At 44.2% G+C, this 57,671-nt stretch carries 39 protein-coding genes, 15 tRNA genes, 3 rRNA genes and 1 riboswitch (2 of these 58 cut by a window edge); of the genes, 38 read left to right on the forward strand and 19 right to left on the reverse strand.

Annotated elements, in window-relative coordinates; all coding sequences use genetic code 11:
• A protein-coding gene (locus MKX35_RS25585) for a cellulase family glycosylhydrolase (protein WP_076286156.1) crosses the window boundary here: on the reverse strand, window positions 1–1,712 show its 5' portion. The gene continues 10 nt to the left of window position 1, outside the view; the window shows 1,712 of its 1,722 coding nt (coding positions 1–1,712); its start codon is at window positions 1,710–1,712; its stop codon lies beyond the left edge, outside the window.
• 219 nt (window positions 1,713–1,931) lie between these two features.
• Here MKX35_RS25585 and MKX35_RS25590 point away from each other — a divergent pair, with 219 nt between their 5' ends.
• The 6 genes from MKX35_RS25590 (at window position 1,932) to MKX35_RS25615 (ending at window position 11,880) form a co-directional block, all read left to right on the forward strand.
• Window positions 1,932–2,510: a hypothetical protein gene (locus MKX35_RS25590; protein ID WP_076286157.1), complete on the forward strand. Its 579-nt coding sequence runs from the start codon at window positions 1,932–1,934 to the stop codon at window positions 2,508–2,510.
• 91 nt (window positions 2,511–2,601) lie between these two features.
• A riboswitch (cobalamin riboswitch) is annotated at window positions 2,602–2,802 on the forward strand.
• A gap of 200 nt (window positions 2,803–3,002) precedes the next feature.
• The gene (locus tag MKX35_RS25595; protein WP_076300305.1) at window positions 3,003–7,595 is read left to right on the forward strand and encodes an S-layer homology domain-containing protein; all 4,593 of its coding nucleotides are present in this window, start codon (window positions 3,003–3,005) and stop codon (window positions 7,593–7,595) included.
• A gap of 73 nt (window positions 7,596–7,668) precedes the next feature.
• The gene (locus MKX35_RS25600; RefSeq protein ID WP_076300306.1) at window positions 7,669–8,637 is read left to right on the forward strand and encodes a DUF4430 domain-containing protein; all 969 of its coding nucleotides are present in this window, start codon (window positions 7,669–7,671) and stop codon (window positions 8,635–8,637) included.
• On the forward strand, window positions 8,637–9,527 hold the full coding sequence (locus tag MKX35_RS25605; RefSeq protein ID WP_076300307.1) for an energy-coupling factor transporter transmembrane component T: 891 nt from the start codon (window positions 8,637–8,639) through the stop codon (window positions 9,525–9,527). Before MKX35_RS25600 ends, MKX35_RS25605 begins: the two co-directional genes overlap by 1 nt.
• Window positions 9,500–11,170 carry an ABC transporter ATP-binding protein gene (locus MKX35_RS25610; RefSeq protein WP_076300308.1) on the forward strand — a complete coding sequence of 557 codons (1,671 nt, stop codon included), beginning with the start codon at window positions 9,500–9,502 and terminating at the stop codon, window positions 11,168–11,170. Before MKX35_RS25605 ends, MKX35_RS25610 begins: the two co-directional genes overlap by 28 nt.
• Entirely contained in the window at window positions 11,152–11,880 is a 729-nt protein-coding gene (locus tag MKX35_RS25615) for an ECF transporter S component (RefSeq protein WP_076300309.1), read from the forward strand. Before MKX35_RS25610 ends, MKX35_RS25615 begins: the two co-directional genes overlap by 19 nt.
• A gap of 430 nt (window positions 11,881–12,310) precedes the next feature.
• Here MKX35_RS25615 and MKX35_RS25620 read toward each other — a convergent pair whose 3' ends face one another.
• The 5 genes from MKX35_RS25620 to MKX35_RS25640 all read right to left on the reverse strand — a co-directional run bounded on the left by MKX35_RS25620 (window position 12,311) and on the right by MKX35_RS25640 (window position 18,927).
• Entirely contained in the window at window positions 12,311–13,735 is a 1,425-nt protein-coding gene (locus MKX35_RS25620; RefSeq protein ID WP_076286163.1) for a HAMP domain-containing sensor histidine kinase, read from the reverse strand.
• Window positions 13,732–14,409: a response regulator transcription factor gene (locus tag MKX35_RS25625; RefSeq protein WP_076286164.1), complete on the reverse strand. Its 678-nt coding sequence runs from the start codon at window positions 14,407–14,409 to the stop codon at window positions 13,732–13,734. The genes MKX35_RS25620 and MKX35_RS25625 overlap by 4 nt, the downstream gene beginning before the upstream one ends.
• A gap of 59 nt (window positions 14,410–14,468) precedes the next feature.
• Window positions 14,469–16,442, reverse strand: a complete 1,974-nt coding sequence (locus MKX35_RS25630; RefSeq protein WP_081383001.1) for a serine hydrolase domain-containing protein — start codon at window positions 16,440–16,442, stop codon at window positions 14,469–14,471.
• 286 nt (window positions 16,443–16,728) lie between these two features.
• Window positions 16,729–18,003 (reverse strand): MFS transporter, encoded by a 1,275-nt coding sequence (locus MKX35_RS25635; protein ID WP_076300310.1) that lies wholly within the window; start codon window positions 18,001–18,003, stop codon window positions 16,729–16,731.
• Between the two features lie 18 nt (window positions 18,004–18,021).
• Window positions 18,022–18,927, reverse strand: coding sequence for an ArsR/SmtB family transcription factor (locus tag MKX35_RS25640; protein ID WP_076286166.1), 906 nt, complete (start codon window positions 18,925–18,927; stop codon window positions 18,022–18,024).
• Window positions 18,928–19,146: 219 nt separating this feature from the next.
• Here MKX35_RS25640 and MKX35_RS25645 point away from each other — a divergent pair, with 219 nt between their 5' ends.
• Both MKX35_RS25645 and gshAB read left to right on the forward strand, forming a co-directional pair.
• Window positions 19,147–20,499 (forward strand): MATE family efflux transporter, encoded by a 1,353-nt coding sequence (locus tag MKX35_RS25645; protein WP_256716369.1) that lies wholly within the window; start codon window positions 19,147–19,149, stop codon window positions 20,497–20,499.
• A 19-nt stretch (window positions 20,500–20,518) separates the two neighbouring features.
• Window positions 20,519–22,849 (forward strand): bifunctional glutamate--cysteine ligase GshA/glutathione synthetase GshB, encoded by a 2,331-nt coding sequence (gshAB, locus tag MKX35_RS25650; RefSeq protein ID WP_076300311.1) that lies wholly within the window; start codon window positions 20,519–20,521, stop codon window positions 22,847–22,849.
• A gap of 81 nt (window positions 22,850–22,930) precedes the next feature.
• On the opposite strand, the gene MKX35_RS25655 is transcribed toward gshAB, so the two are convergent.
• Window positions 22,931–23,374 (reverse strand): hypothetical protein, encoded by a 444-nt coding sequence (locus MKX35_RS25655; protein ID WP_076286168.1) that lies wholly within the window; start codon window positions 23,372–23,374, stop codon window positions 22,931–22,933.
• A 156-nt stretch (window positions 23,375–23,530) separates the two neighbouring features.
• On the opposite strand from MKX35_RS25655, the gene MKX35_RS25660 reads away from it, so the two are divergent.
• The 3 genes from MKX35_RS25660 to MKX35_RS25670 are packed head-to-tail and all read left to right on the forward strand — an operon-like array spanning window position 23,531 to window position 26,853.
• Window positions 23,531–24,802, forward strand: a complete 1,272-nt coding sequence (locus MKX35_RS25660; RefSeq protein WP_076300312.1) for a glycoside hydrolase family 5 protein — start codon at window positions 23,531–23,533, stop codon at window positions 24,800–24,802.
• Between the two features lie 10 nt (window positions 24,803–24,812).
• Window positions 24,813–25,460, forward strand: a complete 648-nt coding sequence (locus MKX35_RS25665; RefSeq protein ID WP_076300313.1) for a response regulator transcription factor — start codon at window positions 24,813–24,815, stop codon at window positions 25,458–25,460.
• Window positions 25,444–26,853: a sensor histidine kinase gene (locus tag MKX35_RS25670; RefSeq protein WP_076300314.1), complete on the forward strand. Its 1,410-nt coding sequence runs from the start codon at window positions 25,444–25,446 to the stop codon at window positions 26,851–26,853. Before MKX35_RS25665 ends, MKX35_RS25670 begins: the two co-directional genes overlap by 17 nt.
• 664 nt (window positions 26,854–27,517) lie before the next feature.
• Here MKX35_RS25670 and MKX35_RS25675 read toward each other — a convergent pair.
• From MKX35_RS25675 to MKX35_RS25685, 3 genes are read right to left on the reverse strand one after another with little or no spacing between them, the layout of a single operon-like run.
• A complete protein-coding gene (locus tag MKX35_RS25675; protein WP_076300315.1) occupies window positions 27,518–28,657 on the reverse strand; it encodes a DHHW family protein in 1,140 nt (379 codons plus the stop codon).
• Between the two features lie 13 nt (window positions 28,658–28,670).
• Window positions 28,671–30,056, reverse strand: coding sequence for an MBOAT family O-acyltransferase (locus MKX35_RS25680; RefSeq protein ID WP_076300316.1), 1,386 nt, complete (start codon window positions 30,054–30,056; stop codon window positions 28,671–28,673).
• A gap of 6 nt (window positions 30,057–30,062) precedes the next feature.
• Window positions 30,063–30,551, reverse strand: a complete 489-nt coding sequence (locus tag MKX35_RS25685) for a DUF4358 domain-containing protein (protein WP_042184975.1) — start codon at window positions 30,549–30,551, stop codon at window positions 30,063–30,065.
• 227 nt (window positions 30,552–30,778) lie between these two features.
• On the opposite strand from MKX35_RS25685, the gene MKX35_RS25690 reads away from it, so the two are divergent.
• Window positions 30,779–31,219 (forward strand): HEAT repeat domain-containing protein, encoded by a 441-nt coding sequence (locus MKX35_RS25690; RefSeq protein WP_042184977.1) that lies wholly within the window; start codon window positions 30,779–30,781, stop codon window positions 31,217–31,219.
• Between the two features lie 11 nt (window positions 31,220–31,230).
• On the forward strand, window positions 31,231–31,809 hold the full coding sequence (locus tag MKX35_RS25695) for a hypothetical protein (protein WP_076300317.1): 579 nt from the start codon (window positions 31,231–31,233) through the stop codon (window positions 31,807–31,809).
• Window positions 31,810–31,889: 80 nt separating this feature from the next.
• On the opposite strand, the gene mbcS is transcribed toward MKX35_RS25695, so the two are convergent.
• Window positions 31,890–33,485 (reverse strand): acyl-CoA synthetase MbcS, encoded by a 1,596-nt coding sequence (gene mbcS, locus MKX35_RS25700; RefSeq protein ID WP_076300318.1) that lies wholly within the window; start codon window positions 33,483–33,485, stop codon window positions 31,890–31,892.
• 164 nt (window positions 33,486–33,649) lie between these two features.
• Here mbcS and MKX35_RS25705 point away from each other — a divergent pair, with 164 nt between their 5' ends.
• Together MKX35_RS25705 and MKX35_RS25710 are read left to right on the forward strand one after the other, a co-directional pair.
• Window positions 33,650–34,171 (forward strand): GNAT family N-acetyltransferase, encoded by a 522-nt coding sequence (locus MKX35_RS25705; RefSeq protein WP_076300319.1) that lies wholly within the window; start codon window positions 33,650–33,652, stop codon window positions 34,169–34,171.
• Window positions 34,172–34,358: 187 nt separating this feature from the next.
• Complete coding sequence (locus tag MKX35_RS25710; protein WP_076287050.1) at window positions 34,359–35,063, forward strand: hypothetical protein; 705 nt, start codon at window positions 34,359–34,361, stop codon at window positions 35,061–35,063.
• 112 nt (window positions 35,064–35,175) lie between these two features.
• On the opposite strand, the gene MKX35_RS25715 is transcribed toward MKX35_RS25710, so the two are convergent.
• Window positions 35,176–35,301, reverse strand: a complete 126-nt coding sequence (locus tag MKX35_RS25715; RefSeq protein WP_052404154.1) for a DUF4023 domain-containing protein — start codon at window positions 35,299–35,301, stop codon at window positions 35,176–35,178.
• Between the two features lie 167 nt (window positions 35,302–35,468).
• On the opposite strand from MKX35_RS25715, the gene MKX35_RS25720 reads away from it, so the two are divergent.
• From MKX35_RS25720 to MKX35_RS25815, 20 genes are all read left to right on the forward strand, one after another.
• Window positions 35,469–39,827, forward strand: coding sequence for an S-layer homology domain-containing protein (locus MKX35_RS25720; protein WP_081383003.1), 4,359 nt, complete (start codon window positions 35,469–35,471; stop codon window positions 39,825–39,827).
• 470 nt (window positions 39,828–40,297) lie between these two features.
• Window positions 40,298–41,855 (forward strand): 16S ribosomal RNA (locus MKX35_RS25725).
• A 231-nt stretch (window positions 41,856–42,086) separates the two neighbouring features.
• Window positions 42,087–45,015: ribosomal RNA gene (locus tag MKX35_RS25730) — 23S ribosomal RNA — on the forward strand.
• A 75-nt stretch (window positions 45,016–45,090) separates the two neighbouring features.
• A 5S ribosomal RNA gene (gene rrf, locus MKX35_RS25735) occupies window positions 45,091–45,207 on the forward strand.
• The 16S, 23S and 5S rRNA genes sit together here with 15 tRNA genes alongside, the layout of an rRNA operon.
• A 58-nt stretch (window positions 45,208–45,265) precedes the next feature.
• Window positions 45,266–45,342 (forward strand) — tRNA-Ile (locus MKX35_RS25740).
• A gap of 3 nt (window positions 45,343–45,345) precedes the next feature.
• Window positions 45,346–45,421: transfer RNA gene (locus MKX35_RS25745), tRNA-Asn, on the forward strand.
• Window positions 45,422–45,426: 5 nt separating this feature from the next.
• Window positions 45,427–45,519 (forward strand) — tRNA-Ser (locus tag MKX35_RS25750).
• A 16-nt stretch (window positions 45,520–45,535) separates the two neighbouring features.
• Window positions 45,536–45,607, forward strand: a tRNA-Glu gene (locus MKX35_RS25755).
• Between the two features lie 6 nt (window positions 45,608–45,613).
• Window positions 45,614–45,689 (forward strand) — tRNA-Val (locus MKX35_RS25760).
• 17 nt (window positions 45,690–45,706) lie between these two features.
• Window positions 45,707–45,783, forward strand: a tRNA-Met gene (locus tag MKX35_RS25765).
• A gap of 72 nt (window positions 45,784–45,855) precedes the next feature.
• Window positions 45,856–45,932 (forward strand) — tRNA-Met (locus tag MKX35_RS25770).
• 25 nt (window positions 45,933–45,957) lie between these two features.
• Window positions 45,958–46,035, forward strand: a tRNA-Asp gene (locus MKX35_RS25775).
• Window positions 46,036–46,051: 16 nt separating this feature from the next.
• Window positions 46,052–46,126 (forward strand) — tRNA-Gln (locus MKX35_RS25780).
• 7 nt (window positions 46,127–46,133) lie between these two features.
• A tRNA-Lys gene (locus tag MKX35_RS25785) sits at window positions 46,134–46,209 on the forward strand.
• 15 nt (window positions 46,210–46,224) lie between these two features.
• Window positions 46,225–46,308, forward strand: a tRNA-Leu gene (locus tag MKX35_RS25790).
• 6 nt (window positions 46,309–46,314) lie between these two features.
• Window positions 46,315–46,389, forward strand: a tRNA-Gly gene (locus MKX35_RS25795).
• Window positions 46,390–46,397: 8 nt separating this feature from the next.
• Window positions 46,398–46,474 (forward strand) — tRNA-Arg (locus MKX35_RS25800).
• A 30-nt stretch (window positions 46,475–46,504) separates the two neighbouring features.
• Window positions 46,505–46,578 (forward strand) — tRNA-Pro (locus tag MKX35_RS25805).
• 12 nt (window positions 46,579–46,590) lie between these two features.
• Window positions 46,591–46,661, forward strand: a tRNA-Gly gene (locus MKX35_RS25810).
• A 102-nt stretch (window positions 46,662–46,763) separates the two neighbouring features.
• A complete protein-coding gene (locus MKX35_RS25815) occupies window positions 46,764–47,228 on the forward strand; it encodes a YdeI/OmpD-associated family protein (protein WP_076299072.1) in 465 nt (154 codons plus the stop codon).
• A 101-nt stretch (window positions 47,229–47,329) separates the two neighbouring features.
• Here MKX35_RS25815 and MKX35_RS25820 read toward each other — a convergent pair whose 3' ends face one another.
• Window positions 47,330–47,785, reverse strand: coding sequence for a GreA/GreB family elongation factor (locus tag MKX35_RS25820; protein ID WP_076299073.1), 456 nt, complete (start codon window positions 47,783–47,785; stop codon window positions 47,330–47,332).
• Between the two features lie 394 nt (window positions 47,786–48,179).
• Here MKX35_RS25820 and MKX35_RS25825 point away from each other — a divergent pair, with 394 nt between their 5' ends.
• Window positions 48,180–48,374: a sporulation protein Cse60 gene (locus MKX35_RS25825; RefSeq protein WP_042184993.1), complete on the forward strand. Its 195-nt coding sequence runs from the start codon at window positions 48,180–48,182 to the stop codon at window positions 48,372–48,374.
• 156 nt (window positions 48,375–48,530) lie between these two features.
• Here the strand turns inward: MKX35_RS25825 and katA are convergent, their stop codons facing one another.
• Both katA and glgP read right to left on the reverse strand, forming a co-directional pair.
• Entirely contained in the window at window positions 48,531–49,988 is a 1,458-nt protein-coding gene (gene katA, locus MKX35_RS25830) for a catalase KatA (RefSeq protein ID WP_076299074.1), read from the reverse strand.
• Between the two features lie 250 nt (window positions 49,989–50,238).
• Window positions 50,239–51,855 (reverse strand): alpha-glucan family phosphorylase, encoded by a 1,617-nt coding sequence (gene glgP, locus MKX35_RS25835; protein WP_076299075.1) that lies wholly within the window; start codon window positions 51,853–51,855, stop codon window positions 50,239–50,241.
• 277 nt (window positions 51,856–52,132) lie between these two features.
• Here glgP and rbsK point away from each other — a divergent pair, with 277 nt between their 5' ends.
• Both rbsK and aroD read left to right on the forward strand, forming a co-directional pair.
• Window positions 52,133–53,059, forward strand: a complete 927-nt coding sequence (gene rbsK / locus MKX35_RS25840) for a ribokinase (RefSeq protein WP_256716273.1) — start codon at window positions 52,133–52,135, stop codon at window positions 53,057–53,059.
• On the forward strand, window positions 53,056–53,820 hold the full coding sequence (gene aroD / locus MKX35_RS25845) for a type I 3-dehydroquinate dehydratase (RefSeq protein ID WP_076299076.1): 765 nt from the start codon (window positions 53,056–53,058) through the stop codon (window positions 53,818–53,820). Before rbsK ends, aroD begins: the two co-directional genes overlap by 4 nt.
• Before the next feature lie 70 nt (window positions 53,821–53,890).
• Here the strand turns inward: aroD and MKX35_RS25850 are convergent, their stop codons facing one another.
• From MKX35_RS25850 to MKX35_RS25865, 4 genes are all read right to left on the reverse strand, one after another.
• On the reverse strand, window positions 53,891–54,640 hold the full coding sequence (locus tag MKX35_RS25850) for a MerR family transcriptional regulator (protein ID WP_341044479.1): 750 nt from the start codon (window positions 54,638–54,640) through the stop codon (window positions 53,891–53,893).
• A 165-nt stretch (window positions 54,641–54,805) separates the two neighbouring features.
• Complete coding sequence (locus tag MKX35_RS25855) at window positions 54,806–55,693, reverse strand: carbohydrate ABC transporter permease (RefSeq protein ID WP_081382815.1); 888 nt, start codon at window positions 55,691–55,693, stop codon at window positions 54,806–54,808.
• Between the two features lie 16 nt (window positions 55,694–55,709).
• Window positions 55,710–56,594: a carbohydrate ABC transporter permease gene (locus MKX35_RS25860; protein WP_076283815.1), complete on the reverse strand. Its 885-nt coding sequence runs from the start codon at window positions 56,592–56,594 to the stop codon at window positions 55,710–55,712.
• A gap of 93 nt (window positions 56,595–56,687) precedes the next feature.
• Window positions 56,688–57,671, reverse strand: the 3' portion of a protein-coding gene (locus tag MKX35_RS25865; protein ID WP_179085735.1) for an ABC transporter substrate-binding protein. 315 nt of this gene lie beyond the right edge of the window; the window shows 984 of its 1,299 coding nt (coding positions 316–1,299); its start codon lies beyond the right edge, outside the window — the gene reads right to left on this strand; its stop codon occupies window positions 56,688–56,690.

Consider the following 57,671-nt stretch of genomic DNA (forward strand, 5'->3'; position numbering starts at 1 on the left):
TTTCCTACAACGTTTGTTCCACTCTTCGTGATCTTGTACGTAAGGATATCACCATTCCAGAAGTGGAATTTCAAGATGACCTCTCCATCTTTAACATCTTTAAAGAAGGCTGGAAGCAGCTTGATTTCTTTCGTGTTATAAGAGGGTGAGAACGTATTGCCGAACTCCTTGAATGGTGTCCAGTCTTGCGGGCCTGCATTGCCACCAGCGGTATAGACAGCCTCCATCGTGGCAAGCTGGTTACCATTAAAGGTAGTTGGAATCACAAACGATTCAGTCGTACCTTTGGCATCACTTAATTTGGCAGTGTCATTCACGATGATCTTTAGTCTCCACGCAACACCTTTGTTGAATTTCAACGTTAACACAGCATTTTCACCGTATTTTTGGGAAGCTGTGAGTTTTTTGAGTTGGCTGGCTTTGAGTGTCAGCTCCTCGCCATTCAAGGTGTAATCTTTTCCCTTTGTTAGATACTTCCCATTTGCACTAATCGTGGTTAGCTTATTGCCGTTTAGGTTCAGCTTCACCTTGGTGTCTTTGATCGCTGCACCTTTTTTTAGATAGACCAGATCGCTTTCAGTGCTGGAGGAACGTTCCTTCAGACCAGACATTAATACACCCTGCAGCTCAGAATCGGACCACTTATACGTTTTGCGGTTGAAATGCTGCCCATTATCCCAGAGCATGGAGGTCATTTTCTTTTCTTTTAAATAATAGGTAAGGTACTCGAAGAATTTCAGCTTCTCGCCTTGTTCAATCACACCTGTATCTTTATCGAATCCTAGCAGTCCAAACTCACCAACGATAACAGGGATTCCTTTGGCTACGAAAGTGTTGTAAACGTTATCAAAAGTTTGGGTGATATCGTTTTTTGTATCTTTTTCAAACGTGGTGTAACCAGCGATATTCACACTGAACGGCCAGAAGCCATAGTAGTGAACGGTCGCAATTATGTTCGGATCGTTAAGAGCTGTAATCGTCTTGTAGAGCTGATCCATTCTAGGTTGGGTAGGAGAAGTCTCTAATGAAGGTAGCACTAGCGGACGGACATCATTTTTTCCACCTGAGTTTCGAACGATCTGATGGAAGGAATTGTTGAGCTCTGCAAGCATTTGTTCCATCTTCGCTTCATCCGTACTTCCGCCATCCGTGAAACGAGGTTCATTAATGCTTTCGAACATCAGCTTATCGGATTTATCCTTGAAGCGGTCCGCAATTTGAGTCCATGCTGCATTATAACGCGCCAGCGTCTCATCATGCTTCTCTTCCATATGACTTACCCATAACCAGGAGTCGTGATGGACATTGATCATTACATATAACTTGGCGTCTAGCGCCCAGCCTACAACTTCTTCGACACGGTTGAGGTAAGCTTGATCAATGGTGTAGTTCGGTGCTTCACCTATGTGTGAATCCCAAGTGATAGGAATCCGGATACTTTTGTAGCCTTGTGCGGCGATTTTCTTAATCAGTTCTTGGGTCACACGCGGATTGCCCCAGGAGGTTTCATCCTCACCTGTAGCATCTAGAGTATTGCCAAGGTTCCAACCGGGCTGCATATCGTCTACATAGGATTGGATCTTACTCTTTGGTGCTGCCTTAGCTTGTTGCTCGTCCTTAGTGGCAGCGGCGGCAATGGATGAGAACAAAGAGAGCAGAAGAGCGGTGACAAGGGTCAATGATAAGAATGATTTCTGGATTCGAGTAGTCATTGAATTCTCCTTTGTAAGATCATTTTTGAGGATGCTTAAACCTGACCTTCCTTAGTACTTTGGTGCTTAGATGAACACGTACACCTCCATGAATTCATTGTAAACGCTTACCAAATACCCTAACATAGAATAATTTCAACGAGTACCTTACTAATTTGTGGTAAATTCATATATGAATTAGTGATTTGTAGTGATTCCAAAGTTATGGAGGGCAATCCAGTGAGCAGATTTCATTACATAGGCTCGGCTACAGAGCTTCCGTTAGGAGAAAGAGGCAGTGTACCGTCAGCAAAGACATATAATGAAGTGAAAAATTCCCCGGAGTATAAGAAACAAAGAGAGGCTCAGCGCCTGCAAGGTATAATTCCTTTGGATGACATCGCAGATCTATCTCATTTAAGAGATGAGGATTGTCTTGTATACGACTCGGAAGAAGATGCAGCGGGTATTTTTATAGAGGAACTTGGGTATTGGAACGATGAGATTCGCAAGCATTTTCGGAGTCCATATGTGTTTCGGATTTCACCGAATTGGGGCGGCTTCTCTGTATCCCCTAAGCTAAAAGATACTCTACCGGGATCGTATAACGCCTCACTCAAGTGTTGTCGGGAGTTATTTAGGCTTATGACAGATTATGGGGTATCTGGTGCCGAGTTTGAGCTTTATACATGCTGGGCTGAGGAAGAAGGGCTCCCACGTAATAAAAAGTATGATCGAATCTTTGATTTGGCCTCTTTGTCACTGGAGGATGGTTTTGAGCTGAGAGAAAAAGAGTATATTGTGGTTAAAATGATTTGATATTCAATAGGATTATCGCTAACTACTCGTTATACAAAAAACAAATATTGCATGACAAAAGCATATATATTAGATATGATGAAGCATGGAAAAATTAATATTAGCAATAGGTGCCAATTATGAATGTTTCGGAAATACAATCATAGATTGGTTAAATGGAAAGCGGGTGTGAATCCCGCGCGGTCCCGCCGCTGTGAAAGAGGAGTCCTTGCAAGGTACCACTGGGAAACTGGGAAGGTAGCAAGGGTGATGATACTTGAGCCAGAATATCTGCCTGTTTCTGATACACCGTTAAACTCTACGAGCGATAGAGAGGTGTTTGATATAGTATATGCCTGCTATTGTTGCGGTTCACTATCTTAAACCTCTTGACGTTATGTTGAGTGGTTTTTTTTTGTGAATGCCATCCCTTAATGGGTGGCGCTGGTGTTTTTTCTCGCTGGGTTTAATTCTGTTTTTTATCATAGGAAAAGAAGGGAAGGGTTATGAAACATGAAGAAAAATAAGTTTTTAGCTTGGTTACTTATTGTAGCTGTATTCATCACGACATTCTCTACAAGTGTAATTCCGGCTCATGCAGATGGAGCAAGCTCTACGCTTAAAGGGTACGCAACTGTATCTGTAGAGAAGTTCACATTGGGTCAAGGATATATTAAGGAACCTATTAAAGTTCCGATCTACGAAGGGGACAATGGCGCATCTTTAATTATGCGTGCGCTAGGAGAGGGCAATTATAAATATTTAGGAGATATAAATAGTAGCTTTTATCTATCTGAAGTTAAAGATAATGCCAGAGATGAAGTGAATATTCCGAAATATATTTTAGATATGATCTCAGCTGGTGGGATGACAGTAGGAACTAAAGTAAATCAACAATGGTTGAGTCAGTTTGACTACACCCCCATGTCTGGTTGGATGTATGCAGTAAATAATGAATTTCCTCCAGTTGGTTTTTCTCAATATGATCCTCAAGATGGTGACATCATCCGAACTCAGTTCACCACGTATGGCTATGGTTCTGATCTTGGTGGTGGTTGGGGAGAACTACCAATTCAACTTGCCAATAAGGACGCTTTAACTGCTGAAATTGCAGAGATTAACAGCGATCCGAATAAAGAAAGTATTTTGGATAGAACTGTAGTACAATCGGCAGTCTACCAAGCCTATTCCGTGCTCGAAAATATTGAAAGCTCTCAAGTAAGTGTAGATCATGCGCTTGTCGGGCTTACCAATTCTTTGGATATAGAGCCACCTGTTATTACTGTAAGTGGTATTCAGGATAAACAGGAAGTGTCCGATAAAGATTTAAGTTTCAGAGTAGTTGTCACAGACAATATATTTAAAGATATCATGCCAGCAGTAAAACTTAATGGAGTCGTTCTATCTGCTACTAATGGTGAGTACAAAGCATCTCTAAGCCCAGGTAGTAATGTAATCACTGTAACGGCAGTAGACGGAGCAGAAAATAGAGTAGAGAAAACATATCAAATTACCTACAAGCTGAATGCTACCACTGGCGCAAAGGAACAGTTAGATAAAAGCTTGGCCTATATTTTAAAAACGGTAAAGAATCCGTCATTTGGTACTGGCAGTGGGGAATGGTCGATCTTATCTTTAGCACGTGCCAACTACGAAGTACCAAGTGGTTATTATGATCTCTATTACAACAACGTAGCTAAGAAAGTAACAGAATTAATGAAGGATGGAAAACTCGATGCTATTAAAAGCACAGAGCATTCCAGAGCGATTCTAGGACTTACCTCGATCGGGAAGGATATCACGAATGTTGCGGGTAATAATCTAATCAATGCACTCGCTGATTATCAATATGTTCAGAAGCAAGGGATTAATGGTCCCATATTTGCACTGATTGCCTTAGATAGTCGTACGTACGAGATCCCCGTTCTATTCCCTGAGCCTGATAAAGATGGGGTAATATATCAGACTACAAGAGAGAATTTGATTAAGTATATTTTAGATAAAGAAATCAAAAAAGGTACAGCGGACGCCGGAGGTTGGGCATTAGGCCCAGCAAAAGCTGATACCGATATTACTGCGATGGCTATGCAAGCTCTTGCGCCTTATTATGCAACTAATCCAAATGTAAAAGCTGCCGTGGATCGGGCGATTGCATGGTTATCGAGTACGCAAAATGCTCAAGGTGGATATACAAGCTGGGGAAGCACAAGCAGTGAGAGCATCGCACAGGTTATTGTGGCTTTAACTGGCGTAGGCGTAGATCCGCACAGTGACATTAAATTTGTAAAAGAAGGAAATTCGCTTATAGACGCGCTACTTACCTTTGCTGGACCGGATGGTGGATTTAAGCATACTCTCACCGGAAAAGTAGATGGAATGGCAACGGATCAAGGTACGTATGCACTTGTTGCTTATGATCGTCTGATTAATCATAAGAACCGTCTGTATGATATGAATGATGAAAAGCCGGGACCTGAACAACCAGAAGATCCAGAAGAGATAGAAGTACAGATCCCATCAGGAGATAAACCAGAAATTAAAATTCCAGAGGGCGATAATTATGATTACATCATTCCGATACGCCCCGAAGATAGCAACAAAGAAATCACAGTGGAAATCCCAGAGTATAAGCAATCCGCAGTAAGTGTCAATTTACTTGGAAATAGTACTCTTCCTCAAATAGAGGCTACTAAAGGTGACGTATCTGTAGTCATTCCTAAAGGTGCAAAAGTTACAAGTGGTGATGCTAAGGTTGAGCTTATTTCATCTATAGCAGGCACAGAAACTGCGCTTAAGGATAGTCTGAATCAGGTTATTCCTAAGGACAAGAAGCTGGAGAGTATTGTTCAGGCTTTTTCAATGGGCGGCAGTGCAAGAGTAGAATTCAGTCAATTCATTACGTTAATTTTTAAGGATCTTAAAGGAAAAGATGCAGCTTATATTCAAGACGGCACACCACATAACATTCAAAAGTTTGCAAATGATGACTTAGGTTTTGCAAGCGGTAAGTCTGAGTATGCCTATGATAGTGGAAATGATTTAATCGTAAAAACCAATCACTTCACTGATTACGTTGCTTACACCACTAGTACAGTACAAACACCTGGTGGTGACGGTAGTGGCGAAGGTAACGGTGGCGAAGTCACTCCACCTAAATCAACTGTAACTTTGTCTGTGGATAAGCTTACCATCAATAAAGGGTATGTTGTTCCATCTGCACAGGTTGAGCTACAACCTGGTGACACAGCATGGACTGTACTAAAAAGAGTTCTGGATAGCCGCGGTATCGTATATAAGTTTAAGTGGACAGAAATATACAATAGTGTATATGTCGAATCCATTGCTGGTGATGGGGAATTTGATCATGGTAGTGGTAGTGGATGGATGTATAATGTGAATGGAAAGTATCCTGGGTATGGGGCATCTCTATATACCCTGAATGCTGGAGATAGTCTTCAGTGGCGTTATACTACGGATCTAGGTGAGGACTTGGGATCAGGATTTAAACCAACGCCTACTTCAGCTCCGGGTGGTGGATCTACACCAGGGACTAATGTTAATACTGACGGAAAGCCATCTCCAACAGAGGGTCCTAAGGATACTTCGAAAGATAATAACTCGAATGCAAATGATATCAAAAAACTGTATACAGACGCCGATAAGATCTCACCCTGGGCGTACTCAGCGATTGAAACAGCTACACAAAAAGGATATATCCAAGGTAACAATGGTAAATTCAATCCGAAGTCTGAAATTACAAGAGCAGAATTTACTAAGATCCTAGTATCAGCATTGGAACTGGATATCAAGAGTGACAAAGGAATTACCTACAAGGATGTCGCTCTGGGAGATTGGTTCTATCCATATGTGAATGCTGCTCATAAAGCAGGGTTAATTACAGGCTTTAATAATGAATTTAAGCCAAATGACAAGATTACTCGCGAACAAATGGCAGCCATTATTGTCAGAGCATTATCAATCCCGGCTACGAAGCCAGGTACAGCTATTAAAGATATCAATACTGTGTCTGCGTGGGCAAAAGCAGATGTGGAAACCATTGTTGCCACCGGACTTATGTTAGGTGACAATAATCAGTTTAAGCCTAAAGAGCTTGTAACTAGAGAAATGGCAGCTGTTGTAGCTACTAGAACCCATGATTATAAGAGTGGCGACAAAGCAGTTAGTCCATACATTCAGAACACAGCAGCCTTTTTGCAAAAAACAGTAACAAACCCGGTCATATCCTCGGTTGGCGGGGATTGGACAGTGTTCGGGCTGGCACGTTCTGGTGTGAAGGTTCCAGATAGTTATTACGCTAAGTACTATGCGAATGTAGAAGCCACCCTTAAAGAAAAAGCTGGGAAGCTGCATAGCGTAAAATATACGGAATATGATAGAGTTATTTTGGCATTAACTTCAATCGGCAAAAATATTGATAAAGTGGCGGGTTATAACCTTCTTGAACCACTCGCTGATTTTGATACTGTAATCAAGCAAGGCATTAATGGACCTGTGTTTGCCCTGATCGCTCTGGATAGTAATCATTACGACATTCCAGTGGTTAAGGATGTAAAGACGCAGACAACTAGAGAGATGCTCATTGATTACATTTTAGGCAGAGAGATCGACGGCGGGGGTTGGGCACTAGGCAGTAATGCTACTGCGGCCGATCCGGATATTACGGGAATGGTTATTCAAGGCTTGACCCCGTATTACAAAACGAATGCCAAAGTAACGGCTGCTGTGGATCGTGGAATTGCTTGGTTATCCAAAACGCAAACAGCAGATGGTGGTTTTGCAAGCTGGGAATCTACGAACTCCGAGAGCATTGCTCAGGTTATCGTAGCTTTAACTGGACTTGGAATTGACCCACATAAGGATTCCCGATTTATTAAAAATGGTCGTTCCGCAGTTGATGCGTTGCTAGGCTTTGCTGCATCTGAAGGTGGTTTTTATCACGTGAAGCAGGGTGGCGTAGGTAACGGAGGCGCGAAACCAGGAGAAGTAGATCTTATGGCTACGGATCAAGCGATGTATGCACTGGTTGCTTATGATCGGTTCGTTAAGGGTCAGACGAGTCTTTATGACATGACAGACGTTAAATAGAACTTTATTTAAAGAGATAAGCAAGGGTAGCGTGTATACCCTTGCTTATTATTTAAGGTGGGGAACTTAAGAAATGAACAAGAAAAAATGGCTAACAGCGATACTAATTATTGGTGTGTTGGCGATTGCCTTCTTTTGGGGCGGGAATTATCAAAAGAGCCCGAACAAGGTTGCGAGTAACAGTGTTGAGTCTCGAGTTGTAGAATCAGCCAATACGGCCTCCAATCAGAATGTTGATGTAGAGCCTACAACCTCAAGTGATGCCAAGACAACGGAGATAGCTCCTACAGCTACACCTGATGAAACAGCTAAGCCCGTTGAAACGGTAAAACCAACTGAAGAGGTAACGCCAACCGAAACTGCGGCAACAGAGGTTGAAAAGCCGACCGCAACACCTAAATCGGATACACAGGCACAACCGACCGCAACACCGAAAGCGGCTAAAACGTCCGTGCCGGAAACGAAAGCGACGGCAAAACCAGTAACCAAGCCGGATTCAAAAGTAGCGACAACAGAAACAAAGCAGGAACCGAAAAAGGATAAATTCCTTACCGATCCAGTGCCGAGCGGGAAACCTAAGCCCGTGGAATGGCAAGATGCAACGGTAGATAAGAAGAAGCAATTAACGGCTACTTTGTCCGTGTCGGCAGCAACGATTTTAGATAATATGGATATTTTCAATAAGGATAAGGTTGAAGTATTGCCGGCAGATGGTATCATTTATAAAGCGCAGAAGGTAACCTTTTATGAAGGTGAGTCTGTGTTTGATGTTTTGCTAAGAGAGATGAAGAAGAATAAAATCCATATGGAATTCAGTATGACTCCGATCTATAACAGTAATTATATTGAAGGCATAAATAATCTTTATGAATTTGATGCTGGAGAGCTTAGTGGATGGATGTACAAAGTAAATGGCTGGTTCCCTAACTACGGCAGTAGTCGTTATGTTCTCAAGGATGGCGATGTCGTTGAGTGGGTATACACTTGTGATTTAGGTCGAGATGTAGGTGGTTATGTAGCCACAGGAGGAGCTCAGAAATAATGAAGGATAGCTTTTCTACCTTTCATCCGTTTGTGAATTTTCTTTATTTTGTTGTTGTGTTGTTATTTAGCATGGTGTTCATGCATCCCATATTTCAGGTGATTGCTCTTATTAGTGCAGTGGTCTACTCCTTTATGTTAAAAGGAAAGAAAGCCATTCGATTTAATCTGCTGTACATGATTCCTTTTCTACTGTTTATGGCGGTGATGAACCCTGTTTTTAACCATCAAGGGGTAACCATCCTGTTCTATTTAAATAACGGGAACCCGATTACGAAAGAATCCATTCTTTATGGCGTAGCAGCGGCGTGCATGTTTGTGACGGTAATCATATGGTTCTCCTGTTATAACGTCGTGATGACCTCGGATAAGTTTATTTATATATTCGGAAAAATACTGCCGGCACTGTCGTTGATTTTTTCGATGGTGCTTCGTTTTGTTCCAAGATATTTAGCGCAAATCAAGGTGATTTCGAATGCTCAAAAATGTATAGGCCGGGATGTCACGCAGGGAAATCTCCTCGCGCGAGCGCGAAATGGGATAACGATCCTATCGATAATGACTACCTGGGCTCTGGAAAATGCGATTGAAACGGCAGATTCCATGAAGTCAAGAGGATATGGATTGCCTGGACGTACAAGCTTTTCGATCTTCCGTCTAGATGCCCGGGACAAAGTAGCCCTCTTGATCATGATAGGCTTAATTGCGATGGTAGCCATCGGCGCAGCAATGGGTGAGAACACGATGAGATATTATCCGTCGATTAAAGCGAGCGCAATTACACCTTTTAGTATCCTTGTATATATCGCTTATTTTGCGCTATGTATGATCCCTGTGCTCATCAATATGGTGGAGGCAATGAAATGGAAATCTATCGAATCGAAGAACTAAGCTTTGCTTTTCCTGAACAAGAGCAGATGGCTCTTTCGAATATTAATCTTACGATTGCAAGCGGAGACTTTATTACTGTTTGTGGAAAGTCAGGCTGCGGCAAAAGTACCTTACTAAGACAACTGAAAACAATCCTAACCCCACATGGCAAACGCCAAGGGGCGATTTATTATAAGGGTCAACCTGTAGAGGAGATCGATCAACGGACACAAGCAGCGGAAATCGGTTATGTACTCCAAAGTCCGGACAATCAAATTGTGACAGACAAGGTGTGGCATGAGTTGGCCTTTGGCCTTGAAAGCTTAGGTTATGACAATTCTACGATTCGTTTGCGCGTGGCTGAGATGGCGAGCTTTTTCGGAATTCAGACCTGGTTCCATAAAAGTGTGACTGAGCTATCGGGTGGCCAGAAGCAGCTACTCAATTTAGCGGCGATTATGGCTATGCATCCCTCGGTTCTAATCCTTGATGAGCCTACCTCTCAGCTAGATCCCATCGCCGCTTCCGATTTTTTGGAGACGGTCAAAAAGATTAATCGCGAGCTTGGAACAACCGTTATCATGAGCGAGCATCGTCTAGAGGATGTTCTTCCGCTTACAGATCGGCTGATTGTGCTGAATGAGGGCATCGTGATTGCTGATGATACCCCGCAAAGGGTGGGAGAAGCTCTAAGCAAGCTGAATCATCCAATGTTTCTGTCCATGCCCTCACCGATGCAAATTTACGCAGGCGTAGAGAATGACTTAGCGTGGCCTGTTACAGTGAAGGAAGGACGCCAATGGTTGGATGTTTTTCTAGAGGATAAGACACCTGCAGCGATCGCAGAATTTCAGCCAAGCTCGAAAGTGGAAGGCCCTGTAGTCATAAAGTTTAAGGATGTATGGTTTAAATATGATAAACACGGACCGGATATTATTAAAGATTTGTCCTTTGAAGTGAAGCAGGGACAGTTCTATTGCATTGTTGGTGGAAATGGAACGGGTAAGACATCGACGCTGTCACTGATGAGCGGCATCCTTCAGCCCTATCGAGGGAAGGTTCTAATCAGTGGAAAGAATCCAGCGAAGATGAATGCCAAAGAACTGTTTACTAACAATCTGGGCATCCTTCCGCAAAATCCACAAACCTTATTTGTGAAGAAAACAGTCGAGTTAGATTTATACGAAATGTTATCCCAGCTCTCTTTAACGAAGGAAGAAAAGACGGCTAAAGTTGAGGCCGTGGTTAAGTTCGCAGAACTGGAACATCTTCTCTCGATGCATCCGTATGATCTTAGCGGGGGAGAACAGCAGCGTGCGGCGCTGGCCAAAGTGCTTTTGTTAGAACCAAAGATTCTGCTGCTGGATGAACCGACGAAGGGACTGGATGGACCTTTTAAAGAGAAATTAGCTTTATTCTTACAGAAGCTTAATGCTGAAGGTGTTACCATCGTAATGGTTTCGCATGATGTTGAATTCTGTGCCAAATATGCTGAGGTCTGCGCCATGTTCTTTGATGGAAGTATCATCACTACGAATGAAGCCCAGAAGTTTTTTGCTGGAAACAGCTTCTATACGACTGCCGCCAACCGTATGGCGCGTCATGTATGGAGCGAGGGAGTAACGATAGAGGGTGTGATTGATTTATGTCAACGAAGCAGGTAACGGGTCGTCGTTTGAGTCGTCGAACTTTATTAGCAGGACTGCTAATCTTTATAGTTATTCCAGCTACAATTTTGTTAGGTATCTTTGTCCTAGACGATCGCAAATATTACTTTATCAGCCTATTGATCGTCCTCTACACGATGATTCCGTTTGCGCTGGTGTTCGAGAATCGGAAGCCGCAGGCAAGGGAACTAATCGTCATAGCGGTGCTAGCAGCTATTGCCGTTGCTGGACGCGCAGCCTTTTTCATGTTGCCGCAGTTTAAGCCGGTTGTTGCCATTGTCATCATCGCAGGGGTGAGTTTGGGAGCTGAGGCAGGATTTCTGGTCGGTGCTGTTGCGGGCTTCGTCTCCAATTTCTTCTTTGGGCAGGGACCTTGGACGCCTTGGCAAATGTTTTGTTTTGGCATCATTGGCTTCCTGGGGGGCATTTTCTTCAAGAAGGGTCTGCTTAAAAAGACTAAGCTGTCTCTCTGTATATTCGGGGGGCTAGCGACGTTCTTGGTATATGGAGGCATTATCAATATAGGCTCGCTGATGATGTTCACTTCAGAGTTCTCATGGTCGGCTTTGATGACGACTTATGTTTCCGCCTTTTGGTTTGATATGGTGCATGCGGTCTCGACGGTGGTGTTCCTCTTTTTCATTGCTAACCCTATGATTGAAAAGTTGGATCGGATAAAAACGAAGTATGGGTTGATTGAGCCTTAGGTTTTGGAATTGGGTGTTTGGCGTTTTAAGTGCTGCGCATTGCGCTGGCGGACGCTCCGAGAACGGACTGTTGTTACAATCGCTGTTGTGTCCAGATTTTTTTGAATTTTTCCCCTAGGGTAAAATCCGGACACAGCATATGCTTACGAAGTGAGCTTTCCTTCGGAAAGCTTTCGGGCGAACGCTCCGCTTTTCCACAATCAGTCCGTTCTCTCCGCTGCTATCAGCGCGAAACCCAAACCCACATCGACGAAAGGCTCAAAGAACCCCCCTTCGGTTTTTAGCCGAAGGGGGGCGGTAGTACCTAGTGGCTGGAGGTTTGGCCACTATAAGATATTACAATCGGTATGGAATTCTAGTAGCGATGCTTCTAGATCTAACCTTAAAAAACAGGCGATGCTCCGGTCTACCGGTATCGCCTGTTTTTTGATTATTCCCTTACGATATCCATAGGCGCTGAGGTATCTTCAAAGGGCTTAAGGCTCTTTCGGCTGGGAGCAGACGGGGAGACGGGCAACCTAACGATAATCGTCGTTCCCTCTCCGATAGCGCTGTCTACCTCTATCCTTCCCTGATGCAGAGAGACAATTTTTTTAACGATCGCAAGTCCGAGACCGTTGCCATTGTTGTTTCCGTTCCGCGACTTGTCTATTTTATAAAATCTTTGGAATACGGCATTGAACTCTTCCGGGGACATCCCGATTCCATTATCGCTGATGGTGACGGATACTTCTGCTGCACTACTATCTATACTGATGCGGATATTCCCGCCTACTGGTGTGAATTTGATGCTGTTGCTGAGCAAATTCATCCATACTTGCTTCAGCTGATCTTCATCACCCTTAAATTTGACCGCTTCCGGCAGCTCTAGATCGATAACGATGCCTTTGGCTGACCATTGGGGCTCACAAGTCACAACGATTGTTCTAATCTGCTCGTCAAGATTGAAGGAACTTGCGTTGAAGGGATGATGTTCAGAATCCAGGGAAGCGAGCTTCAGTAAATTATCACTTAGCCTCGACAGACGTTCACTCTCCGCAATGATGATATCAAGATATTCGCTGCGTTCCTCTTCCACGATCAAATCATGGTTCTGCAACGCCTTGGCAAAGCCGGAAATGGACGTAAGCGGTGTCTGGATTTCATGAGAAACGTTGGATACGAAATCCTGCCTCATTTGTTCCAACTGCTTCAGCTCCCCTGCCATCTCCACATAGCTTTGTGTCAATTCCCCGATTTCATCTATTCGGTTCACTTTAAGCTCCACCTCGAAATCACCCTTGGCCAGTCTTTTTGTCGCATTCGTCAGCGCTTTGATCGGCTCCACCAAATATCTGGCGGCAATAAGAATGCATACACTACCCAGCAAAAGCACGAGTAAAAGCACAAAGAGCACCATCCGATTGACGATATTTTCGTTCTCAGCAGAATACTGCAAGAACATCGCACGCCACTCCCCGTCCAACATAAAGGGCATCCCGATAAAAATATCCTTATCTTCCGCGGAGGAACGGTAGAGCTTTCCTTGTAGTACTTGTTTGACAGCTTCGGGGGGGACAGTGACAGCCGGACTACCCTTGAGCCCATAAAAGGTATGTTCTCCAGCATGATTGTACAGGTGGATAGGGTGTGCAGATACCTTAACCATACTATTCAGGAACTCGTCCGTATCTTTAGGTTTGGCGTCATCATAGCGGTGAATGATCTCTTTTCCCACTACGATCATTTCATTCTGTCCCTCGTAACTTATTTGTTTCTGAAAGACATACAAGCCAATGAAAAAGGAACAGATTAGACTAAAGATAATGATGCCCAGAAACGTGAGAATGACGCGTACATACAATGTCTTGATCATGGCGTAGGGATCAGCCGATATCCCAGTCCGCGGGCCGTTTCGATTTGAAATTGCTCGCCCTTGCCGCTGAATTTCTCCCTCAACCGACTTATATGCACATCTACAGTCCGGCCGTCTCCTTCATAATTCAATCCCCAGATTTGAAGGATCAACTGTTCTCTTGTGAAGATTTGCCCAGGATGGCTGGCCAGTAGAAACAGCAGCTCAAATTCCTTCAAAGGAATTGTGACCGGTTCTTCACCACGCGTGACCTGAAAAGTGCGCCGGTTGAGCGCCACATTACCCAACTGCACGGACTGGGAAGAAACGACCAGCGAGCGTTTAAGCAAAGCTTTTACTCGCATTACCAGTTCAAGCGGATCAAATGGTTTCGTTAGATAGTCATCCGTACCAAGTTGAAAGCCTTTCACTTTGTGTGCAGATTCTGCTTTAGCTGTCACCATGAGGAGGGGGATGTTGGCATCCCAGCGCCTGATTTCTCTGCACAGATCCCAACCATCCAATCCTGGCATCATAATATCTAGAATGACGAGATCGACACGCGAGTTCTGTATAATAGACAGAGCTTTGGTACCATCCCTGGCTTCTTTGAGTTCAAAACCTTCTTTTCGCAAAAATAAAGACATTAGTTTTCGGATGTTATCATCATCATCAGCGATAAGTATAGTAGCCACGATTTTCCTCCTCTATTAAGCTTTCATTATATCTGATTTGTACTTGGCAAGTAATGGTGTTATCCGAACTGCCAACCCAACAGGTTCCAATAGTAGAAGAACAGAGTCATCGCCACAGCCGAAAGCGCCACTAACGTATAATGCACACGCTTGAAAGCTGTCCAGTATTTATTCTTCCAAACCAGTATAGCCGAGATTAGCAAAGCTAAAGTCAGACCAGCTAAAATGATTGGCATAACTAAACTGAGAGAAAGCGAAAGACTGAACCCGCTGAACTTCTGCATCATGTCCATGGACATAACCACCATAAATATCGTGACGAAAGATAGCAGCGCCCAACCAGCAGTTCCCGCAGATAGGCGGATGGCCCACTTTTCAGGTGGCGTCATCGCCTTAATCTTGCGTCTGGAGAAGATTAGTCCGAGCAATGCAGTGATGAAAATCAACCCCGATAACCCTAGTACGATAAACCAAAATTTATTCTGATCCAAGAGAGGCGTACGCTCCAGCGGCATATCCGGTGCCATCCCTAAGATCATATGTGTAACCTTACCGGACTCATTCGTGCGGAAGGCAATTTGTTCGGTACCTCCCTCGAGTTGGAACATATTCGGACTGACTTCATTATACAATTGTTGTTCACTACCACTTCCCAAGGATAGCTTATTATCCTCAACCGAGACATTCAGCTGAGCGAAAAAGTTGAAAAACTTATCAATATCACTGATGTTTCGGCGTGTAAATTGATAGGCTCCTGCATATTTTTGAATAGATTCATCAGAAGCGATGAATTCAGGCTGACTCGCATCAGGAGCAGTGTAGTAGCGGTTGAAAAAGGCTTGGATGAGGTCTGCTGCGGAATCACCGCCCTCACCGCCGTTGTAGGATACAAAGATGCCTACATGCTTGGCAGGCACAAGATACAATCCCGTATTAAACATGGGGTCAGAACCACCATGAGTGATCAGCGTGAGCCCATTGATTTGTTTCTCTGCGAACCCAAGATCCACCCCCGGCAGACGTTTATCAAATTGAAACGCCGTTGAATGCATTAGTTCTGCCGTCTCGGGTCTCAGAATCTGCTGGTCTCCATATTTCCCGTTCTGCAGATGGGCGATCATGAAATGCGCCATATCTACTGCTGATACTGTACCCGAGCCGGCAGGACGAAACCCGCCCTCGAAGGTAGGCGTGCCTGGAATAAAACTGCCATTCTCGCTCTTGTACCCCACAACTTTGTTGGGCATAAATGACTCCGGCAAAGGTTCTACTACAGTCGAATATTTCATGTCGAGCGGATCAAAAATATATTTCTTTATATAATCATTGTAAGGAACACCGCTAACTTCCTCTACAATTAGACCTGCGAGTGTAGCACCGTAGTTCGAATAAGAACTTATCTGTCCGGGTGGTCTTACCCGTGCCAACATATGCTTATTGAGTGTTTCAGAGATTGACCCCGGCAATTTGGCAGGGTCTGTAGTGATTTGATAACCCACTCCACCCTCTTCAAACCCTGCTGTATGTGTCATCAAATGGCGCATAGTGATAGGTTCAGGATAAGTAGCAGGGATCTTCACTGATTTCAGGTAGGTGTTAATATCCGTGTCTAGATCAATTTTGCCTTGCTCGACCAGTTGCATCACCGCTGTCCAGGTGAACAGCTTTGTCGTTGAAGCGATTCGAAACATGCTGGTTGTCGGGTCAACGGGGGCTGCTGCCTCTAGATTGGAACTACCATAACCTTTAGCCAAAATAATCTTGTCATCTTTTACGATGGAGATCACGGCTCCCGGAATTTGTAGCCGATTCATATCTTTTTCCATGATGCCATCAACGAAGGTGGTCAGACTCTCGGTATCATCGAGATTGGCAGGGGCTTCAGTCTGAGTTAAAGTTAGCGCGGTTTGATCCGTCTTAGTCTCGGCCGATGCCTGTTTCCCGGGCAACACCAGGCTTGCGCCTAATCCGGCACTAATCACAGCCAATAGGGTTAGACCAGCGATCAGTCTTTTTTTTATAGAAGTTAACATTATTATCCTCCGCATCATCATTTATTGGGCTTGGATGATCATCCACCTAACGCTTATAGACATTATCAGAGTAGTGTGAATGGAACGTTAACAAGACTATAAAAAAACAGACTGCCATCCGCCGCCTTCAACGACAGAGGGTAGTCTATTGTGAAAAAATTGAAATTCCAGGTTCCTTTTTTGCCTGATAAATTAAAATAAACAGCGGTAGTTTAGGACGTGATTTCCTTGTCCTAGGTTATCGCTGTTTCTATTAGAATCAGTGAACTCTTCTACATATCCCCACTTATCGTTCAGCTACAACACCTTGTGACGGAACTTCCACAACGGGGCGCCTATGGGTGGCCTCAAGGATGGAAAGGTCACCATCCAGCGCTTTGAGTCCAGGGAGCAGCAAGGCTGCGCTAGCACAGAGCATTGGAAGCAGTCCGGCGATTATAAAAAGTACGGGCACCCCATAATGCTGGGCAATCGCACCACCGGCAAAAGCACCAAAAGGCTGCAAGCTGCCACCGATCAGAAAGCGAATAGAATTGACTCTTCCTTGCAGATTGCTCGGAACTACACGTCCATGGAGTGAAGAGCTTAACGAACCGAAGAAGGGAGCTAACGTTCCAGTAGCAAATACGGCAGCGAGAGCAAAAGAAAAACTAGGAAATAACCCCCATAATGTAGTCACTAAACCTATGGTCCCTAGACTGCCAAGCATAACAAGCCGCCTTTTTTTAATTTCCCCTATCATGGAAATCACACTTAGCCCGACTAAGGTTCCCAGTGCGAAAACTGTACTTAGTGTGCCCATCGTGGCCGCATCGCGGTGGAGCACTTCGCGTACAAAAGGGACCATCATCGTCCAGACGGCAATTGAGCTTAAATTACTGATGGAGGCCATGATCATAATCGTAAGCATTGCAGGAAATTGTTTATAGAAGGTAAAGCCCTCGGCTATCTCGCGAACGTAAAAGGTGATGGAGAAACTACCTGGGGCTGGAGAAGGTTTCGGTAGCTTTTGTAAGCACAGCAAGGTAGTGATGGCGGCTGCGTAACATATCATGTTGATGCCAAGGGCGGGCAGCGCTCCACTAGCAGCGGTCAAAGCACCTGCTAAGGCAGGCCCCAGCAGGGTTGCTGCGCTTTTGCTGCCATCAATGATAGCAAAAGCTCGCACCAGCTTCCGGCTGTCGGCAACGCCAGGAATAACAGCCATCGCTGTTGGCATGAACAATGCGGCGCAAGATCCGCTGAGACCCGCGGCGACAAACAAATGCCACAGCTGCAATTGGCCAGCCAGGCCCATGCCGAGTGGCAGTGCTATAGCCAGCAAGCGAATGGCTGCCAAGCAGGCCATGAAACGGACCCGGTGCAGCCGATCGGACAACGGTGAACCGAGCAAGCGCAACAGCAGCTCAGGTATGCCGGAGCTGAGCGCGAGTGCTCCCATCGCTAGCTTAGAACCGGTTAGCTCATAGACGAGCCATTCCATAGCCAGTAAGCCAAAAGCATCTCCAAAAGCGCTTAAAGTGATGGTGGAGAGTAGACCATAATAGCTGCGTTTTATCATTGCTTGGTAGCTCCTTTCTTAACTCTCCAAATACGCCTCAATCTGCTGAGGCAGCCCGTTTAACGCTTCTAATCGCAGGCTGTACGATGCGTTTCTAACATTGGTATGGACAATGACCAGCCCAGCTGCACGCAGTGCGATAAGATGGTAGTGGATTGTGCTTTTAGAAAGTCCTACCTCACGCACGATTTCTGTGAAATTGAGCTGCTTGCCTGTGAGCAAACGAAGGATATACAGCCGGGTCTCATCTGACAACGCACGGGTAAGGCGGAGTAATGCTGGAGCAGGCCGTCCAGCTTCCGGAGGGAGAGCATCACAAGAGTAGCTAGTAAACACGAATTCATCATACATAGAGGTAGTAACCAACGGACGAGCATGATACTGCGGAATGATAATGACCTGCTTCAGATGATCAGTTGGATAGAGGCGCATTCCGTCGGTAGCTGCTTCAAAGACTTCCATGTCATTGCTCCCGTTCAGCGTCTTTCGTCTTGACTCGGCTTCCTGCTCAAGTCCCTTGATGATATTAGGGTCGATTCCACTGAAGTATCCTGCATTCCATTCGCGCAGGATATCAGAAGCAGTATCCCTAAGCTCCGCAAGATTGGAGGGAACCGATTGGCCGAAACGTCCGGAAATTTCATATAGCTCTCCAGATGTTAAAGCATCGAACCAGACTAAAAAGCTCTCTACCGAACGCTCGCCCGGACAGGACCAAATATAAGGAGCCAAACTGAAATCATCAAGTTTCTTAACGACCTCTTGCATTTTACGAAGTAGCATGGGTGCAAATCTTGCTTGAACATCCCGTACCCAGAGCTTACCGGAATCCATGGCAGTATGGTTCTGCTTACTTAGAAAGGCAGTCATACTACTAACACATTCATACATGGGTGCAAAATCGACTTCTACTTTATAATCCATGAGCTGCTCCATTCTTTCAGTGAAATACTGAATTAATTACTTGTTCTATAAATATAGAACTTATTAATGGTTTTATTGTAAACGAACTACTCGTTGTTTTCAATAGCCATTTCGCTGAAAAATACGATCTCAAAATATTGTTCAAATATAATCAATTGATTATATAAGTGTGCGGTTATATAATGGATTTGAAATTAGATGAAGAAGGTGTAATTAGACTTGAAGGACTTGAAAGACACAAACGATTTGACTCAGGGTCCTATAATGCCTACCTTAATGAAATTAACGCTTCCGATTATTGCGACGAATTTCATCTCTACTACTTATGGTCTAGTCGATATGATTTGGGTTGGAAGATTAGGAAGTGGTCCGGTTGCCGCGATTGGTACAGCGAGTTTTTTCATTAATCTAGCGATTGCTTTATCGACTATGGTTACGATCGGCACAGGGATTAAGGTGGCGCATTGTATGGGATCTGGTCAGTTAGAGAAGGCTAAATCTTATATAAAGAACGGATTTATGATGTCTATTTTATTAGGACTTCTCTATATGAGTTTAGTGCTACTAACTAAGAATCAGTTGATTGGTTTTTTTGATCTTGGGAGTGATGAAGTAGAGCGGATGGCTAGACAATTTCTAGTGATTTCGATATTTGGATCGGTATTTTCCATCGTGAATACGTTATTCGCAACTCTCTTAAACGCTATGGGAAATAGTAAACAACCGTTTCAGATCTTCTCCATTGGTCTTATGGTTAATATTGTCCTTGATCCATTTTTGATTTTTGGCTGGGGCAGTTTTGAAGGATGGGGAGTAGCGGGGGCAGCTATTGCAACATTAACGGCGAACATTTTGGTTACGGCTCTTTTTATCCTGAAGACAAGAAAGTCAGAACTCATTTCAAACACATCCGCGTGGGACAGTCGTCAAATGAAAGAAGTCATCCGCATGGGGCTACCAATAACGATCCAACGGGTCACCTTTACGATCATATCAATCATCATTGCCAAGATCATTGTACGATTTGGAGCGGATGCTATTGCGGTTCAAAAAGTAGGAATCCAAATTGAATCCATTTCCTATATGACCATTGGCGGACTACAGGGAGCTATTGCTGCCTTTTTTGGTCAAAATTATGGAGCACGTCGCTTCGATCGTATTGGGCAGGGGTATCGTCAGGCCTTAATTTTAACCTCCATTTTTGGCGTGATCGTGTCGCTTATATTTATTGCGTTCCCGCAGCAGCTATTTTCATTGTTTTTATCAGACCAGACAAGTTTGGAATTGGGCGCAGATTATATGCGGATCATCGGTTACTCACAATTATTCATGTGTATGGAATTGATGACAGTAGGTGCTTTTAACGGCATGGGTCAAACCCACATCCCACCGATCTTTAGTATTTCATTTACTGCACTCCGAATTCCACTAGCCCTACTCTTATCCGAACCTTTTGGCTTGAATGGGGTGTGGATGTCGATTGCGCTAAGCAGTGTGTTCAAGGGTGTTATTCTTGTGTTCTGGTTTAGAAGATCTTTGTTCAGAATGAATAAACAGCAGGCAAATTACTAAGCAAAGGATGAGCGTAGGAATGGCTTTATTAAATCGTAAACTCATACAGCTTTTAAAGGATAACCATTTGAATAAGGAGATTTTTCACGGAGAATTTGGACTGGAAAAAGAAAATGTCAGAGTGGATCCAGAGGGAAGACTTGCGCTGACACCACATCCAAAAGCCTTTGGAAACAAGCTGGAGAACCCCTATATTCAAACGGATTTCTCAGAGAGTCAGGTTGAAATGGTGACACCCTCTTTTGATTCTATTGAAGAGACTTATAACTTTCTGGAGGCGCTGCAGGATATTGTGTCGCTAGAGCTTAATGAAGAATATCTGTGGCCGAGTAGTAATCCTCCCATGCTACCGAATGATAAGGACATTCCCATTGCCAGAATGGGTAATCCGGTAGAGGACGAGTATAGACATCAGCTAGCCGATAAGTATGGTCGTAAAAGACAATTGCTGAGTGGGATCCATTATAATTTCTCTTTTGATGAACAATTTCTAAAAAAGCTTCATGATATCGCTGATCCACAAGAGAGTTTTAAAGATTTCAAAGATGCGACCTATTTAAAAATAGCCCGCAACCTATTGCGATACCGCTGGCTTCTAATCTATTTAACAGGTGCTAGTCCTGTTTTTGATAAGACTTATATGGAGCAATGTGTGGCACGTGGTGAATCGGATGATGATAAAAGCTTCTATTATCTGAATATGAATTCACTGCGAAATAGCGAATGCGGGTATCGGAATGAAAAGCCTCTCTATGTATCTTTTGACTCGCTTACGGAATATGTACATGATTTACAAGCGTTGATAGAATCGGAAGAATTATTAAGTGTAAAAGAGTTCTATAGCCCGGTTAGAGTGAAGACGGCAAGAGGTAAACATCCGTTAGAGGAGCTGCTGCAGGATGGGATTGCCTATTTGGAGCTTCGTTTTATTGATCTCAATCCACTCTATAAAATAGGAATAAGCAAAGAATCAATGACTTTCATTCATCTGTTTATCCTGTATATGTTAATGAAAGAGGACGAACCGTTTGGAGTAGAGGATCAGAAGATGGCGAATCTTAATCATGATCAATTGATCATGGAGGGGATCAAAGGCTGTTTGCATGATTACGGAGATTCTTGCGGGACAATGGAACAGAAGGCTTTAATTTGTATGCAAGAGATGCAGGATATGATACAGCTATTGAACCCAGAGGATAAACAGTTCTCGAACGTTCTGAACGAAGCTAAGGATAAGATTCTAAATTCAGATCAGAGCTTTGCGGGAATTGTGAAGTCGGAAGTTCAACAATCCTCTTTTATTAAATATCATCTGAATAAAGCCAAACAATATGCTAAGGAAAGTCTTGCGAATGGATACCGATTTGTAGGATATGAGGATTTGGAGCTATCTACACAGCTTCTGCTGAAGGCAGCGGTTAAACGTGGGATTAAGTTCCAATTGCTCGATCGGGAAGAGAACTTCGTTGTACTTACGAAAGGCGATCATAAAGAATACGTTAAGCAGGCTACGAAGACATCCCTGGATTCTTACAGCACGGTACTAATTATGGAGAATAAAATTGTTACGAAGGAAGTTCTCAAACAACAAGGCATTCGTGTTCCCTCAGGTGAGGCATTTGGAGATCTGGAAGCGGCAATGAATGCATATGGCACTTATCGTAATAAGCGAATAGTGATCAAACCCAAATCAACCAACTTTGGACTCGGCATTACTATTTTTACAGATGATTTCTCCAAAGAAGATTATCAAAAATCCTTCGCAATTGCCTTCGAGCATGATCGAACAGTGCTGCTTGAGGAATTTATGACGGGGAAAGAATATCGTTTTCTAGTCATGGGCGATGAAGTAGTCGGAGTATTGCACCGGGTTCCGGCGAATGTGGTCGGTGATGGTGTACATACAATAGAAGAGCTGGTTCACGAAAAGAATAAGGATCCGCTAAGAGGTCGTGGCTACAAAACTCCGCTTGAGAAGATTCGGATTGGCGAAGCAGAAGAGATGTTTTTGAAGAATCACACTATGACTTGGAGCGATATCCCTCCATTGAATGAGATCATCTACCTGCGGGAGAATTCAAATATTAGTACCGGTGGAGATAGCTTAGACTTTACTGATGAGATTCCGGGCAGCTATAAAGATCTAGCCATTCAATCAGCTAAAGCTGCAGGGGCCACTATTTGTGGAGTAGACATGATGATTGATGATATTAGGGAAGAGGCGAAGGGTACCAATTACAGCATTATTGAGATCAATTTTAATCCAGCGATTCATATCCACTGTTATCCTTTTAAAGGCAAGAACCGCCAAGCGGATGAACGAATTTTGGATCTATTGTTTGGAGAATGAACAGAAGCTCAACCAGTACTTTTGGTTGAGCTTCTGCTTTTAAATGAGACAATTCGCTCATCCACCCGCTGCATATTAATGCTAGAAGTTACCCGCTGCCGCAACGCCACTAAAGTTTCTGGCTTGGACATTATTAAAGGGATCTGTTGCAGCAGCATTAGTGAAGATCTCCGCCGTGTACTGAATTTGACCTGCTGCGACCGCTGCTGGCGGTGGAACATCTACTGCTGTAAAGCCGAAAGCCTCGTTTTCTCTGCTGATCGCAACACCAAATGTTGTGGTGAAAATGATGGTTCCGTTTCTGCGAACATTAACGGTATTAGTGTTGAAAAGAGGATTGTTTTCTACTTTTAGAAATCCAGTCAAAAGTATGCGGACATTGCCTTGATTATCTGCCGATACGCCTGCGGTCTGAATACCAATATCCCCAAAAACAAGGGGAGTCGCTGCTAGTGGAATAACTGCTGGTGTAGCATCCGAAGCAGCTTGGTTGGAAAGTCTTAAATCTACAAACTGAATGGTCATATTATACTCACCTCCTAGAAATAGAATATGAAAGAGTAAGGTTCGATTCTTGGATTCGTATGAAATTCATCAGCTACCTACTTGTAGAGCTTGATTCCGACCCCTTGTGACACTCTTGTAACAGAGATTCGCTACGATAGGCTACGAGGTGAGAAAATGAAGAAATCTAAAGCTTTTATCGTGTTGATCTTATTGTTGGTTGTCGGATGCAGTTCGGTACCATCACAAGCCAATCCAGAACTGAAGAAGGAAGAGAAGACAGAAAGGAATGAGAAGTTAGCCTTCTGGGAGGGCCAGAGAAAAGGAACCAATTTCATGAATTCAAAATCTTTACCGGAAAACTATGATGCTGCCAAAGAGCAAAATATTGAATTCATTCGTTTGGCACCAGATAAATGGGCAAAAGACAGTGACTATTTATTTAATGACAAACCGGATGCGAACCCGGATAAAGATTTTCTAATAGGGAATGCAGATAAGTATGAAGGGATTGTTGAGGAGGATTTTGCCGAGTTAAAAGCGGACTTAGATGCAGCCGAGGCTCGGGGCTCCAAAGTGGTGCTGACCGTCCTCAGTCTCCCCGGAGATCGCTGGAGGCAGTTCAATAATTACAAAAATGATGACCGGATATGGAAAGATTTCAGTTATCATGAACAAGCGGCAGTGTTTTGGAGAGATCTAGCAAGCCGGTTGAAAGATCATCCTGCGGTAATCGGTTATAACCTGATAAATGAGCCACATCCAGAGACCGCCACGGGATTTAATGACTTCTGGACACAGGACTACAGCGAATGGTATAGCTCAGTAGAGAATACCCCTGCGGATTTGAATCTTTTATATGAGACGATAGTGACCGCTATTCGTACCGTAGATACGAAGACACCAATTATCGTAAATTCTGGGCTGTATGCTACACCTTGGGCCTTTAAATATTTAAAACCGATCGATGATGAGAATGTGTTGTATGCTTTTCATATGTACGAGCCTTACGAGCTAACCAGTCAAAATAAGAAAAAAGGGTTAACCTATGAATATCCTGGAACGATAAAAGTAGGAGAAGATAAAATGGAAAAAGCTTTTAACAAGGAAGCCTTAAAGGAATTTCTGGAACCTGTTGCGCAGTGGGCAAAGGAAAATAACATCCCCGCAAACCGGATTGTTGCAGAAGAGTTTGGAACGAATCGATTAGTAAAAGGTGCAGATCAATACATGGCTGATTTAATTTCGATTTTTGATGATTTCGGCTGGCACTGGGCGTTTTATGCTTTCCGCGAGGATACTTGGGACGGTATGGATTATGAATTGGGAAGTAAGCCCCCAACCTGGGAATATTGGCAAGCGATAGAGAATGGCGAACAGCCTCCTCGAAAAGTAGTCGATAGCCCGATATGGGAAGTATTGAAGAAAGGACTTGAAGGAAAGGAGTAAATGATGCTACTTGAACATTCTAATTGCGGATGATGAGAAACACATGACTACTATATTGAAGACTTATTTCGAAAAAGAGGGCTATAACGTTTGGGTAGCTATGGATGGGGAGGAGGCGCTGGAGCTCTTTTTTTCGAATAAGATCGACCTTGTGGTACTGGATTGGATGATGCCTAAGCGAAGCGGGATTGAGGTGTGCAATGAAATCAAGCAGGTTAGTTTAGCTAAGGTGGTCATGTTGACCGCTCGATCTTCCCATGACGATGAATTTAGCGCATTAGATATCGGTGCAGATGAATATATAAGAAAACCATTCGATCCACGGATTTTAATGCTGAGAATCAAAAAAATGCTGGGTACCGAAAAAGTAGCTGCTATACGGGACTTAGAAATTGATTTTGAGCGAAAAAAAGTGTTCAAGAATGGGGAGGAGCTGTCCCTATATAAAAAAGAGTTTGAACTGCTAACCTTCCTATACGAGAATAAAGGCCGGATTTTGTCCAGAGATTCTTTGTTATCTTCCGTTTGGGGGATGGATTATCTTGGTGAAGAGAGAACCGTGGATACACATATCAAAAGATTACGCGATAAGATTGGGGCTGACCACGTAATTACACACAGGGGAATGGGGTACAGCTTCCATGATAAAAATCAATAAAATAAGCACGAAGTTATTGATTATGGTAAGTATTATTCTGCTGATTGTATTTGGGACGTCCTATTCATTGCACAATTTTTTCTCGTCTGATTATTACCTTTACAAAATGAAAACCAAAATTAACGACATATATGACGAAGTAAAGGATCTCAGTCTGGATCAGCTCATGGAGAAAGAAACAGCGATCGAGAACAATAACAATGTAACGATAGTTAGGGTTGAGAACAACGGAAGCGCAACAATAATCAATGAGAACATTCAATTTGCGTTGTACAAAGATAAAGTGGCACTTAATAAGTTCTGGATTACGGAAGAAGTTTTGCAAAAGGTAAATGAAGGAAAAACGGTGAATCTATTATTTAATCAGGGGAAATTGAAGTCCAGCCTGTTAACGAAAATATATGAGCAGGATGGTAGCTTAATCCTCATCGGCACAGTGGTTGTGCACAATACAGATGCTTTAAACATCGTAAACCAATTCAGCTTCTATTCCATTCTTTTGGGGATTATTATCAGTTTGCTGTTAGTGGCTTATTTTTCGAGGAAAATCATTACTCCGTTAGAGCAATTGCAGGATGTAGCGAAGGATATCTCCAATCTTGATTTTAAACAAGTGACGATTAAATCGGGGGATGAAATCGAAGAATTATCAAAGAGCATTAACCAGATGAGTCAGCGTTTGAAAAGCGCCCATGCAGAGCTGGAAAAGAAAAATCAAAGCTTAAACACACTGATCTCAAGCATTTCACACGAGGTAAAAACACCGTTATCCTTAATCCAAGCGTATACGATTGGCATTCAAGACGATTTGGATGATGGTACGTATACGGATATCATTTTGGAACAGGTGAAGTATACGTCTGATATGGTGGATTACTTAATTAAACTATCCAAGATCCAAAAGACCGTAGTGCATAAAGAAAAATTCGATCTTAAAGAGCTTCTGCTCAAAGTGATCTCACAATATAATATTACGTTCAAAAATAAAAACCTGATCTTACAGACCGACTTCCATTCGGTTGAACGATCCATCGTTGAGGAGGATAGCAGCCAGATAGAAATTGTATTCAACAACTTAATTAGTAATGCCATTAAATATGGGGAAGAGAATGTCTTTAGCATCTCATTAGCGAGTGACATACACGATGCACTGAAATTCACCATTACTAATAAAACCACGCGCCTGAAAGAGGAGCATTTAGCGTATATTTGGGACCCGTTCTATGTCATCGAGGAGTCTCGGAATAAAGAAATCTCAGGAACTGGACTTGGCCTGTCTATTGTCGCGGAGATTCTAGCTAAGAATGATCTCAAATATGAAGCCACATTAGAGGATTCGTATATTAGTTTTAGTGTTTGGTTTGATGTTGAGGTTACAGAAAATAATTGCTAGTGGGAGGAAAATGTCCCTTAAGAAATCTTCAGTTACTGTTGCAACTCTTTCACTCTTAATCAACCTCATAATGAATATGTATCAGGCACTATCAATGATTAAATGTTTAGATTAGGGAAAGCCTCCCTAATTATGTGAGATTAATCGTGCTCCAAGCGATAATTAGGGAAAATCTCCCCAATTATCAGGGTGTTTCATTCATAAAGAGGGTATTCTCGTATTTATTAGGGAGGATTTCCTTAAAAGTCACAAATTGAGCCGATAATTGACTAATTTTAGGGAGGATTTCCCTAATCCGCAAAGTGGTGTGATGTGAAGCTTAATGCAATGCTAGTGGAATTGAATTGTAGCTCATAATAAATGAAGCACTCCTTCAAGGAGGATTCATTCGCTTTAAAGCTATCAGCAGAGACACGATTCTACACATAATCGTGAATGGTTTTTAGATTTAACCCATAAATATGGTGAAAAGTAACGGAGGGAATTTTGGAACTGTAGGAGCGGAGCGTTCGCCTTTGTCTCCGGATGTTATCCGCTGATAGCGGTGAAATCAAAAACATCTGGAGACAACAGCGACCGAAAGTCCAAACTTCCCGCAGTTACGTCCCGTCACCAGATTTATCGTATTATCTCCTTAGCCATCACCTAATCCATCACTATATCATCAATTCAGCTTCAAGATCGAAGCATTATCAACAAAAGTAGCTGTATTAAAGAGCATCAATGCATCCTTAATATCATTCTGAGCCATGTACTCGCTGATACTCCCGTTATAATAACGAATGTCGATCACGTGGATTTCCGGTACATGCTGAGTCAAAAAAGGGATGACACTATGCGCATAGGAGTCCTTGATGACGAGCAGCTTCTCCTGTTTGACCACTTTAGGATCAAGCTGACTTGTGATTTTCATAAGGGCATGAACGCCGCCTAGGAAATAAGAGTATTTATCTTTTTTCTCCAGATAGCTTGGATCGTACATACTTGTTAAAGTCTCACCCGTATCTACAATATGCATCTTGGTGGATACATCATGAACTGGCTTATACATTTGAATGGAATCTGGCGCCACTCCGTTAAATTGACTCCGCGTATGGTAGCTTCCAAGGAACGAATCGCTAACCGTCTCAATCTCGAATTCGCTCTGGGACAGAGGTTGCCATCCCATACTTTTAGCATAAGCTATGTAAGCCAAATAAGCGCCGTAGGTTGTCCAGTGATGATCGGTCCGATAATAAATGTCCTCTGCGGCATGAGGAGCAAGAACATTAAATCCATTTATAAAAGTAAGGCTATCCCCTACATCCTCAGCAATCGTTTGATTCACCTCGGCTTGCGAATATACGGGTGCTAACCAGGGCAGACGCTCGTTGTACAAGCCTACCGATGTCGGCGCAAGCAGAAAGGTCGTTTTGGCTTCCGCATTTTTATCGGCAAAACGCTTCACAGCCGCTGTATATTGCTGAACCTTATTGTGATCAGGTGCCTCAAATTTTTCGAATAAGTAGCCATCTTTCCCCTTATAAATTCCGTTATTCTCTTGCTGCAACCTCATTTGCTCCATCGCCGATTTCACCCATACCCATTTGGCGCGAAAAGGGAAGTGATCGGTTACGAAGCTTTCCGCCTCTTCCGCGTAGGTGTGGGATAATAAATTGTCCCATGTCAGTTGGGGAGCGCTTTGCAAATATCGGTTTTCTAGCTCAGAGAAACGTTGAAGTGGCAATAAGAAAAAGGTTATACCCACCAGAAACAGCGTCGCGACAAATCCTACCACTAGTATTCGATCCGTTCTCTGCTTCATAAACAATCACCCCCTAGAATCGGAAATATAAGAATGGGTTAAAGGTAGCATCCACTAAGTAAGCGACAGATAGGAAGAACAGCACACCATACCAAATCAGAGAAGGGATCGTTCTATCATCCATACGCTTGAAGAGTTTCAAAGGCACGGATGCTAAAGTTAGTACCACAAGTAGAATCGCGTTTGTGTAAGTGAAGTATAAAGTAGTGGTATCCCACAATGGCTGACCGTTAAAGCCGAGCATCGCTTGCAAATAACTAAGCACCAATGGAAGTTCTTCAAAGGCGAACAAGACCCATCCGACGAGAATAAGTACAATGGCATATAGATGCCTAACCCAGCGCGGTAGGCGGCTCAGTAGCTTTAATCCCCACCATTTTTCAAAGATAAGAATAACCCCAAAGTATAATCCCCAGAGTAGAAAATTCCAGCTTGCTCCGTGCCAGATTCCCGTCAACAGCCAGACGATGAGGATATTGCGCACTTGAATGCCTAAACCCCGGCGGTTGCCTCCAAGCGGGATATATACGTAGTCACGAAACCAACTGCTAAGGGAAATATGCCATCTCCGCCAGAAGTCGGTAATGCTCTGTGAAATATAAGGTTTGTTGAAGTTCTCGTTAAAGCGGAAGCCGAACATAAGTCCGAGGCCAATCGCCATATCCGAATATCCACTGAAATCAAAATAGATCTGAAAAGCAAATGCAATAATGCCAATCCAAGCGGTTAAAGCAGGCATGGAATCTAGATTGGAGCTGGAGATGGTGTGCCAGAGCAAACCGATGTTATTGGCAAGCAGCACTTTTTTGGCTAGTCCGATAATGAATCTTCGTACACCCTCTGCGAACATGGGGATATCCACCGAACGCGCTCGTAATTGCTCTGCAATGGTGTTGTATTGAACGATAGGACCGGCTACTAATTGTGGGAACAAGGCTACAAACGTACCGAAATCAATCCAATTTCGCTGTGCTTTAGCAGTTCCTCTGTATACGTCAATGATGTACGACATGGATTGAAAGGTATAGAACGAAATCCCAATAGGTAGTGGTAAATCAGTTAATGGGATATGAGTACCGAGGAGTTCATTTACATTTTGGATGAGAAAATCTGCATATTTGAAATACGACAATAAGCCCAGGTTAATAACCATAGAGCTAACCACAATCCACTTGCGCTGTACCTTAGTTAGCTTCGGTCTACTAAGAAGTAGACCAAAGCCGTAATCCGTAATGGTGGACAGCAACATAATTACAATGTAGACGGGTTCGCCCCAAGCATAAAACACCAGACTGCTTAAGAACAATATGAGGTTTTTGATTCGCCAAGGCGCAACATAGTAGAGTGCAAGGACAGCCGGCAGGAACAGGAATAGGAACAGGAGGCTGCTGAATACCATCGCTAATTATTTTTTAGTAAACAAGGTATCAAATTCAGTCACCAGCTGATCAGCACTCTCCGAAATTACGAATAAGATGTAATTGCCTTTTGTGACCAGCTTATAATTTTGGGCGTTCTCATACTGATCCGGAAGGTATTGTTCGAATTGCTTTTGAATATCAGTCGCACGCTCTTTGACGGCGGTTTCGACCGTAGAGATATCTTTTGCATCTTTAACTTTTAAAATGGCAATTTCGTTACTTTTCACATTCATCATTGGCATTCTAATGCTATAATCTTCAAGTAATGATGGAGCTAGATGGTACAGCTGAGCCACCATATCTTCTTCAACTTCCATTAATGAAGGCTGTTCCACTTTTGCGAGCATCTCGTCGATCATTTCTTTCGGCGTCAGATTGGTTTCGACAACGGCTTCATTGTTACTACTGGAACAGGCACTAAGCATTACACTTAATACAATAGTTAACGCTAGAATGAAGGTATGTTTTTTCAATTAGGTCACTCTCCTTGGTGTGTTTGATCTACGTTTCTCTAGTTAACTAACGTAAAGATTCTATAGAATGTTGCGGGACACTTTCTTTCGAATACTTTACCCCAATTTTGTGGAAATATGTTTGAAGGAAAAGGTCATGCAAAGATCTTCCTCTCTTAGCTTGCGCAATGGTTGGTTATACTGTTAATGTTAGATAGATAGTTTTGAATAGAAGGGGATTGAACGGAATGATCGAAGAACTGAACAATAATGGACTACCGGAGAATTACGAGGAATTAAAGAAAGCTGCCAACCGCTCTGCGGATTGGAGAGCCCGTCTAGAAGCTGTTGAAGAACTGGGACAGACTAACCACAAACAAATTATCGATATCCTGACGCGTTTAATGGAGAGCGATCCTGTATATACAGTTCAAGAAGCGGCTTACCTTAAACTGAAGGCATTCGGCGAAGATGTTAAAGCACCGTCCAAGAATAAACCGGAGCTAGTAAAAGGCGTATCCAAAATACTCCTGAGAATCAAGAAGAGCTTGCCAAGAGATCATTCGTACGAAGATTTCAAAGAGAAACTGAAGAAGATGAGAATCGACGTGTACGATATTTACGAAGGCGAAAAGGGCGCTGACTTTGATGCTTGGCTGATGAAGATGTGGAATTCCTCGAACAAGTAAAGGATGACAACATGCAAACTAACAAATTGACAGAACAATTTCAAGAATATCTTAAGCTTTCCGCTGACTTACGTCCTGACTATATTGCCAGCTTAGGTAACGGTGATAATGAAGCGGAGATTACGGCGATTTTTCCGGAAGCCCCTGAACTGCTGAAGGCCATTTATAACACAGTTTCGGGTACAAGCAGTGAGGAAGAAGAACCAAGTCTGATCGAATTTATTCCAGGATATCGTCTAATTCATATTAATGAATATGAAGCAGAGATGAAGATTTTAGCTGGAATATTGGAGGAAAAAGGCCATCAAGTGGATGGAGTTATCTTGCCGATCTTAACGAACTACGGTAGCGACTTCATTTGTTACTATAAATCTGCAGATGGTGTGGAACGTGTATGTGACCTGCTGCATGATTTTGGGGATCTGATTGTTATGTATGAATCACCTGAAAAGTTCCTGGAGACTTTATGTGAGTTCTACAAGCAGGAGGTTTATTTCCTGGATGAAGAGGGTTACCTCGATTGCGATTTAGTAAAAGAGGGCGAAGTAGGCGCGGCTTTAAACCCGGATGCGAAATATTGGTCCGAGTAACAAGCTGATACCCTATAAAGAAGAGCAGCAGTCCTATTATGGACTAGCTGCTCTTTGTTTATTAAATATCTACTGTTATGTTACTCCTGCGCAGCACGTTTCTCCTGCTCGCGAAGCTCTACTCTCCGTATTTTTCCGGAGGTTGTCTTCGGAAGATCTTGAATGAACTCGATTTTGCGTGGATATTTATAAGGAGCGGTCCACTCTTTAACATGGGATTGCAGCTCCTTCACAAGCTCTGGAGAAGCGGCGGTCTCATCTTTTAGTACAATAAAAGCTTTAACGATGTGTCCGCGGATTTCATCCGGACTTGCTACGACCGCGCATTCCTTAACCGAAGCATGTTTCATAAGGGCTTCTTCTACTTCGAAAGGACCTATGGTGTAGCCCGAACTAATGATAATGTCATCTCCACGGCCCTCGAACCAGAAATAACCCTCTTCATCTTTCCGTGCCCGGTCACCAGTTATGAAGAACTCGCCGTGAGTAGAGCTTTCTTTTCTGCCAGGGTCTTTGTAATAGGTATGGAATAACGCTGGCATGCTTAGGTGCACTGCGATATCTCCAACAACTCCAGCAGGTAACGGAATGCCGTCCTCATCTACCACTTCAATTAGACCAGGGGCAATAGACTTACCCATAGAACCTATTCGGATAGGTGTATCTTTGAGAGTACCGATAATAAGCGTACTTTCTGTTTGACCGTAACCATCACGAATCGTGATATTGAATTCACGCTGGAAGGTGTTGATAACCTCTTGATTCAAAGGCTCTCCAGCGGAAACCGCGCAGCGAAGGTGGGACAAGTCATACTGATTGAGATTTTCTAATTTGGCCATCAAGCGATATTCGGTTGGCGTACAGCATAATACCTCGATGTTGTGATCTTGTAACAACTGCAAATATTTTTTAGGATGAAAAGATCCACTATATACAAAGCCGGTCGCCCCGTTGCCAAGGACGGTTAGGAAGGGGCTCCAGATCCACTTCTGCCAGCCCGGTGCTGCTGTTGCCCAAACGGTGTCGGTTTCTTTGATATCGAGCCATTGAGGCGATGTGATACGTAAGTGAGCATAACCCCAGCCATGACTGTGAACGACTGCTTTAGGGTTGCCAGTTGTTCCAGAGGTATATGCCAAGATCGCCATATCGTCCCGGTGGCTTTCGACTGCTGTGAATTTATCTGGCTGATCAATCATTAGGCCTTCCAGATCTAGCCATCCATGACCGAGCTCGTCAGGGTCGCCGGATACGGAAAGACGGTAATCCAGAGCAGGCAGATCGTCCGAGATTTTATTAACTTCATCAGTGACCTCGGACCAGGCAATAACAGCTCTGGCTTCGGAATGCCGCAGACGATAAGATAAATCCTTTGCGCGAAGCATTTCTGATGAAGGGATAATGGCAAGTCCTAGCTTCAGACATGCTAAATAGATGACATAAGCGATGATTCGACGGGGAACCATTACAAGAACACGATCCCCTTGCTGAAGGCCGAGTGCTGCGAGCCCTCCGGCAAGCTGGTTAGCTTGCTTGCGAAGATCTCCGTAAGTGATCTCCTCGTAGTCTCCTTGTTCATTCAACCACTTAAGCGCAATCTTTTCCGGAGCATGACGTTCCATTTCCGAAGTGAGATTGTAGTACTCAGGTGCGATCCACTGCTGATTATTCAATATGAACCTCTCCTATATAAAACAAGATGTGTATAACTGTTATGCTTAGTATAGCACGTTATCCTAGTACCAGGTACTAGTACCTTGATGCCTAAATTTGATATCATAGGGTTCAGAAGGTTAAGATAACTTGTGTAAATATAAATCCAGAAAGTGAGAACTATGTTATGAATCACACAACTTTTGATGAAATATTCGCTATTATGGAAGCCTCTTTTCCTACCTCCGAGATCAGAACCTATGAGGGGCAACAGGAGTTATTGGATGTTCCACATTATCGATTGATTACCGAAGTGAATGCTGAGGGGAAAATCATTGCTTTTATAGCTTGCTGGGAGTTTCCAGGATTTCGATTTGTAGAACATATTGCCGTGGACCCAAGTATAAGAGGTGGGGGCATTGGTAAAAAGCTGATGGAAGAATATATCCGTCAGTCGGGCAAGCCTGTGCTTCTTGAAGTAGAGCCGCCACTGGGTGAAATGGAACAACGGAGAATTGGCTTTTATGAGCGACTGGGCTTCCATTTGAATCCTTATGCTTATGTGCAGCCCCCTCTGCGTGAGGGAAATGCGGATTTACCGCTTCAAATTATGACTTACCCTAACCCTGTCGATGTAGAAGAATTCAATCTTTATAGAGAAATTTTATATACAGAAGTGTATAAGGTTACAACGCCGTATCAAAGTTAATCTAACAGCAATCCGTACGATCCTTTTTAGGACAAGCGGGTTGCTGTTTTTATTTTTTTTGAATTAATGATATTTTGATTTTTTTAATTACAAAATGGGTACAAGTAAGAAACAACTTAGAGACATAATCTTATTTTGTTTGAGCTAAAGTAAGAACAAAGATGGAACTTTCGAGGAGGGCTTACTTATGAAAAACAAAAAAATAATTATAGCAACAATGGTGTTTGGGATGGTAGTCACAGGATCAGCCGGTGTGTACGCAGGAACTAAACTTCAGAAAATTACGGCATATCTCAATCACAGCATTGGATTTAAGGTGAATGGCACGGCTTATACGCCAGTTGATAATAAAGGAAATGCACTGGCACCAATTACGTATAACAATACAACCTATCTTCCTGTACGTGCGATTGCTGATGTGATGAAGGTGCCTGTGACCTTTGATGCGGTGAACAATCAGGTTATCCTTGGTACAGGAGGCTCGGTGACTGACACTATTTCTCTGACTCCTGTACAATACAGCAACACTCAGAAACAAGAGATTGTTAAAGCCTTCGCCAATTTCCAAGGTTTTGAAACAGCCTATGCACCTACTCAAATGGTGAGTGGAGACGCATTTCAAAAAGTAGTGGGTTCAGATGATGGTGTGAACTTTCTGTTTAAGCAGATGAAGGTGAACATTTCTCCTCGTGATTACGCTTACGAATATAAAGGTGAAACCGTAAAGCTCTCTAACGGAACCGAAGCTAAATGGTATAGTCCATCTACCGATTCGTTGTTCTTGACCTATAAACTGGATGATCGTTTTGTTACTATTAGTTCCCCGAATAAAACACTGAGTAAGACGCAATTAGAAAAAGTAGCAGTGAATGTAGTGAAATGGACGAAATAAGCCCTCATTAGCACTTATCTTTGTGCCTTAAAAAGTAAAGCAGCAAGTCTCCCATAGTTGGAGAGGCTTGCTGCTTCTTTGTCGTGTTTGGGAGCCAACGATTTAAACGCTTTTACTTACTGTGCTGTTTATTTGGCAGCTTTTGACTTGGTGTACTTTTACCGTGATTTTCTTTATTCTTTTCAGCTTTCTTTTGGGTGTCATGTACTTTTTCTACAAAAGCATGAGTATCGTCCATGTTTATCCTCCTTGATTGGCAACCTTGCCGTTACTGTAACCACTTTTGTAAGAATACATACACGATGTACTTTACAAACTTCTATGTTTATAAAGACATTGCGAAAATATTTAATAGTTACTATAAATGGATGCAAGCATTTCATAGAACAGTAAGGGAGACTGATTATGAATAGGTTATTTAAACAAGCTGTATCCATGACCTTAGCTTTCGTTATGGTACTGGGAATTACATTCACAGGAATACCAGCTTATGCTGAAGACAGCAATGGGGATGCTGGACTACTGCAATTACAATCGTTAGAGCCTGTTACATTATTGGCAGGGAATTCTACGTGGAAGTATCTAGATCACGGAACAGATCAAGGGACGGTATGGCGGTCCGTGTACGATGATTCAACATGGGCGTCTGGCCAAGCGCCGCTTGGTTATAAAGATAGTGGATCCGGAGTCAGCAGCAAGCAATTTGGTGCTCTGAACACAAATATAAGCTACGGTTCTAATAAGAGTATGAAATATCGTACTTCTTACTTCCGTACAAACGTAACGGTGAATAAGGAAGAGATTGCGAAATCCGATAAAATCTTGGGTAATTTCGCATTTGATGACGGAGCTGTACTATATTTGAACGGTAAAGAAATTTACCGTGAGGCTATGCCAGCGGGCGAAATTAATTTTCAAACAAAAAGTTCAACTAACTTAAGTGATCCAAACGAATATACCAAGGTAGACCTTACCGAAGTAGTAAAGGCTAACTTGAAGGACGGAAGTAATGAGCTTTCAGCTGAGGTGCATCAGTCAAGTGATGGTAGCTCTGACCTCTATTGGGATATGAACCTGATTGCTTATCCGGTAGTAGAGCCTGTAGAACCTGGAGTTGGTAAGCCTGAGTCCATCGCACTGACTTTTAACGGAAACCCTCAGACTAGTATGGGATTCAACTGGTATGCACCTGAGAGTGTGACGGGTACCAAGCTTGAAGTAGTAGAAGCTTCTAAATTAGTGGACGGTCAGTTCCCGGTAGGTGTTCAAACTTACGAAGGAACATCGGTTACAACAAGCGTGTATATGACCAAAGCGGATAAGTCAGCTAAAAAACCAGTTGTACTGACTAGCCATAAGGTCATTGCTGATCATCTGCAGCCGGGAACGGAGTATGCTTACCGTGCTGGGGATGGACAAGCTGACAATTGGAGTGACATCGGAACGTTTACAACAGAAAGCTCCAGTAATCAGGCATTTAAGTTCTTATATACAACGGACTCTCAAGGTACAACTGAAGGTGATTTTGATATTTGGAATCATACCCTTCAAGAGGGATTGGCTAAATTCCCGACAAGTGAATTCATTCTGAATTCCGGTGATTTGGTAGACAACGGTGATATTGAGGAACAATGGGGATGGTTCTTCAATAAACCAAAGGATATTCTAGCAAATATTCCATTGGTTCCACTGGTAGGTAATCATGAAAGTAAGAGTTATAGCAATTACACAACTCATTTTAATTTACCTAATGTCTCGAATACGGGCGCAAAACCAGATGGCTCGGTATATTCTTTTGACTACGGTTCAGCACACTTTATGGTTATTAATACAGAATATTATGGTGCTAGCTCGAGTCTTGAGAATAACGAAATTTACAAAAAACAAGTAGAGTGGCTGCGCAGTGAAGCCGCGAAAAGCGATCAGAAGTGGAAGGTTGTGCTTTTGCATAAATCACCTTATTCAGTTGCCAGTCACACAAATGATACAGATGTACTCTATTACAGAGCTAATTTGACAAAGGTATTTGATGAGCTTGGTATTGACATGGTTATCGGAGGACATGACCACACCTATACTAGAAGCTATCAAATGTACAACAATCAGCCGTTGACGGATATTAAGCCGGACAAAAACGGAGTGGTAACTGATCCTAAGGGTACGTTATACCTGATTACAAATGCAGCGGGTAATAAAAAATATAATGTTGGCGCAGGTCCGTTTCCTTTTGCAGCTAAATACGAGCAGCCTGGTAAGGAAATGTTCACAGGAATGACTGTAACGAATAATGATTTTTCATACGAAGCCTACACCACGACAACTGGTGGATCTACTGACTTGTATGATAAATACAGCATTCATAAGTCTGATGTAGCTGTTAAACCTGTGCAAAATGCAAAAGCTACTGTAGCAGATGGCGGTAAAATCACGTTAACTTGGGATGCGCCTGCATCCGGTGCACCGGTATCAGGATATCGCATTTATGAGCAAAATGATCTGATATCTGCAAACTGGACTCTCAGTGTTCCTAATACGGAAGGTCAAACTTCTTATAGTTACACTGTAGAAAATACTAATCCGAACCAAACCTATCAATTTGTTATCAAAGCGGTAAGTGACAGAACCAATTCAGAAGCTAAAATTGCTTCTACCGATTCTATCAAAAAAGTTACAGTTACCTTTAACGGCGACCCAGTGAGTGCAAAAGGATTCACTTGGTACACAGCGTTGAAATCTTCAGGAAACGACCTGCAGGTTGTAGAGAACACGGGCGTTACTCCAGACTTTACAAAAGCTGCTGAGTTTACAGGACGTTCAGCTGTTTCCAGAAATTCAAAGGATGAATTAGTTCATAAAGCTGAAGCTTCTGGCCTTAAGGCTGATACGAAATACTACTTCCGTGTAGGTGATAAAGCACTGGGATTGTGGAGTGCAGTGGGAACTTTCGAAACAGCTGCTAAGACAGGTGCATTTACTTTCATCGATCTGGCGGACACACAAGCTAAGACCGAAGATGAGGCTATTCTTTCTGGAGAAACGATGGCAAAAGCACTTACGACATTCCCGAATGCTGAGTTTGTGGCGATTAACGGAGATATCGTAGATACTGGAACCAATGAATCACAATGGAATTGGTTGCTTGGCCATTCGCAGGAAACCTTGCTAAATACGACTATTGTTCCAGTTGCGGGGAACCATGAGGATAAAGCGAATGCCTTCTATGAGCACTACAATATTAAGGAAGCTGCAGGCTCACCAACAGAAACAGGAGCATACTATTCCTATGATTACAGCAATGCGCACTTTGTAGTCTTGAACACGAATGAGAATTCGGATGAATATGCTAACTTCAGCAAAGCACAGTTGGATTGGATGAAGGCCGATGTAAAAGCAGCGAAGGCTGCTGGAGCGAAGTGGATTATCGTCGCTATGCATAAAGGACCATACACAACCTCTAACCACGCTACTGACAAAGATATTATGGGCGCAAATGGAGAAAGAGCGAAAGTCGCTCCAATGATGGCTGAACTGGGTATTGACCTGGTGCTTCAAGGTCACGATCATATCTATGCACGAACCAAGCCAATCAAGGCTGACGGAACTGCAGCAGACACAGTGAAAATCAAGGAAAGCTTCAATGGTCAAACGGTAGAGTACACAGTAAACCCAGATGGAACAATCTATCTGATTCCAGCTACGGCAGGAGCGAAGGTTTACTATAAGAACATGAAGAAAGAATTGGGAGATGCTTACTATAATCTCTTTGAAGTAGCCAATGAGAATACAGCAGCTAAATACGGAGCGGACCCAAGTGATGCTACGCGTCCAATGCGCGGTCAAGTTCAGACCTTTGTTGGTATCACTGTAGATGCAGGGAAGCTGACAGCTGTATCTTATGAGATTGATCAGAATGTTAATGAGGCTAGACCATATGTTCTTGAAGAGTTCGGTATTGTTAAGGGCGATGAGAATGGTGGAGTTACACCGACACCGACACCGACACCAACACCAACACCAACACCAACACCAACACCAACACCAACACCAACGCCAACGCCAACGCCAACGCCAACAACAGAGCCGACAACAGCACCAACAACAGCACCAACAACAGCACCAACAACAGCACCAACAACAGCGCCAACAACAAAACCGACAGCAACACCAACAGCAACACCAGTACCGACAACGGCGCCTTCACCAACTGCGACGCCAGTTAGTAAGCCATCTTTAACGGATACTAGCAATCACTGGGCGGCTGCTGTTATCGAGAAAGCAGTAGCAGCTGGCTTCGTTAGTGGTTATCCGGATGATACTTTCCGTCCGAATCAGAAAGTGAATCGGGTTGAATTTATCACAATGCTGGCACGTGCATTACAATTGCCGGAGAATGGTGACACTTCAAGCTTTAAGGATTCTGCGAAGATTCCAGCATGGGCTAAGTCTTTTGTGGCACAGGCTGTATCTCTGCAAATTATCAGTGGCTATGATGATGGAACATTCCGTCCTACACAGGAGCTAACACGTACAGAATTAGCAGTTATGGTTGTTCGCGCTCTTGGTATTACGGTAGATCCTAAAGCGACATTAACCTTCAATGATGCTAAGGATGTACCAGCATGGGCAGTGCCGTATATTGCAGCGGCAGCGAAATCAGGCCTTGTGAATGGTGTAGGGCAGAATAAATTTGCACCTAACCAGAAGGCAACAAGAGCAGAGGCGGTTACCATAATCCTTGCATTATTAGAAAAAGGGCAGAAGTAATCTATTATCTGCGTGAAATGAACTCAAGCTTAGCTTGTATCGAACAAAGGGGTCTCAGCTTATCTGCTGGGGCTCTTTTGTGTTTATTGCTTTTTTTATAAGAGGCCATCACTTTGCCAAAACATCACTAAGGAAGTGGATTATTATGATGAAGAAGTAACAGAATACAAAATAATATGAATTTTAAAATAATGCTTGCAATGAATCTCTATACATGATATATTCTAAGTCCGGCCAAGAAATACACATGCCGAGCTCGAAAAAGAAGTTAAAAAAAGAGCTTGACATTAAATGGCCGAACGTGATATAGTATAAGAGTTGCTGCTGAGACATTAAACGGCGCCAACGAGAACTTGATCTTTGAAAACTGAACAACGAGTGAGTAGGGAATCACGAAAGTGAAATCCAAAATTAGAGAATTAATTTTCTCGTCAGATGTTTCAAAATGAGCATATCGCTCTTTTCAATACTAATTGGAGAGTTTGATCCTGGCTCAGGACGAACGCTGGCGGCGTGCCTAATACATGCAAGTCGAGCGGAGTTATTTTGAAAGCTTGCTTTCAAAATAACTTAGCGGCGGACGGGTGAGTAACACGTAGGCAACCTGCCCCTTAGACTGGGATAACTACCGGAAACGGTAGCTAATACCGGATAATTTCTTTTTTCTCCTGAAGAAAGAATGAAAGACGGAGCAATCTGTCACTGAGGGATGGGCCTGCGGCGCATTAGCTAGTTGGTGGGGTAACGGCCCACCAAGGCGACGATGCGTAGCCGACCTGAGAGGGTGAACGGCCACACTGGGACTGAGACACGGCCCAGACTCCTACGGGAGGCAGCAGTAGGGAATCTTCCGCAATGGACGAAAGTCTGACGGAGCAACGCCGCGTGAGTGATGAAGGTTTTCGGATCGTAAAGCTCTGTTGCCAGGGAAGAACGTCCGGTAGAGTAACTGCTATCGGAATGACGGTACCTGAGAAGAAAGCCCCGGCTAACTACGTGCCAGCAGCCGCGGTAATACGTAGGGGGCAAGCGTTGTCCGGAATTATTGGGCGTAAAGCGCGCGCAGGCGGTCATTTAAGTCTGGTGTTTAAACCTTGGGCTCAACCTGAGGTCGCACTGGAAACTGGGTGACTTGAGTACAGAAGAGGAAAGTGGAATTCCACGTGTAGCGGTGAAATGCGTAGATATGTGGAGGAACACCAGTGGCGAAGGCGACTTTCTGGGCTGTAACTGACGCTGAGGCGCGAAAGCGTGGGGAGCAAACAGGATTAGATACCCTGGTAGTCCACGCCGTAAACGATGAGTGCTAGGTGTTAGGGGTTTCGATACCCTTGGTGCCGAAGTTAACACAGTAAGCACTCCGCCTGGGGAGTACGGTCGCAAGACTGAAACTCAAAGGAATTGACGGGGACCCGCACAAGCAGTGGAGTATGTGGTTTAATTCGAAGCAACGCGAAGAACCTTACCAGGTCTTGACATCCCTCTGAATCCACTAGAGATAGTGGCGGCCTTCGGGACAGAGGAGACAGGTGGTGCATGGTTGTCGTCAGCTCGTGTCGTGAGATGTTGGGTTAAGTCCCGCAACGAGCGCAACCCTTAACTTTAGTTGCCAGCAGGTTAAGCTGGGCACTCTAGAGTGACTGCCGGTGACAAACCGGAGGAAGGTGGGGATGACGTCAAATCATCATGCCCCTTATGACCTGGGCTACACACGTACTACAATGGCCGGTACAACGGGAAGCGAAACCGCGAGGTGAAGCCAATCCCATCAAAGCCGGTCTCAGTTCGGATTGCAGGCTGCAACTCGCCTGCATGAAGTCGGAATTGCTAGTAATCGCGGATCAGCATGCCGCGGTGAATACGTTCCCGGGTCTTGTACACACCGCCCGTCACACCACGAGAGTTTACAACACCCGAAGTCGGTGGGGTAACCCGCAAGGGAGCCAGCCGCCGAAGGTGGGGTAGATGATTGGGGTGAAGTCGTAACAAGGTAGCCGTATCGGAAGGTGCGGCTGGATCACCTCCTTTCTATGGAGAATCGTCTTCTGCAATGAAGACATTCAAATCGGAAGTTAAACTTCCAAATCTCAGGTTTAGGCCTGTTACTCACTCGTTGCTCAGTTTTGAGAGTTTAAGCTCTCAGTAAGACTTGATCCTTGAAAACTGGATACCGAAACGAATTTGCGTTTTAGAACATCTTTTAGCAACTTGTGTAAACAAGTAAATGTTATTAGTGAGATTTTTCTTAGGAAAAATCAAGGTTAAGCTAATAAGAGCACACGGAGGATGCCTAGGCGCCAGGAGCCGACGAAGGACGTGGCGAACAACGAAACTGCCTCGGGGAGCTGTAAGCAAGCTTTGATCCGGGGGTGTCCGAATGGGGAAACCCAGCTGTGGTAATTCGCAGTTACTCATCTCTGAACACATAGGAGATGTAGAGGCAGACCAGGGGAACTGAAACATCTAAGTACCCTGAGGAAGAGAAAACAATAGTGATTCCGTCAGTAGCGGCGAGCGAACGCGGAACAGCCTAAACCTAAGAGCTTGCTCTTAGGGGTTGTGGGACGTCTCACATGGAGTTACAAAGGAATATGGTAGGTGAAGAGGTCTGGAAAGGCCCGCGATAGAGGTAAAAGCCCTGTAGCCTAAACTGTGTTCTCTCCGAGACGGATCCCGAGTAGTGCGGGGCACGTGAAACCCCGTATGAATCCAGCAGGACCATCTGCTAAGGCTAAATACTACCTGGCGACCGATAGTGAAACAGTACCGTGAGGGAAAGGTGAAAAGCACCCCGGAAGGGGAGTGAAATAGAACCTGAAACCGTGTGCTTACAAAAAGTCAGAGCCCTATCTATGGGTGATGGCGTGCCTTTTGTAGAATGAACCGGCGAGTTACGTTTAACATGCAAGGTTAAGTCGAGAAGACGGAGCCGCAGCGAAAGCGAGTCTGAATAGGGCGACTCAGTATGTGGACGTAGACCCGAAACCGTGTGATCTACCCCTGTCCAGGGTGAAGGTGCGGTAACACGCACTGGAGGCCCGAACCCACGCATGTTGAAAAATGCGGGGATGAGGTGGGGGTAGCGGAGAAATTCCAATCGAACTCGGAGATAGCTGGTTCTCCCCGAAATAGCTTTAGGGCTAGCCTCGGTATAAGAGTAGTGGAGGTAGAGCACTGATTGGGTGCGGGGTCCGCAAGGATTACCAAGCTCAGTCAAACTCCGAATGCCATATACTTATTGCCGGGAGTCAGACAGTGAGTGCTAAGATCCATTGTCAAAAGGGAAACAGCCCAGACCATCAGCTAAGGTCCCCAAGTGTGTGTTAAGTGGGAAAGGATGTGGAGTTGCACAGACAACCAGGATGTTGGCTTAGAAGCAGCCACCATTGAAAGAGTGCGTAATAGCTCACTGGTCGAGTGACTCTGCGCCGAAAATGTAACGGGGCTAAACACACCACCGAAGCTATGGCTAGATACGTATGTATCTGGGGTAGGGGAGCGTTGTATGTGGGTTGAAGGTGTACCGTAAGGAGCGCTGGACAGCATACAAGTGAGAATGCCGGTATGAGTAACGAAAAGATCAGTGAGAATCTGATCCGCCGAAAGCCCAAGGTTTCCTGAGGAAGGCTCGTCCGCTCAGGGTAAGTCGGGACCTAAGGCGAGGCCGAAAGGCGTAGTCGAAGGACAACAGTTTGAAATTACTGTACCACCGTAATCCGCTATGAGCGATGGGGTGACGCAGGAGGGTAGTGACGCGGACTGATGGATATGTCCGTCTAAGCAGTGAGGCTGATGTGTAGGCAAATCCGCACATCATTAAGGCTGGGCTGTGATGGGGAGCGAAAATTACAGTAGCGAAGGTCATGATCTCACACTGCCAAGAAAAGCCTCTAGCCAGGAGAAGGTGCCCGTACCGCAAACCGACACAGGTAGGCGAGAAGAGAATTCTGAGGCGCGCGGAAGAACTCTCGTTAAGGAACTCGGCAAAATGACCCCGTAACTTCGGGAGAAGGGGTGCCCCGGTAGTGTGAATAGCACGAGGGGGCCGCAGTGAAAAGGCCCAAGCGACTGTTTAGCAAAAACACAGGTCTGTGCGAAGCCGCAAGGCGAAGTATACGGGCTGACGCCTGCCCGGTGCTGGAAGGTTAAGGGGAGTGGTTAGGGGTAACCCGAAGCTATGAACCGAAGCCCCAGTAAACGGCGGCCGTAACTATAACGGTCCTAAGGTAGCGAAATTCCTTGTCAGGTAAATTCTGACCCGCACGAATGGCGTAACGACTTGGGCGCTGTCTCAACGAGAGATCCGGTGAAATTTTAATACCTGTGAAGATGCAGGTTACCCGCGACAAGACGGAAAGACCCCATGGAGCTTTACTGCAGCTTGATATTGAATTTGGGTACGATCTGTACAGGATAGGTGGGAGCCGTAGAAATCGGAGCGCAAGCTTCGGTGGAGGCGCCGTTGGGATACCACCCTGATCGTATCTAGGTTCTAACCTAGTACCCTTACCGGGTACGGGGACCGTGTCAGGCGGGCAGTTTGACTGGGGCGGTCGCCTCCTAAAGAGTAACGGAGGCGTTCCAAGGTTCCCTCAGAATGGTTGGAAATCATTCGAAGAGTGCAAAGGCATAAGGGAGCTTGACTGCGAGACCTACAAGTCGAGCAGGGACGAAAGTCGGACTTAGTGATCCGGTGGTACCGCATGGAAGGGCCATCGCTCAACGGATAAAAGCTACCCTGGGGATAACAGGCTTATCTCCCCCAAGAGTCCACATCGACGGGGAGGTTTGGCACCTCGATGTCGGCTCATCGCATCCTGGGGCTGAAGTAGGTCCCAAGGGTTGGGCTGTTCGCCCATTAAAGCGGTACGCGAGCTGGGTTCAGAACGTCGTGAGACAGTTCGGTCCCTATCTGTCGTGGGCGCAGGAAATTTGAGAGGAGCTGTCCTTAGTACGAGAGGACCGGGATGGACGTACCGCTGGTGCACCAGTTGTTTCGCCAGAAGCATGGCTGGGTAGCTACGTACGGACGGGATAAGCGCTGAAAGCATCTAAGCGTGAAGCCCCCCTCAAGATGAGATTTCCCAATTAGTAAGACCCCTTGAAGACGACGAGGTAGATAGGTTGGAGGTGGAAGTGCAGTAATGCATGGAGCTGACCAATACTAATCGGTCGAGGGCTTATCCTATACTTAAAACGCAAATTCAATTCGGATTCAGTTTTCAGGCGACTCAAGCCTGAGCATTTACGATGTAAATGCCCGTTTGGTGGCGATAGCGGAGGGGTTCCACACGTACCCATCCCGAACACGACCGTTAAGCCCTCCAGCGCCGATGGTACTTGGACCGAAGGGTCCTGGGAGAGTAGGACGTCGCCAAGCGGACAACCACATTACCCGTGGTATTTTTTTTGCCCTTAATATTGATGTGTCTTAAAAAGGGCCTTTAGCTCAGCTGGTTAGAGCGCACCCCTGATAAGGGTGAGGTCGGTGGTTCGAGTCCACTAAGGCCCACCATATTCCCTGATAGCTCAGTTGGTAGAGCACTCGACTGTTAATCGAGTTGTCACAGGTTCGAGTCCTGTTCGGGGAGCCATTTATGGAGAGGTGTCCGAGTTTGGCCGAAGGAGCACGATTGGAAATCGTGTAGGCGCCACAAGCGTCTCGAGGGTTCGAATCCCTCTCTCTCCGCCACAAAGTTTATTAGCATGGCCCGTTGGTCAAGGGGTTAAGACACCTCCCTTTCACGGAGGTAACATGGGTTCGAATCCCATACGGGTCATAACATGGAGGCTTAGCTCAGCTGGGAGAGCATCTGCCTTACAAGCAGAGGGTCGGGGGTTCGATCCCCTCAGCCTCCACCATATTCATTTAAGAACGACGCGGGGTGGAGCAGCCCGGTAGCTCGTCGGGCTCATAACCCGAAGGCCGCAGGTTCAAATCCTGCCCCCGCAACCAAATTTTCCTTAAGCATGATGTTTTGGGACTAGCTGGCGTAGTGTAAATGAATAGTATATAATTATTAAATGACGCGGGGTGGAGCAGCCCGGTAGCTCGTCGGGCTCATAACCCGAAGGCCGCAGGTTCAAATCCTGCCCCCGCAACCAATTTACTCTTATGCATTATGTCTATGGAACCGTGGTGTAGTTGGCCTAACATGCCTGCCTGTCACGCAGGAGATCGCGAGTTCGAATCTCGTCGGTTCCGCCATTTAGTTAATTATTGTTGGGGATTAGCCAAGCGGTAAGGCAACGGACTTTGACTCCGTCATGCATAGGTTCAAATCCTATATCCCCAGCCATTTATGAGAGCCATTAGCTCAGTTGGTAGAGCACCTGACTTTTAATCAGGGTGTCGAAGGTTCGAGTCCTTCATGGCTCACCATTATTTTTAAAGTGTGCGCGTGTGGCGGAATGGCAGACGCACCAGACTTAGGATCTGGCGTTTCACGACGTGGGGGTTCAAGTCCCTTCACGCGCACCATATTTTGCGGAAGTGGCTCAGCGGTAGAGCATCGCCTTGCCAAGGCGAGGGTCGCGGGTTCGATTCCCGTCTTCCGCTCCATAATTTTTGCGCCCTTAGCTCAGCTGGATAGAGCGTTTGACTACGAATCAAAAGGCCGGGAGTTCGAATCTCTCAGGGCGCGCCATTTTTATTACTAAGTAATTACATGTTTTGACGGGATGTAGCTCAGCTTGGTAGAGCACCTGGTTTGGGACCAGGGGGTCGCATGTTCAAATCGTGTCATCCCGATTTTATACCTTTGCGGGTGTAGTTCAATGGTAGAACTTCAGCCTTCCAAGCTGATAGCGTGGGTTCGATTCCCATCACCCGCTTATAATTAAGAAACATCTGTCTATTATAGGCAGGTGTTTTTTTGTATAGTTACATTCATATGGATACAATAGAACTTAGGGCTTTTAGTTGAGGAGGTAGCAATGTTTGAATTTGAAGCTAAATTAGTGCGACCTGATGCAAGTGGGAGCTGGACTTATCTTAACGTCCCTTTTGATGCCGAACAAATATTTGAAACAAAGTCCAGAATACAGGTAAAAGGAAGTGTAAATGGAATCCCCTATAGAGGAACGCTTATGCCCCATGGAAACGGAAAGCATTTTATGGTGGTAAAGAAAGAACTACGGGATCTAGCCAAAGTTCAACCTGGTGATATTGTGCGTGTGACGATGGAGCAAGATCATCAATTACGGGAGGTAGAAGCCCCAGAGGATTTCCTTGATGCGCTGAGTAGCCATGAGCAGGCAGAAGCTTATTATAACGGTCTGGCTTATTCTTATCAGAAGGAATATGTATCTTGGATCGAAGCGGCGAAAAGACCTGAAACCAGAACATCTCGTATCGAAAAATCAGTCAGTAAACTGGCTGAAGGATTGAGGCTCAAATAAAAGTATGAAGAAGTGCTTAGCAGGCTGAATAGATGAACAGCGTCCTCTTCCATAAGATTGGAAAGGGACGCTGTTAATGTTGGTGATATGTGCAAGTGGGCTTAAATAAGAACGGCTACCTCACCACAATTCACAAACTTAATACTTTCGATTTTTACTGATAACTCACCTGAAGGAATAGCTAGCTGACATGTACTGCCGATCTGAGCTAACAGCAACTGCATGCCAATAGGCGAGAACATTGAAATCTTGTTATCATTGGGTTCTGCCTGGTTTGGAAATACGATGGTGTAGGTATCTGTAGTATTGTCGTCTAAGTAGCGTAGCTGAAGCTGACTTCCAATCAATACGAGTGAATTCAATTCTTCACCATTAAAACGGGAAAGTAATTGTTCCAGCTCGGAGCAATAATGGGACAACAGCGTTTCAGCATTACTTCTTTGTTTGCTTCGTTCCGGGAAATACTGATTTAGAAATGCGATTTTTTCCTCATCAAAATAAATAAGCTGCTGGACCAGTTGTGTCCTTGAGCCTTCATAAATTAGACTATGGTTCATAGTAGATTTCACCCCCTCTAAGTAGCACATTCTTTGCAAATTTGTTATGACGCGTTGCCATATTAAAATCCCTCCTATACAAATAGAGGTCCCCTAGAGGGAACCTTCTGATCAGTATAACAGCTTCTATATGTAAATCCAATCCATTTTGCAAAGGCAATAAATTCTTACTAAATATTGTATTTAAAACGTTTGACTATTGTATAGTTGGGTGCTATGATAGGCTGATGTTATAGGCATTTCGTAGAAAACTGCGGAATGCCTATACTATATTTCGAAGATAATTTTACATTAAATGTTACCAGGGGAGTGATACGCCATGTACATTTCGTTGAGTTCACCTATAGAATCTAGACATAAAAAGTAACTATAATTTATTAAAGGAGAGATCAGGATGATTCAAGTAAAAGAGTTTGTAGATGCTGATAATTCGTATGCTGAGAATAAGGCGAATGAGTTCTTGGCAGGGCTGCGTGAGGAACAGGTTGTGAATATCTGTTACGGTTCGGTAGTTAAATCTTCACGTGATGGGGCAGAGCATCAAAGAAGCAGTATACTGGTCGTGTATAAGACAAATGAAGGGCAATAACTGGAACACTTTTTTTTCGTGCTTATCTGTTGTCTCCACGCTATGCATCGTGATCGTTCTTATATATTATATGTTTTAGCTTTTCTTATGAACAAAGAGGACCTTTCCCATTTACGGGTAAAGGTCCTCTTTGATTGTATAAGTGCAATTACAGTCTTATATTCCGTCTGGAACGGATAATCCTAAGCCGGATGCAACACGCTGTCCCAATTCCGGATCAGCTTTATAGAAATGAACAATTTGACGAAGTTTAATATCGTTACTTTCAACTGGTGTCATAGCGCCTACGATATTTTGAACAAGACGTGTACGTTCTTCTTCACTCATCAGGCGATACAAGTCACCAGGTTGTGTATAATGGTCATCACTATTATAGGAGACACTGTCGGCATTTCCAGATACTTCGAAAGGTGATGTTTTGTACTGTGGTGCTTCTTTAGGTCCGCCTAAGCTGTTAGGTTCGTAATAGGCACCGGATCCGCCATTGTTACCGAGTGCCATGCCACCGTCACGTTGATAGTTCTTCACTTCTACTTTTGGTCGGTTGATAGGCAGGCTGTTATGGTTGGGACCTACACGGTGACGATGAGCATCGCCGTAAGCAAACAGTCGACCCTGTAGCAATTTATCAGGAGAAGCTTCAATACCAGGGACGAACGAGCCAGGAGAGAACGTAACTTGCTCTACTTCCGCAAAGTAGTTCTCTGGATTGCGATCCAGTACCATGCGGCCAACCTCAATTAATGGATAATCTTTTTGCGACCATACTTTGGTTACATCGAATGGATCAAAGCGGTAAGTGTTCGCATCTTCGATCGGCATAATCTGCACGTAGAGCTTCCACGCTGGGAAATCTCCTTTATCAATAGCATTGAACAAGTCTTCTGTATGATAATCTGGGTTCTCCCCAGCTATTTTGGCGGCAAGATCTGGAGCAAGGTTCTTAATGCCTTGTTCTGTTTTGAAATGATATTTCACCCAGACGGCATTACCTTCGGCATTTACCCACTTGAAGGTGTGGCTTCCGAACCCGTGCATATGTCTTAGCGTAGCTGGAATTCCGCGATCTGACATCAAAATCGTAACCTGATGTAGAGATTCCGGCGATAAAGACCAGAAGTCCCAAACCGCATTAGGGTTCTTTAAGTGTGTCTGTGGATCACGCTTCTGTGTATGAATAAAGTCAGGGAACTTGATTGCATCACGAACGAAGAATACAGGTGTATTGTTACCTACGAGATCATAGTTTCCTTCTTCGGTATAGAACTTCACTGCAAAACCACGTGGGTCTCTTACAGTATCAGCAGAACCTAGCTCCCCAGCTACGGTTGAGAAACGGATAAACATAGGGGTACGCTTGCCTACCTCAGATAGAAAATTAGCTTTTGTATATTGAGTTAAATCCTGAGTGACCTCAAAATACCCATGAGCGCCAGCACCCTTAGCATGAACGACACGTTCAGGAACACGTTCTCTGTTAAAGTGGGCTAATTTTTCAAGCAGATGGACATCTTGCAGCAAAGTAGGACCACGATCACCGGCTGTCATTGAATTTTGATTGTCGCCTACTGGAGCACCCCAGCTGGTCGTAAGATTATTATTATTGGAGCTCATTAATAGAATCACCTCGTAAGATTTGATTTTAGATTTAGTATAAGTTCTATATTAATGTTTTCTGGGGAAAATGCAACACTTTTTGAATAATTGACACATTACAGTATGTGGTAATCGTCGTCCCATTCAGATATATATGATAGATAGAGTGATTAATTACTAAGCAGAGTTAAAAAAGAAACAGCGCACCTCTACCATCACTGGAGGGTGCGCTGTTCTATTTTGATATAGGAATATCCGTTTTCTGTACTTAGTTTTTAATGTACATTCTGTTATAGTATTCATCCAGCATTCTTTTGGTGGCAAATTCGGTACGAGTGGTTTCGATACTCTTCTTCATCATTTGTACCCACTGTTCACGATTCTCATAATAGGTTGGGAGTACTCGATTCAATAGGGTGTCGTATAGCGCATCACTATCATGCTTATCCAGAACCTCGAAGTCAGTAGTCTCGAAGCCGTCTCCGATCTGCCAGCCATTCTCGCCATCTAAACAGGCTTCCGGCCACCAGCCATCTAGAATAGAGCAGTTCAATACGCCGTTCATGGCTGCCTTCATCCCGGAGGTACCACTTGCTTCCAGTGGTCTACGCGGATTGTTGAGCCAAATATCAGAACCGCGTGTCAGCTGTGCGCCAATAGTCATATCGTAATTCTCCAAGAAGACAACACTCTTCGGATATTTTTTCATCATCGCCACTAAATTGCTGACGATTTTTTTGCCGTTATCATCGAGTGGATGGGCTTTGCCAGAGAAGACGATTTGTATTTTGCCGGACTCCAGATAAGGCTCAATAATTTCCGGCTGCGAGAAGATCAGGTCACTGCGTTTATAAGGAGCAGCTCTGCGTGAGAAGCCAATGAGTAGATTGTCAGCATTTAGACTAATGCCGGACCGTTCTTTGATGAAATCAATCAGTTCACCCTTAATTTCCTTATGCACTGCCCATAAATCGCCATTTTGTTCATAGGCTTGTGTCATTCTTTCATCTACCCAGGTAGGGGTATGAATGGCATTAGTAATGCCAATGATGTCCGATCTTCCGGCAACCTCTTTCCACATCTTATTGGCTGTATCCGCATGAAGCTGAGCCACTGCATTAGAAATACGTGAGAGTCGTAGACCGGCAACCGTCATGTTGAACGGCTCGCCACCGATACGCTCCATCTGGTCGCGGGTTAAGCCATTGAATGCACTCATATACTCTAGGCGGTCGAGTGGATGGGTTTCGTTGCCTTCTTTTATCGGCGTATGTGTAGTGAACACAACCTCTTCCCGAGTAGCTTTCCAAGCTTCCTCAAAGGTGCTGCCTCCGGACATCTTTTCACGAATGAGCTCGATGGCTGCTAAGGCTGCATGGCCTTCATTGAAATGATAGACATCAATCGGAATGCCGAGAGCACGCATAGCTTTTACTCCGCCGATCCCGAGTACGATCTCTTGAGCGATCCGTTCCTCACCGAACCAGCCGTACAATTGTCCAGTAATCCATGCATCATTATTCTCGGGGATATCCGTATCCAGTAAATACAACGTGCTGTTGCCAAAATAATCAGTCTTCCATACTTTGCACACCACATCGGTCTTTCTGACTTTTACGGTTACCTTCACCCCTGTATCTTCAAGAAAATCATAAACATAATTGTGATAGGAGTCGTATGGATTACCGTTCGCATCAATTTTTTGATCCGTATAACCTTGTTTCCACTTCAGCCCGATAGGGATGATAGGAGCATTGATGTCTTTAGCTCCCTTAATGTAGTCTCCGGCGAGAATTCCAAGCCCTCCGGCATACATTTTAAAATCGGAATGTAACCCGTACTCCATACTGAAATAAGCTACTGATGGTAATTTTTGTTCGTTCACTTGATAAGCCTCCTAATCGCGGATTAGATTGAATTGCAGTAAAGCTGCTGGCATTATCTACGATGCAAACGTTTGCTCAAAAAACAGTCATCAATCGTTGTGGAAGCGATTGCACCATCATTCTAGCACACTTTATCTACAAAAGCATAACGTCAATTTGGTGAAAATAGCCAATTAGGGGCAAAATCAACGGAAGTGATTGATAAAGTGAAGGGAAGACCCTAAGATAAAGAGATTGAAGAAATAATTATTGGTGGTGTTTAAGTTGGGTATAGTTGTGATTGGAAGCTTAAATATGGATATGGTAGTACGTACGAACCGGGCACCGAATGCAGGAGAAACGCTTATGGGACAAGCATTTGCTCTATCTCCCGGTGGAAAAGGAGCGAATCAAGCCGTTGCCGCAGCACGTCTGGGTGCTGAGGTTAGTATGATCGGCAGCGTCGGAAAAGATACCTTTGGAAGCGAAATGCTGGAGATTATTAAGCAGGAAGGTATTCATATAGAACATATCTCAGTGAGTGAAACGGAGGCAACAGGTGTAGCTTCAATCGTTATTGAAGAAGATGGAGAGAATCGGATTATAGTTGTTTCTGGGGCGAATATGGAGCTTTCTGCGGAAGATATTCAGATGTTGGCGCCTGTAATTCAACAAGCTAAGTTAATCGTGCTACAGCTTGAAATGGATTTAGCAATGACCGAACAGGCTGTTGCTATTGCCCATGGTTATGGGATTCCAATCATTTTAAATCCTGCACCAGCCAGAAGGCTTAAGGATGAGATGTTAAGTCAAGTAACCTATTTGACGCCAAATGAGACGGAAGCAGGAATTCTAGCTGGGATGACTGTCGATAGTATAGAGACGGCTGAGCAGGCTGCCCGTATTTTGCTACAAAAGGGTGTTAAGAACGTTATTGTAACTTTAGGTGCTAAAGGCACATTGTTAGTTAATGCTGAGGGGACCAAGTTAGTTCCTGGGTTCCCGGTAAAGGCAATAGATACAGTTGCTGCGGGAGATTCCTTTAATGGTGCACTCGCACAGCAGTTAGTCTCAGGTAAGTCATTGGAGGAAGCGTTACGCTTCGCGAATGCTGTCGGTGCTTTGGCTGTTGGGAAAGCAGGTGCAATACCGTCACTGCCGTATTTGCCTGAGGTTGAAAATTTTATAAAGCATGTATCGGATGATAAGGAGCTAAAATCATGAGCAGAACATTAATCGTTAAAAATGTAGTGATCGGTGAAGGAATACCTAAAATATGCGTCCCGTTAATTGGTGCTACCCTTACTGAACTGAAGCAGGAAGCTGAAGCCTTAAAAGAGCTAAATCCTGATTTGGTGGAGTGGCGTACGGATTTTTTTGAAAAAGTGGAGGATTTAGAAGCAGTGAAGTCAGCGTTAAGTGATATTCACGCGATCATTCCGGATCTTCCGCTGATCTTTACGTTCCGTAGTGCGAAGGAAGGTGGAGAGAAGCAGGTCAGTATAGAATATTACATAGCTCTTAATGTTGCTGCTGCTGAGAGTGGGCTAGTAGATATTATTGATGTTGAATTGTTTAATGAGGAACAGGATGTACGAGGATTAGTTGAGGCTGCTCACGCTCATAACGTAGCTGTTATCATATCGAATCATGATTTTCATAAAACACCTCCCAAAGAGGAGCTAATCTCGCGTCTATGTAAGATGCAGGAGCTTGGTGGGGACTTGCCTAAGATTGCAGTTATGCCTCAAGATGCAGGTGACGTTCTGACCTTGCTAGAAGCCACTCATATTATGAAAACTAAACATGCAGATCGCCCGATTATTACGATGTCCATGGCAGGAGCAGGAGTAGTCAGCCGTCTGTCGGGTGAAATCTTCGGTTCAGCATTAACGTTTGGGGCCGCGCATAAGCCGTCTGCACCAGGCCAGGTCGCTGTAGCTGATCTTCGGAATGTTTTATCGCTGCTGCATCGTAGCTTGTAAGAGGTATCAGCAGAGATTCGAAAAAATAGAGCAGGGACCGGAATTCCGGCACTGCTCTATTTTTATCTCATTATTTTGCTCCTGTATACACATGCACTGCATCTCTTAAGAACGCTGCAAGTCCAGGACGGTGCTTGTCATAGTAAGCTGTGAAACGCTCATCATCCACGTACATTTGAGCTACACCCGCATGTGCTTCTTTGGTATAAGAATTCCAGTAGAAGGAGAGCCATTGGCGATGCAAGTCAGCACTCTTTTGTGCCAATACGCTAGCAGGATCTCCAGCTTCCATCGCCTGCAACAGGAACTCGAACATTTCCGACTCGATCTGCTGTATAGCCGCATACTGTTCTTCAGTCATACCCTTCAGCTTCTTGTTGGACTGATCTACCGTGCTGTCTCCGTATTTTTCCCGAATCTCCTGACCATATTTCTTCTCGTTATCCTCAATCAGCTTTTGCTTAAAGCCCTCGAATTTCTCTTTATCACTCATTATAATTTGTCCTTCCTTATGAGCCAGCGTCTGTTCGACGTTAGCAATTAATAGATCTAGCTGTTGTCTCTTTTCCAGTAGCTTATCATGATGCTTTCGTAGTGCTCTCGTTCCGTCAAAGGACGGTTGTGTAACAATCTCTCTGATGTTCTCTAGACTTAAACCAAGCTCTCGATAAAATAGAATTTGCTGCAGCAAATCTACTTCACGCTGACCGTAAATACGATACCCGGAAGAGTTGATTCTAGCCGGCTTAAGAATGCCAAACTCATCGTAATATCGCAAGGTCCGTGTACTAACACCAGCTAACTCCGCAAGCTTCTGCACTGTGTATTCCGTAGTATCACCTCCCACAAATTCACTGTACACCTTTACGTAGCGTAAAGGTCAAATATTATTTTATAGTTACCAAAAACAGCGGCAGCTACCCTCTGAATGATCATTGGGAAGACTACCGCTGCTTAATTATATTATTTATGTTGTGATAGGAGACTATTTAAGTGCACCTTCGGTCAGACCCGCAACGATATAGCGGTGAAAGAAGATATACACAATAATCATCGGCAGTGTAATGATAGCGAGTGCGGAGAACAGTAGCTTGTAATCGGTCATATACCTGCTGGAGAACGCCAAGAGTCCGACTGGGATGGTTTTTAAGGCATCATTCTGGATGTACAGCATGGCAAGCAATAGTTCATTCCAGGAATTTAACGCCGAGAAAATGCCAACCGTAGCCATGCTAGGGATCAACAGAGGGAAAATGATCTTTCGGTAGAGCAACCAGTCACCACAGCCATCCATGCGTGCAGCCTCCATAAGCTCTCTGGGAACGGAGTCTAAATAGGCTTTAAGCAGGATGACCGCAAGTGGCAGCCCAGTTCCAATATAAGGTATAATCAGTGCCCAATAAGAATCCTTCAAATTCAGTTGCTCAAAAATATAGCTCTGTGCAATAAAAAACGATTGCAGAGGCATAAACAGACCGAATACGAACATCAGCATTAGGAGGCTGCTTCCACGGAAGCGAAGCTTGCTAAAGGCGAAGGCTGCGAGGCTTGCGAATAGCAGAATGCCAATGACAGTTAATATCGTGACAATGATGCTGTTCTTAGCGTAGGTACTCATATTGCCGATATTCCAGGCTTTTGACCAGTTCTGTAGATTAATCGTTTCCGGTAGTGCAAACGGAGTTGAGAAGATCTTATTATTTTCACGGAAGGATGAAAGGATCAGCCAAACAATCGGATAGAAATAGAAGCACGAGAGCACGATCATGAAGATATAGTATCCAATATGCGAGAACCATTTATTGTTGGACGTAGCTTTGACGGAGTTGCTGTTTTTTTTAATAGGAATGACAGTGGTGGTTAGTGGGGGCATATACAGTTCTCCTTTCTCAATACTCCAGCGCGTCGGAGTCCTTCTTAGTTAATTTGCCGGTAACGAGTCCGATCACAGCGATAACAATCGTCATGATGACAGCCAGCGCGGAGCCATAGCCGATGCTCATATGAGTAAACACGACTTTGACGAGATAGGTAGTAACAATTTCCGTTGAGTTATAAGGACCACCATTGGTCATAACATAGAACAGGTCGAAGGCTTGAAACCCAGTTAACACACATAGCAGGATTCCCGTTTCCACCAAATTACGAATCATTGGAATTTTAATTTTGAAAAAAATATGTCTTTCTCCTGCACCATCCAGATAAGCAGATTCATAGACCTCCTTGGAAATACGCTGTATGCCAGAATAAAAGATAGTCATATAGAATCCAGCATATACCCATCCGGAGACAATACAAATTGCGTATAGTGCGGTATCAGGGTTGCCTAGCCAGACGCGTGTCCAGCTCTCCAGGCCGATTGTGTCCAGCAGCATATTGACGATCCCAAAATCGGAATTGTAAACAAATTTCCACAGGTAGGAGATAACAATCATTGGTAACATGACAGGAACAAAGAAGGCGAGTCGGAATAGTCCGCTGCCTTTGCGACCCATTGTTATTAAACCTGCAAGTCCAAGTCCGACTAATACTTCCACAAATACCGTAGCAACAATATAGATAAGTGTATGTCCATAGGAGCTAATATAAATACGGTCATGAAAAGCCCGAATATAGTTGTCGAAGCCTGTGAAGGTCATTGCGCCGATCCCGTTCCAGTCATAGAAGCTGAATACGAAGGTCATGAGAACAGGCACAAGCACGACAAAGGCAAATATCAATACAGCGGGGGCTGTGAACAAGTAAGGGGAAAGCTTATTACTCTTGCCGGACATGACAATACCTCCAGTTCATAAGTATGGGGAGACCGCCCAAGGTATACTGCTGATGAGCGGTCTGATGAGACTTATATAAAGGATGAGGAATGTTTATTTAAGTGGGGCTATGGTTGTTTCCAATTCGGATAATGCGTCTTCCGGGGATTTGGCTCCACCAATGATTTGAGATGTAGCCATATTTAAGGCATTTGCAACCTCGATGGAATAGCCGGTATCAGGAGGCGATACTAGAGCAGGTGCATTTTCCATCAGATCATTTAAGCTTAACGAGAGCGGGTGGGTCGTTTCGGTATTAATACCATCTTTAGTGATCGGTACAGCCCCGGCATCGGATAGCTTTTTAGACGATTCAGCTGAACTATATAATTTCATAAAATCAATGGCTTCGTCGATCAGCTTAGAGTTCTTGTTGACGACCATACCATTAAGTACGCCGATTACACTATCCTGATTGCCTTTACCTTCCGGCATGACTGGAGTATTGAAGTAGCCTAGCTGAAGATCAGGGTTTTCTTCAACAGCGGTTGGGACAAGCCAACTACCAATGGGGTGCATGGCCGCGCTACCGTTCAGGAACATCATGTCACCTTCACTGTCGTTGAGGGCATTCACATTGTCGTTGATGTAGCCTTTATCCCATAGCTCCTGTACATAGGTGTATGCTTTAATGAAATCTTTTGAATGAAACGGTTGCTTTAACTGCAGCGCTTCACTGTAAGCATCTTCTCCTACTACTCTAGAAATGACATGGGCAATCCAGTTGCCGGCTGTCCATAGATCGGAGTTACCGATAACAAGCGGCGTAATGCCGGCATCCTTAAGCTTCTGGCACACTGTAAGGAACTCCTCCCAGGTGGTAGGCGGTTCAAGACCTTGCTTACTGAAGATTTCTTTATTGTAAAAGATCACATTTGTCACATCGCCTGCTGTTGGAATCATATACGTCTTGCCGTCGACAATCATACCGTTGAAGGTGCCGTCAGCAAACATATCCTTCAGGCCTGAGCTTTGTAGTTGTTCGGTAATATCTGCGGCATAACCATCGCTTACTCTTGTCTGTAGCCGTTGTCCAGC

Source organism: Paenibacillus sp. FSL R5-0923 (genome assembly GCF_038009145.1).
In the GTDB taxonomy this organism is placed as follows: Bacteria; Bacillota; Bacilli; order Paenibacillales; family Paenibacillaceae; genus Paenibacillus_AQ.

What these genes read in the sequence shown, in the direction of transcription:
- MKX35_RS25595 (WP_076300305.1), top strand. Translation starts at nt 3,003, where the DNA reads ATGAAGAAAAATAAGTTTTTAGCTTGGTTACTTATTGTAGCTGTATTC.
- MKX35_RS25600 (WP_076300306.1), top strand. Translation starts at nt 7,669, where the DNA reads ATGAACAAGAAAAAATGGCTAACAGCGATACTAATTATTGGTGTGTTG.
- MKX35_RS25605 (WP_076300307.1), top strand. Translation starts at nt 8,637, where the DNA reads ATGAAGGATAGCTTTTCTACCTTTCATCCGTTTGTGAATTTTCTTTAT.
- MKX35_RS25610 (WP_076300308.1), top strand. Translation starts at nt 9,500, where the DNA reads ATGGAAATCTATCGAATCGAAGAACTAAGCTTTGCTTTTCCTGAACAA.
- MKX35_RS25615 (WP_076300309.1), top strand. Translation starts at nt 11,152, where the DNA reads ATGTCAACGAAGCAGGTAACGGGTCGTCGTTTGAGTCGTCGAACTTTA.
- MKX35_RS25620 (WP_076286163.1), bottom strand. Translation starts at nt 13,735, where the DNA reads ATGATCAAGACATTGTATGTACGCGTCATTCTCACGTTTCTGGGCATC.
- MKX35_RS25630 (WP_081383001.1), bottom strand. Translation starts at nt 16,442, where the DNA reads ATGTTAACTTCTATAAAAAAAAGACTGATCGCTGGTCTAACCCTATTG.
- MKX35_RS25635 (WP_076300310.1), bottom strand. Translation starts at nt 18,003, where the DNA reads ATGATAAAACGCAGCTATTATGGTCTACTCTCCACCATCACTTTAAGC.
- MKX35_RS25640 (WP_076286166.1), bottom strand. Translation starts at nt 18,927, where the DNA reads ATGGATTATAAAGTAGAAGTCGATTTTGCACCCATGTATGAATGTGTT.
- gshAB (WP_076300311.1), top strand. Translation starts at nt 20,519, where the DNA reads ATGGCTTTATTAAATCGTAAACTCATACAGCTTTTAAAGGATAACCAT.
- MKX35_RS25655 (WP_076286168.1), bottom strand. Translation starts at nt 23,374, where the DNA reads ATGACCATTCAGTTTGTAGATTTAAGACTTTCCAACCAAGCTGCTTCG.
- MKX35_RS25660 (WP_076300312.1), top strand. Translation starts at nt 23,531, where the DNA reads ATGAAGAAATCTAAAGCTTTTATCGTGTTGATCTTATTGTTGGTTGTC.
- MKX35_RS25670 (WP_076300314.1), top strand. Translation starts at nt 25,444, where the DNA reads ATGATAAAAATCAATAAAATAAGCACGAAGTTATTGATTATGGTAAGT.
- MKX35_RS25675 (WP_076300315.1), bottom strand. Translation starts at nt 28,657, where the DNA reads ATGAAGCAGAGAACGGATCGAATACTAGTGGTAGGATTTGTCGCGACG.
- MKX35_RS25680 (WP_076300316.1), bottom strand. Translation starts at nt 30,056, where the DNA reads ATGGTATTCAGCAGCCTCCTGTTCCTATTCCTGTTCCTGCCGGCTGTC.
- MKX35_RS25690 (WP_042184977.1), top strand. Translation starts at nt 30,779, where the DNA reads ATGATCGAAGAACTGAACAATAATGGACTACCGGAGAATTACGAGGAA.
- MKX35_RS25695 (WP_076300317.1), top strand. Translation starts at nt 31,231, where the DNA reads ATGCAAACTAACAAATTGACAGAACAATTTCAAGAATATCTTAAGCTT.
- MKX35_RS25705 (WP_076300319.1), top strand. Translation starts at nt 33,650, where the DNA reads ATGAATCACACAACTTTTGATGAAATATTCGCTATTATGGAAGCCTCT.
- MKX35_RS25710 (WP_076287050.1), top strand. Translation starts at nt 34,359, where the DNA reads ATGAAAAACAAAAAAATAATTATAGCAACAATGGTGTTTGGGATGGTA.
- MKX35_RS25715 (WP_052404154.1), bottom strand. Translation starts at nt 35,301, where the DNA reads ATGGACGATACTCATGCTTTTGTAGAAAAAGTACATGACACCCAAAAG.
- MKX35_RS25720 (WP_081383003.1), top strand. Translation starts at nt 35,469, where the DNA reads ATGAATAGGTTATTTAAACAAGCTGTATCCATGACCTTAGCTTTCGTT.
- MKX35_RS25815 (WP_076299072.1), top strand. Translation starts at nt 46,764, where the DNA reads ATGTTTGAATTTGAAGCTAAATTAGTGCGACCTGATGCAAGTGGGAGC.
- MKX35_RS25820 (WP_076299073.1), bottom strand. Translation starts at nt 47,785, where the DNA reads ATGAACCATAGTCTAATTTATGAAGGCTCAAGGACACAACTGGTCCAG.
- MKX35_RS25825 (WP_042184993.1), top strand. Translation starts at nt 48,180, where the DNA reads ATGATTCAAGTAAAAGAGTTTGTAGATGCTGATAATTCGTATGCTGAG.
- katA (WP_076299074.1), bottom strand. Translation starts at nt 49,988, where the DNA reads ATGAGCTCCAATAATAATAATCTTACGACCAGCTGGGGTGCTCCAGTA.
- aroD (WP_076299076.1), top strand. Translation starts at nt 53,056, where the DNA reads ATGAGCAGAACATTAATCGTTAAAAATGTAGTGATCGGTGAAGGAATA.
- MKX35_RS25855 (WP_081382815.1), bottom strand. Translation starts at nt 55,693, where the DNA reads ATGCCCCCACTAACCACCACTGTCATTCCTATTAAAAAAAACAGCAAC.
- MKX35_RS25860 (WP_076283815.1), bottom strand. Translation starts at nt 56,594, where the DNA reads ATGTCCGGCAAGAGTAATAAGCTTTCCCCTTACTTGTTCACAGCCCCC.